The sequence below is a fragment of the Rhizobium hidalgonense genome (assembly GCF_005862185.2).
Classification (GTDB): domain Bacteria; phylum Pseudomonadota; class Alphaproteobacteria; order Rhizobiales; family Rhizobiaceae; genus Rhizobium; species Rhizobium hidalgonense.
This window is the reverse complement of record NZ_CP054027.1, coordinates 2136947-2192232: the sequence shown is the minus strand read 5'-3', so window position 1 is coordinate 2192232 and position 55286 is coordinate 2136947. Positions and strand designations below refer to the sequence as shown.

57 protein-coding genes, 1 tRNA gene and 2 pseudogenes (2 of these 60 running past the window's edge) are annotated in these 55286 nt (G+C 62.0%); 29 read left to right on the top strand and 31 right to left on the bottom strand.

From position 1 onward, the window contains the following. The 4 genes from FFM81_RS10460 to FFM81_RS10445 all read right to left on the bottom strand — a co-directional run. Window positions 1-1343, bottom strand: the 5' portion of a protein-coding gene (locus tag FFM81_RS10460) for a DEAD/DEAH box helicase (RefSeq protein WP_138384277.1). Its footprint begins 643 nt before the window's first position; the window shows 1343 of its 1986 coding nt (coding positions 1-1343); its start codon is at window positions 1341-1343; its stop codon lies off the left edge, out of view. A gap of 97 nt (window positions 1344-1440) precedes the next feature. Then, window positions 1441-3297 (bottom strand): CHASE2 domain-containing protein, encoded by a 1857-nt coding sequence (locus tag FFM81_RS10455; protein WP_138384276.1) that lies wholly within the window; start codon window positions 3295-3297, stop codon window positions 1441-1443. Window positions 3298-3300: 3 nt separating this feature from the next. Next, window positions 3301-3819 carry a FecR domain-containing protein gene (locus FFM81_RS10450; protein ID WP_138384275.1) on the bottom strand — a complete coding sequence of 173 codons (519 nt, stop codon included), beginning with the start codon at window positions 3817-3819 and terminating at the stop codon, window positions 3301-3303. Window positions 3820-3955: 136 nt separating this feature from the next. After that, a complete protein-coding gene (locus tag FFM81_RS10445) occupies window positions 3956-5104 on the bottom strand; it encodes a citrate synthase (protein ID WP_003573028.1) in 1149 nt (382 codons plus the stop codon). An 84-nt stretch (window positions 5105-5188) separates the two neighbouring features. Here FFM81_RS10445 and FFM81_RS10440 point away from each other — a divergent pair, with 84 nt between their 5' ends. Further along, window positions 5189-6277: a citrate synthase/methylcitrate synthase gene (locus FFM81_RS10440; RefSeq protein ID WP_003573026.1), complete on the top strand. Its 1089-nt coding sequence runs from the start codon at window positions 5189-5191 to the stop codon at window positions 6275-6277. 41 nt (window positions 6278-6318) lie between these two features. Here FFM81_RS10440 and FFM81_RS10435 read toward each other — a convergent pair whose 3' ends face one another. The 5 genes from FFM81_RS10435 to FFM81_RS10415 form a co-directional block, all read right to left on the bottom strand. Beyond that, window positions 6319-6789, bottom strand: a complete 471-nt coding sequence (locus FFM81_RS10435) for an SRPBCC family protein (protein ID WP_025416213.1) — start codon at window positions 6787-6789, stop codon at window positions 6319-6321. Window positions 6790-6864: 75 nt separating this feature from the next. Continuing rightward, complete coding sequence (pyrG, locus tag FFM81_RS10430; RefSeq protein WP_025416214.1) at window positions 6865-8493, bottom strand: CTP synthase; 1629 nt, start codon at window positions 8491-8493, stop codon at window positions 6865-6867. Window positions 8494-8637: 144 nt separating this feature from the next. Then, a complete protein-coding gene (gene secG, locus FFM81_RS10425; RefSeq protein WP_025416215.1) occupies window positions 8638-9165 on the bottom strand; it encodes a preprotein translocase subunit SecG in 528 nt (175 codons plus the stop codon). A 118-nt stretch (window positions 9166-9283) separates the two neighbouring features. Next, entirely contained in the window at window positions 9284-10054 is a 771-nt protein-coding gene (tpiA, locus tag FFM81_RS10420; protein WP_003573019.1) for a triose-phosphate isomerase, read from the bottom strand. A gap of 137 nt (window positions 10055-10191) precedes the next feature. After that, entirely contained in the window at window positions 10192-11091 is a 900-nt protein-coding gene (locus tag FFM81_RS10415) for an alpha/beta hydrolase (RefSeq protein WP_138384274.1), read from the bottom strand. 221 nt (window positions 11092-11312) lie between these two features. Between FFM81_RS10415 and parE the strand changes: the two genes are divergently transcribed. The 3 genes from parE (at window position 11313) to FFM81_RS10400 (ending at window position 16079) form a co-directional block, all read left to right on the top strand. Further along, complete coding sequence (gene parE / locus FFM81_RS10410; RefSeq protein WP_003573015.1) at window positions 11313-13430, top strand: DNA topoisomerase IV subunit B; 2118 nt, start codon at window positions 11313-11315, stop codon at window positions 13428-13430. Between the two features lie 191 nt (window positions 13431-13621). Continuing rightward, on the top strand, window positions 13622-14761 hold the full coding sequence (locus tag FFM81_RS10405) for an esterase-like activity of phytase family protein (protein ID WP_138384273.1): 1140 nt from the start codon (window positions 13622-13624) through the stop codon (window positions 14759-14761). A 115-nt stretch (window positions 14762-14876) separates the two neighbouring features. Next, a complete protein-coding gene (locus FFM81_RS10400) occupies window positions 14877-16079 on the top strand; it encodes an AI-2E family transporter (protein WP_138384272.1) in 1203 nt (400 codons plus the stop codon). A 4-nt stretch (window positions 16080-16083) separates the two neighbouring features. On the opposite strand, the gene FFM81_RS10395 is transcribed toward FFM81_RS10400, so the two are convergent. Continuing rightward, entirely contained in the window at window positions 16084-16542 is a 459-nt protein-coding gene (locus FFM81_RS10395) for a GNAT family N-acetyltransferase (RefSeq protein ID WP_138384271.1), read from the bottom strand. Between the two features lie 129 nt (window positions 16543-16671). Here FFM81_RS10395 and FFM81_RS10390 point away from each other — a divergent pair, with 129 nt between their 5' ends. Further along, window positions 16672-17082, top strand: coding sequence for a hypothetical protein (locus FFM81_RS10390; RefSeq protein ID WP_138384270.1), 411 nt, complete (start codon window positions 16672-16674; stop codon window positions 17080-17082). Here FFM81_RS10390 and FFM81_RS10385 read toward each other — a convergent pair. The 3 genes from FFM81_RS10385 to FFM81_RS10375 all read right to left on the bottom strand — a co-directional run bounded on the left by FFM81_RS10385 (window position 17079) and on the right by FFM81_RS10375 (window position 19528). Further along, window positions 17079-18224 carry a DUF2336 domain-containing protein gene (locus tag FFM81_RS10385; protein WP_138384269.1) on the bottom strand — a complete coding sequence of 382 codons (1146 nt, stop codon included), beginning with the start codon at window positions 18222-18224 and terminating at the stop codon, window positions 17079-17081. The genes FFM81_RS10390 and FFM81_RS10385 overlap by 4 nt on opposite strands. Before the next feature lie 108 nt (window positions 18225-18332). Beyond that, window positions 18333-18944 carry a flavin reductase family protein gene (locus FFM81_RS10380; RefSeq protein WP_138384268.1) on the bottom strand — a complete coding sequence of 204 codons (612 nt, stop codon included), beginning with the start codon at window positions 18942-18944 and terminating at the stop codon, window positions 18333-18335. After that, the gene (locus tag FFM81_RS10375; protein ID WP_128397518.1) at window positions 18944-19528 is read right to left on the bottom strand and encodes a nitroreductase family protein; all 585 of its coding nucleotides are present in this window, start codon (window positions 19526-19528) and stop codon (window positions 18944-18946) included. Before FFM81_RS10375 ends, FFM81_RS10380 begins: the two co-directional genes overlap by 1 nt. Window positions 19529-19641: 113 nt before the next feature. Here FFM81_RS10375 and FFM81_RS10370 point away from each other — a divergent pair, with 113 nt between their 5' ends. Then, window positions 19642-20742: a hypothetical protein gene (locus FFM81_RS10370; protein ID WP_097533442.1), complete on the top strand. Its 1101-nt coding sequence runs from the start codon at window positions 19642-19644 to the stop codon at window positions 20740-20742. Window positions 20743-20940: 198 nt separating this feature from the next. Here FFM81_RS10370 and thrS read toward each other — a convergent pair whose 3' ends face one another. From thrS to FFM81_RS10350, 4 genes are all read right to left on the bottom strand, one after another. After that, complete coding sequence (thrS, locus tag FFM81_RS10365; protein ID WP_138384267.1) at window positions 20941-22950, bottom strand: threonine--tRNA ligase; 2010 nt, start codon at window positions 22948-22950, stop codon at window positions 20941-20943. A 122-nt stretch (window positions 22951-23072) separates the two neighbouring features. Next, window positions 23073-23600: a DUF1697 domain-containing protein gene (locus FFM81_RS10360; protein WP_003572996.1), complete on the bottom strand. Its 528-nt coding sequence runs from the start codon at window positions 23598-23600 to the stop codon at window positions 23073-23075. Window positions 23601-23607: 7 nt separating this feature from the next. Next, complete coding sequence (yidD, locus tag FFM81_RS10355) at window positions 23608-24012, bottom strand: membrane protein insertion efficiency factor YidD (protein WP_138384266.1); 405 nt, start codon at window positions 24010-24012, stop codon at window positions 23608-23610. A gap of 5 nt (window positions 24013-24017) precedes the next feature. Beyond that, window positions 24018-24464, bottom strand: coding sequence for an iron-sulfur cluster assembly scaffold protein (locus tag FFM81_RS10350; RefSeq protein ID WP_138384265.1), 447 nt, complete (start codon window positions 24462-24464; stop codon window positions 24018-24020). Window positions 24465-24774: 310 nt separating this feature from the next. Between FFM81_RS10350 and folE the strand changes: the two genes are divergently transcribed. The 3 genes from folE (at window position 24775) to FFM81_RS10335 (ending at window position 26958) form a co-directional block, all read left to right on the top strand. Next, window positions 24775-25389 carry a GTP cyclohydrolase I FolE gene (gene folE / locus FFM81_RS10345; RefSeq protein ID WP_138384264.1) on the top strand — a complete coding sequence of 205 codons (615 nt, stop codon included), beginning with the start codon at window positions 24775-24777 and terminating at the stop codon, window positions 25387-25389. Window positions 25390-25414: 25 nt separating this feature from the next. Beyond that, window positions 25415-25867 carry a phosphoribosyl-AMP cyclohydrolase gene (gene hisI / locus FFM81_RS10340; protein WP_003572988.1) on the top strand — a complete coding sequence of 151 codons (453 nt, stop codon included), beginning with the start codon at window positions 25415-25417 and terminating at the stop codon, window positions 25865-25867. Window positions 25868-25995: 128 nt separating this feature from the next. Next, window positions 25996-26958: a patatin-like phospholipase family protein gene (locus FFM81_RS10335; RefSeq protein ID WP_138384263.1), complete on the top strand. Its 963-nt coding sequence runs from the start codon at window positions 25996-25998 to the stop codon at window positions 26956-26958. A 66-nt stretch (window positions 26959-27024) separates the two neighbouring features. Here the strand turns inward: FFM81_RS10335 and FFM81_RS10330 are convergent, their stop codons facing one another. Together FFM81_RS10330 and FFM81_RS10325 are read right to left on the bottom strand one after the other, a co-directional pair. Next, window positions 27025-27459 carry a CBS domain-containing protein gene (locus tag FFM81_RS10330; RefSeq protein ID WP_138384262.1) on the bottom strand — a complete coding sequence of 145 codons (435 nt, stop codon included), beginning with the start codon at window positions 27457-27459 and terminating at the stop codon, window positions 27025-27027. Between the two features lie 91 nt (window positions 27460-27550). Beyond that, on the bottom strand, window positions 27551-28342 hold the full coding sequence (locus tag FFM81_RS10325) for a rhomboid family intramembrane serine protease (protein WP_128399900.1): 792 nt from the start codon (window positions 28340-28342) through the stop codon (window positions 27551-27553). Window positions 28343-28635: 293 nt separating this feature from the next. Here FFM81_RS10325 and FFM81_RS10320 point away from each other — a divergent pair, with 293 nt between their 5' ends. From FFM81_RS10320 to FFM81_RS10295, 7 genes and pseudogenes are all read left to right on the top strand, one after another. Next, window positions 28636-29253: a PAS domain-containing protein gene (locus FFM81_RS10320; RefSeq protein WP_003572980.1), complete on the top strand. Its 618-nt coding sequence runs from the start codon at window positions 28636-28638 to the stop codon at window positions 29251-29253. Window positions 29254-29376: 123 nt separating this feature from the next. Beyond that, on the top strand, window positions 29377-29988 hold the full coding sequence (locus FFM81_RS10315) for a PilZ domain-containing protein (RefSeq protein WP_003572978.1): 612 nt from the start codon (window positions 29377-29379) through the stop codon (window positions 29986-29988). Window positions 29989-30303: 315 nt separating this feature from the next. Continuing rightward, a pseudogene (locus FFM81_RS32680) lies at window positions 30304-30477 on the top strand (prolyl aminopeptidase); the annotation flags it as partial. Between the two features lie 365 nt (window positions 30478-30842). Further along, the gene (locus FFM81_RS10310) at window positions 30843-31448 is read left to right on the top strand and encodes a transglutaminase-like cysteine peptidase (RefSeq protein ID WP_025416227.1); all 606 of its coding nucleotides are present in this window, start codon (window positions 30843-30845) and stop codon (window positions 31446-31448) included. A 218-nt stretch (window positions 31449-31666) separates the two neighbouring features. Continuing rightward, window positions 31667-32453, top strand: a pseudogene (locus tag FFM81_RS10305) (hypothetical protein). Between the two features lie 136 nt (window positions 32454-32589). Beyond that, entirely contained in the window at window positions 32590-34161 is a 1572-nt protein-coding gene (locus FFM81_RS10300; RefSeq protein ID WP_138384261.1) for a D-alanyl-D-alanine carboxypeptidase, read from the top strand. A gap of 113 nt (window positions 34162-34274) precedes the next feature. Next, window positions 34275-34550 (top strand): hypothetical protein, encoded by a 276-nt coding sequence (locus FFM81_RS10295; RefSeq protein WP_003572970.1) that lies wholly within the window; start codon window positions 34275-34277, stop codon window positions 34548-34550. Between the two features lie 101 nt (window positions 34551-34651). Here the strand turns inward: FFM81_RS10295 and FFM81_RS10290 are convergent, their stop codons facing one another. Both FFM81_RS10290 and FFM81_RS10285 read right to left on the bottom strand, forming a co-directional pair. Next, complete coding sequence (locus tag FFM81_RS10290; RefSeq protein ID WP_003579422.1) at window positions 34652-35089, bottom strand: DUF1489 family protein; 438 nt, start codon at window positions 35087-35089, stop codon at window positions 34652-34654. A gap of 182 nt (window positions 35090-35271) precedes the next feature. Continuing rightward, window positions 35272-36675 carry an L-serine ammonia-lyase gene (locus tag FFM81_RS10285; protein WP_138384260.1) on the bottom strand — a complete coding sequence of 468 codons (1404 nt, stop codon included), beginning with the start codon at window positions 36673-36675 and terminating at the stop codon, window positions 35272-35274. 193 nt (window positions 36676-36868) lie between these two features. Between FFM81_RS10285 and FFM81_RS10280 the strand changes: the two genes are divergently transcribed. Continuing rightward, on the top strand, window positions 36869-37633 hold the full coding sequence (locus FFM81_RS10280) for a DUF599 domain-containing protein (protein ID WP_003572965.1): 765 nt from the start codon (window positions 36869-36871) through the stop codon (window positions 37631-37633). Then, window positions 37633-38622 carry a heparan-alpha-glucosaminide N-acetyltransferase gene (locus FFM81_RS10275; protein WP_128399902.1) on the top strand — a complete coding sequence of 330 codons (990 nt, stop codon included), beginning with the start codon at window positions 37633-37635 and terminating at the stop codon, window positions 38620-38622. The genes FFM81_RS10280 and FFM81_RS10275 overlap by 1 nt, the downstream gene beginning before the upstream one ends. Window positions 38623-38631: 9 nt before the next feature. Here the strand turns inward: FFM81_RS10275 and FFM81_RS10270 are convergent, their stop codons facing one another. Further along, the gene (locus FFM81_RS10270) at window positions 38632-39024 is read right to left on the bottom strand and encodes a MerR family transcriptional regulator (RefSeq protein WP_037092749.1); all 393 of its coding nucleotides are present in this window, start codon (window positions 39022-39024) and stop codon (window positions 38632-38634) included. A 64-nt stretch (window positions 39025-39088) separates the two neighbouring features. Next, window positions 39089-40504, bottom strand: a complete 1416-nt coding sequence (gene mgtE, locus FFM81_RS10265; RefSeq protein WP_025416231.1) for a magnesium transporter — start codon at window positions 40502-40504, stop codon at window positions 39089-39091. Window positions 40505-40745: 241 nt separating this feature from the next. Between mgtE and FFM81_RS10260 the strand changes: the two genes are divergently transcribed. From FFM81_RS10260 to FFM81_RS10250, 3 genes are all read left to right on the top strand, one after another. Continuing rightward, window positions 40746-41240: a peptide deformylase gene (locus FFM81_RS10260; protein ID WP_138384259.1), complete on the top strand. Its 495-nt coding sequence runs from the start codon at window positions 40746-40748 to the stop codon at window positions 41238-41240. Between the two features lie 96 nt (window positions 41241-41336). Continuing rightward, window positions 41337-41846 (top strand): BON domain-containing protein, encoded by a 510-nt coding sequence (locus FFM81_RS10255; protein WP_138384258.1) that lies wholly within the window; start codon window positions 41337-41339, stop codon window positions 41844-41846. A gap of 326 nt (window positions 41847-42172) precedes the next feature. Continuing rightward, on the top strand, window positions 42173-42538 hold the full coding sequence (locus tag FFM81_RS10250) for a hypothetical protein (RefSeq protein ID WP_097533430.1): 366 nt from the start codon (window positions 42173-42175) through the stop codon (window positions 42536-42538). A gap of 60 nt (window positions 42539-42598) precedes the next feature. Here the strand turns inward: FFM81_RS10250 and FFM81_RS10245 are convergent, their stop codons facing one another. Beyond that, window positions 42599-43243, bottom strand: a complete 645-nt coding sequence (locus FFM81_RS10245) for a methyltransferase family protein (protein ID WP_003572949.1) — start codon at window positions 43241-43243, stop codon at window positions 42599-42601. A 253-nt stretch (window positions 43244-43496) separates the two neighbouring features. Beyond that, a complete protein-coding gene (gene lipB / locus FFM81_RS10240; RefSeq protein WP_025416234.1) occupies window positions 43497-44216 on the bottom strand; it encodes a lipoyl(octanoyl) transferase LipB in 720 nt (239 codons plus the stop codon). Between the two features lie 184 nt (window positions 44217-44400). Between lipB and FFM81_RS10235 the strand changes: the two genes are divergently transcribed. From FFM81_RS10235 to sugE, 8 genes are all read left to right on the top strand, one after another. Next, a tRNA-Leu gene (locus FFM81_RS10235) sits at window positions 44401-44485 on the top strand. A 97-nt stretch (window positions 44486-44582) separates the two neighbouring features. Continuing rightward, window positions 44583-45533, top strand: coding sequence for a DMT family transporter (locus FFM81_RS10230; RefSeq protein WP_173883774.1), 951 nt, complete (start codon window positions 44583-44585; stop codon window positions 45531-45533). A gap of 97 nt (window positions 45534-45630) precedes the next feature. Beyond that, a complete protein-coding gene (locus FFM81_RS10225) occupies window positions 45631-46335 on the top strand; it encodes a hypothetical protein (RefSeq protein ID WP_025416235.1) in 705 nt (234 codons plus the stop codon). A gap of 95 nt (window positions 46336-46430) precedes the next feature. Continuing rightward, window positions 46431-48440, top strand: coding sequence for an acetyl-CoA carboxylase biotin carboxylase subunit (locus FFM81_RS10220; protein ID WP_138384257.1), 2010 nt, complete (start codon window positions 46431-46433; stop codon window positions 48438-48440). Between the two features lie 91 nt (window positions 48441-48531). After that, on the top strand, window positions 48532-49659 hold the full coding sequence (locus FFM81_RS10215) for an S-(hydroxymethyl)glutathione dehydrogenase/class III alcohol dehydrogenase (protein WP_138384256.1): 1128 nt from the start codon (window positions 48532-48534) through the stop codon (window positions 49657-49659). Next, window positions 49659-50144: a GNAT family N-acetyltransferase gene (locus FFM81_RS10210; RefSeq protein WP_138384255.1), complete on the top strand. Its 486-nt coding sequence runs from the start codon at window positions 49659-49661 to the stop codon at window positions 50142-50144. Before FFM81_RS10215 ends, FFM81_RS10210 begins: the two co-directional genes overlap by 1 nt. Beyond that, window positions 50141-50608, top strand: coding sequence for a YaiI/YqxD family protein (locus FFM81_RS10205; RefSeq protein ID WP_025416239.1), 468 nt, complete (start codon window positions 50141-50143; stop codon window positions 50606-50608). Before FFM81_RS10210 ends, FFM81_RS10205 begins: the two co-directional genes overlap by 4 nt. A 164-nt stretch (window positions 50609-50772) precedes the next feature. Continuing rightward, window positions 50773-51087: a quaternary ammonium compound efflux SMR transporter SugE gene (gene sugE, locus FFM81_RS10200; RefSeq protein ID WP_097532656.1), complete on the top strand. Its 315-nt coding sequence runs from the start codon at window positions 50773-50775 to the stop codon at window positions 51085-51087. A gap of 49 nt (window positions 51088-51136) precedes the next feature. Here the strand turns inward: sugE and FFM81_RS10195 are convergent, their stop codons facing one another. The 6 genes from FFM81_RS10195 to FFM81_RS10170 form a co-directional block, all read right to left on the bottom strand. Then, a complete protein-coding gene (locus FFM81_RS10195) occupies window positions 51137-51529 on the bottom strand; it encodes a DoxX family protein (protein ID WP_003568846.1) in 393 nt (130 codons plus the stop codon). A 138-nt stretch (window positions 51530-51667) separates the two neighbouring features. Further along, window positions 51668-53200 (bottom strand): acyl-CoA carboxylase subunit beta, encoded by a 1533-nt coding sequence (locus FFM81_RS10190; RefSeq protein WP_138384254.1) that lies wholly within the window; start codon window positions 53198-53200, stop codon window positions 51668-51670. Window positions 53201-53223: 23 nt separating this feature from the next. Next, window positions 53224-53682: a calponin homology domain-containing protein gene (locus FFM81_RS10185; RefSeq protein ID WP_003568848.1), complete on the bottom strand. Its 459-nt coding sequence runs from the start codon at window positions 53680-53682 to the stop codon at window positions 53224-53226. 67 nt (window positions 53683-53749) lie between these two features. Beyond that, complete coding sequence (locus tag FFM81_RS10180) at window positions 53750-54535, bottom strand: ATP12 family chaperone protein (protein ID WP_025416241.1); 786 nt, start codon at window positions 54533-54535, stop codon at window positions 53750-53752. A gap of 9 nt (window positions 54536-54544) precedes the next feature. Continuing rightward, entirely contained in the window at window positions 54545-55198 is a 654-nt protein-coding gene (locus tag FFM81_RS10175; protein WP_003568852.1) for an HAD-IA family hydrolase, read from the bottom strand. Beyond that, window positions 55195-55286: the 3' portion of an RluA family pseudouridine synthase gene (locus tag FFM81_RS10170; protein ID WP_003568854.1), read on the bottom strand. It continues 901 nt past the right edge of the window; 92 of the gene's 993 nt are visible here — the last part of the coding sequence; its start codon lies off the right edge, out of view; it ends in the stop codon at window positions 55195-55197. The genes FFM81_RS10175 and FFM81_RS10170 overlap by 4 nt, the downstream gene beginning before the upstream one ends.

The following is a 55286-nucleotide window of genomic DNA, read 5'->3' as shown; positions in this document are numbered from 1 at the left end:
CGGCGCTTGCGGCCGCGATCGTCCTGCACCGTGACCTCGATCAAATCCTCCGGCGCCGAATGATTGGTGCGATAAAGGCGCAGGAAGGCGGCGGCGAGCTTTTCGGCGCCGTGGCTGGAAAGCAGCTGCTGCACCAGTCCCTGCTCTTCCTCCTGCGGCGCTTCGCTGAAGATCGGATCGGCGAGCAATCGCTCGTCATCGCGTTCGCTGACCTCCTCGGCTGACGGCGGTCGCGCCCAGGCTGCCGAAATGCCGGCATTCTCCAGCAGGCGTTCAGCCTTGCGCCGTGCGTTCAGCGGCACGATCATGGCGCTGATACCCTTGCGCCCGGCCCGGCCCGTGCGGCCGCTGCGGTGCAGCAGCGTGTCCGGATTGGTCGGCAGGTCGGCATGGATAACAAGATCGAGGCCGGGCAGGTCGATACCGCGGGCGGCGACATCGGTCGCGATGCAGACGCGAGCGCGCCCGTCGCGCATCGCCTGCAGCGCATGAGTGCGCTCATTCTGCGTCAACTCGCCGGAAAGCGCTACGACCGAGAAATTGCGGTTGTTGAAGCGCGCGGTCAGGTGATTGACGGCGGCGCGCGTCGAACAGAAGACGATGGCGTTGGTCGCTTCGTAGTAGCGCAGCACGTTGATGATCGCGTTCTCGCGGTCGCTCGGGGCCACCATCAGCGCGCGATATTCGATGTCGACATGCTGCTTTGCCTCGGCCGCGGTGCTGATGCGCACGGCGTCACGCTGGTAGCTCTTGGCAAGCTTGGCGATCGCCGCCGGCACCGTCGCCGAAAACATCAGCGTCCGGCGCTCATCCGGCGCCGAATCGAGAATGAATTCGAGATCCTCGCGGAAACCGAGATCGAGCATTTCGTCGGCTTCGTCGAGCACGGCGGCCTTCAGTTCCGACATGTCGAGCGCCCTGCGGCGGATATGGTCGCAGAGTCGGCCGGGCGTGCCGACGACGATATGGGCGCCGCGTTCGAGCGCACGGCGCTCGCTGCGGATGTCCATGCCGCCGACGCAGCTTGATATCACCGCGCCGGTCATCTCATAGAGCCATTCGAGCTCGCGTTTCACCTGGAGGGCAAGTTCACGCGTCGGCGCGATGACCAGGGCGAGCGGCGCGCCGGCATTGCCAAAGCGTTCGCTGCCCTGGAGCAGTGTCGGCGCCAGCGCCAGACCGAAGGCGACGGTCTTGCCGGAGCCCGTCTGGGCCGAGACCAGCGCGTCGGACGCAGCGAGCGCCGGATCGAGCATCGCCTTCTGCACCGGGGTGAGTTCGGCGTAACCGCGCTTCTGCAACGCCTTGGCGATCGCCGGAACGACGCCGTTTAATTCTGTCATGAGTTCGATCTTTCGGAGCTGTCAGGCGCGAAATGCGCCATGGCCGGAGCCAGCCGGCGGGTATTTGCGCCGTTCCTAGCCGCTCCCGCGGCGATTGTCAAAGCGTGCGGCTGCGCCACAGCCACGCGTCAATATGGCTTGCCCGGCCGCGCAACGTCGTTTCCAATGGCCCCTCCATCCGGCCGGCCTGCAGTAGCGCGCTGTCGGGGCCCGCGGCGCGGACGATTTCGTCGCTCAGCGCCAGCTCGACGCCGTGGCGGGCGGCGACCTCCATCAGGCGGCTTCCGACATTGATGGTGTCGCCCGCCGCAGTGATCTGCTGCCTGTCGCCGGTGCCGAGACGCGAGGCGACGATCGGGCCGCAATGGGCTCCGACCTTGAAGCCGATCTTCTTTTGGGCAAAGCCGGCATGGGCGCCAAGCCAAGCCCGGGTGCGCTCGCACAGGCTGACCGCGCAGGAGGCGGCCCGGGATGCATCGTCATCGGCAGGCTCCGGCAGGCCGAACAGGATCATCGCCCCGTCGCCCATGAAGCTGGTGATGGCGCCGCCATGAGCGCGCGCTTCCTCGTCGATCACTTCGAAGAAGCCGCTCAGCACTTCGCTGACCTTGACCGGTCCGAGGGATTCGCTGAGGCCGGTGAAGCCTGAGAGATCGATGAAGATGACGGCAGCGTTCTGGCGCACGGGTTTGGCGAGGAAATTCGGATCGCGCGCCAGCCACTCGCCGAGGCCGGGCGCCTCGATGCGCTGCAGCAGCGCGCTCTGCTCGGCGAAATGGCGGGCGCGGCCGCGGTCTAACCAGAGTTCGGCCGCGCCGAGGATCAGCGCCGGCGGCAGAGCGGCGGCGATCGGCAATGCCGCACTCAGCCAGTAGCCATGCGCAAAGGCCGACAGATTGAGCATTGCCCAGATGATGAGCGTCAACACGATGATGAGATAACCCGCCGCACTCCGGCGCCAGGCGATCAGGCAAACCAGTACGAGTGTCAGACCGACGGCGATGCCGGCGTCGATCAGCCTGATCCTGTGGTCGCGCACCATGCCGTCGCCGGTGACGAGATGGGTGATCGCAGTCGACATCACCTCGACGCCGGGCATGACGGGATCGAACGGCGTCGGAAAGACGTCGCCGCCGCCGGTGACCGTCGAGCCGATAACGACGATGCGGCCGACGACCGCATCGGCAGCCAGCTTGTCGTCAAGCGCATCGGCGGCGCTGAAGGTTGAGATGCTGCCGTGCCCGCCATAGAAGGTCACCGGAAGCCGTTGGCCGATATCGGTGGGAATGCGTAGCTTGCCGAGCATGATGGCGTCGGCTTCGATGCTGGGATCGACACCGAGCGCCACCGAAGCGGCCCGTAGCGGAAAGGCCGGATCCAGCCGGTCGGCGGCCCGCGAAATCAGCGGAATGAAGCGAGGTGTGCCGGTCTGATCGGTCGCGACATTGACGATGCCGACCGCGGCCGACTCGGCAAAGCGGGGAAGCGGCAAGAGAAGCTCGCTCGCCTCGGGAATGGCGGCAAGCGGATCGTTCGCCGCGTCGGAGACTTGCTGGCGGCTTTGCGCGAAGGTGGCGGCCCCTGCAATCACGCTCGGCCCCTGGGCAAGGGCGGTCGCCAGCGCCGCATCGCCCTCCTCCGGCCCCGGATCGACCAGCAGAATATCCAGCGCCAGGGCCTTGGGCTTCAACGCGGTGATGGCGCCGACCAACCGCGCGAGGGTGGCCCGGTCCAGCGGATAGCCGTGCGCGGCGGCGGTGCGGTCGTCGATGGCGACGATCGACACGACCGGTGGCGGTGTCTTTGCCCCGATGATGGCGCTGCGGATATCGGCAAGCGAAGCCTCCATCCGGTCGAGAAGGCCGCTTCGGCCATTGAGGTTGGCATAGCCGAGCGCGGTCGCCCAAAGACCGGCGAGCAGCAGCGCGATCCCGGTCTGCAGGCGATGGTTCATGGATTATTGGCCGAGACGGGCAAGAAGAGCGGCAACGCGTGGCGCCGGCCAGCGACGCACGACGAGCGGCTCCGTTCCGCCACTGACGTCGACACCCTCGCCGGGCGACAGCACCACTTGCTCACCGGCCGGCCGGCGCACCGCGACGCTGCCTCGGACGACCAACACCGAGGTCTTGCCGCCGGCGACGTCGACCGCCCATTGCGTGCCGCGCACGGCGGCGATCGCTTGCGGTGTCACCACCTGGAAACCACCCGCATGCTGGCTGCTGTCGACATCGACGACAATGGCCTTGCGCCGCAGCGATGCCGAATCGGGACTGCCGTCACGGTTGCGGTCGGCAAGGCGGAAGGAAGCGCCGGCCTCCGCCGTCACCTTGACGCCGCCCGGACAACTGAACACTTGGCGGGCGCCGGCGTCGCGCGACATCGTGCACCCGGCAGACTGCGCAAAGGCCGCCCCATGCGGAATGAGGCCGACAGCAAGTACGGCGGCGAGCAGGCTGCGAAACGTCCTATTCATGGAAAGCCCCCATGACCGTGCGGACAGCTTTTTCGAAAGCGCCCGCCAACCGTCTTCTTCCATGTTGGGCATGATAGCCGAATTCGGATATTTCCCTAGGCAAAAAAGCAAACCGCCACAATCGCAAGGCGATTTCTTAGCGCCTGGTGTCGGTTTCGGGCGCTGGTCCGGCGTAGCGCGCCCGCGGCCGGATCAAGTCGCCGCTGTCGATCTGCTCCATCGCATGCGCCAGCCACCCGGCGGAACGGGCAAGCGAGAACATGATGATCGGCGCCTCCTTCGGAAGATCGAAGGCGGCGGCCATCGCGGCAAGCGCGAAATCTAAGTTGACCTTCTCGCCGACCACCGCCTCCCCTGTATCCCGAAGCTCGGCAAAGTCCCGCGGCAGGGGAAAATGCGAAAGCAGCGCCGAGGCCCTGATATCGCCGTCGGGATAGAGCGGATGGCCGAAGGCCGGCAGCCGATTGCCCTGGGCAAGCGTGCGGCGGATTGCCTGCGCCGCGCCGAGGACGGTGGCCGCCTCGATCAAGGCGTCGACGCCCTGCCAGGCGGCGCCATGCAGCGGCCCCGTCAATGTCGCCATGCCGGAAAGCACGGCGGCCGAAAGGGCCGCACCCGCCGATGCCGCGACCCGCGCCGCAAAGGTCGAGGCATTGAGTTCGTGATCGGCAAGCAGCACCAGAGCCCGACGCAGGCAATCAGCAGCATCAGGTCGCTGCCAGCTTGCCGCAAGCCTGCAATGCAGCGGCTGATCCGAACGCCCAGGCGCCAGCGCATCGGCGACGGTGGAGAGCACGCCTTGCGCCTCACGGCGAAGGGCTGCCGGCGAACGGCCGAGCGACGGCAGATCCGATGTCACTCGCCCGGCAAGCGCCACGAACGCAGCCTGGAGCGAGGGAGCGGCATGCCCGGCTTCGGCGCTGGAGGAGGACACCACATCCGCACCATTCCAAAGCAGTGCCGCGGTCTGCTCCAGCGTCGCCGCTTCGGCAAGATCGGCCGCGTCCCGTCCGCGATAGAAAAGCCGTCCGCCGATAATGGTGGAGATTGCCGAGGACAGAACCGGATCGCCCCAGCGGATCGCCTCGGCGGCAACGGTTTCGGTCTTGCGGCGACCGGCATGGCGTTCTGCGAGTCGCTGCACATCGGCAGACTGGTAGAGGCGGCGGCGCGGGTCGGCGGGATCGTCCTTCGCCCGGATGCGCCCGCGGCTGACATTGGCGTAGAGCGTCTGCGGCTTGGTCTTCAACGCACGCAGCGCCTCCTCGGCGGTCAACCACGACATTGGAGCCTCATATTGATCAATTGCATCAAGATTGACGTCAATGAGACTAGGTCGGATCATCTGGGCCGTAAAGGAGATAACAACATGAAAAACGGCTTGGAAGATGTCATTGCCGCCGAAACGCAGCTTTCGGATGTCGACGGCGAAGCGGGTCGGCTGATCATCCGCGGCGTATCGCTGGATCATCTGATCGCAGGCGGCACCTATGAAGGGGTCGCCGCCTTATTGCTCGACGGACTGATGGAACGAAGCTTCGGCGAAACCGACTTGCGTGACTGGCTGGCGAAGGCGCGAACGGCGATGTTCGGCCATATCAAAGCCGCCGACGCCGCCGTGCTCGCCCTGCCCCCGGTCGATGCCATGCGGGCGCTGATTGCCCGGCTGCCCGACGGCGAGGATTTCGACACGGCGCTCAGCCTCATGGCCGCGCCCGCAGTCTACCTACCGGCGGTTCTGCGGCTGCAGCGCGGTCAAAGACCGATCGCGCCCAACGCTTCGCTGTCGCAGGCGGCCGATATCCTGCGCATGTTGACCGGAAAGTTGCCGAGCAAGGAGCAGACGGCAGCACTCGATACCTACCTCGTGACGATCTCGGACCACGGCCTCAACGCCTCGACCTTCGCATCGCGCGTCATCGCCTCGACGCATGCCGGTCTGACCTCTTCGGTCCTGGCGGCGTTGAGCGCACTGAAAGGACCGCTGCATGGCGGTGCGCCGGGTCCCGTGCTCGACATGCTGGACGCGATCGGAACAGCGAAGAATGCCGGGCCATGGCTCGGCGAAGCGCTCGACCGTGGCGAAAGGCTGATGGGCTTCGGTCATCGCATCTACCGCGTCCGCGATCCCCGCGCCGATGCGCTGAAAGGCGCGCTGAAGCCGTTGATCGCCTCCGGACAGGTGGACAGCGCCCGCGGTGCTCTGGCCGAAGCCGTGGAGGCGGCTGCCTTGGCGATCCTCAAGGTTCGCAAGCCGGACCGGCCGCTCGACGTCAATGTCGAATTTTATACCGCACTGCTGCTGGAAACGCTCGGCTTCCCGCGTCAGGCCTTCACCGGCGTCTTTGCGATCGGTCGCACCGTCGGTTGGCTGGCGCATGCCCGCGAACAGGCGCTCGACGGCCGATTGATCCGGCCGCGCTCGGTCTATATCGGCCCACTACCGGCCGCTGCTTGAAGATGGAACTCGGCGGCGGGGCGTGTCCCTGCCGCCGAGCGTCAACCACCGATGAAGGCGGCGAGGTTGTCGAGCGTCAAACGACAGCCTTCTTCATTGTCTTCAAGGCGAATGCCCAAGGGGATGTTGTCGCAGACCATCGTCACATCGGTGCCGCCGTCGGCAGGCGCCAATGTCGTGCTGACCGTCATCTCGCCGGAAAAGCTCTGATCTTCGGAATCGAAACGTGTGGCCCAGACAATGCGTTCGTCGGGCACGAGCCTGACAAAACGGCCTTCGAACCTGTCTGCTTTGTCAGAGGTCTTGCCCGGCGGCGACGCCTCGTCATCGGGATAGACGAGCGACATGCTGAAGGCGCCGCGTTCCCTGCCCTCGAAGGCATGGACGATGCCCTTCATGGAACCGGGCGGCAACCAAGTGGCGACCGCCTCCGCGTCCAGGAAGGCACGGTAGATGCGCTCGGGTGGCGCGGCGATGAAGCGTGAAACGGTCGTGCTGCGTTGGCTGGCCATGCCGGCGAAATAGAGCGGCACAAGCACATTCCCAGATCGCGCGTGAAATCGCGCGATCTGGATCGTCATCATGGGTTAGACGAGGCGGCTTTGTTCCGTCGCCGCTTCAATGAAGCTGGCAAACAGCGGATGCGGGTCGAGCGGCCGGCTCTTCAGTTCTGGGTGATATTGCACGCCGATGAACCAGGGGTGATCGGGATATTCGATCGTCTCCGGCAGCACCCCATCCGGCGACATGCCGGAAAAGACGAGGCCGCAGCTCTCGAGCCTGTCCTTGTAGTCGACATTGACCTCGTAGCGGTGGCGATGACGTTCGGAAATATCGGTGGAACCGTAGATATCCGAGATTTTCGTGCCCTTCTTGAGCGCCGCCTTATAGGCGCCGAGGCGCATCGTGCCGCCGAGATCGCCTGCTGCCGTGCGCTTCTGCAACTCGTTGCCCTTGACCCATTCGGTCATCAGGCCGACCACCGGCTCCTTGGTCGGACCGAATTCGGTCGAGGAGGCGCCGGACACGTCGGCGAGATTGCGCGCCGCCTCGATGACCGCCATCTGCATGCCGAAGCAGATGCCGAAATACGGCACTTTGCGTTCGCGGGCGAAGCGCGCCGCATGGATCTTGCCTTCCGAACCGCGTTCGCCGAAGCCGCCGGGCACGAGGATGCCGTGCACCTTTTCGAGATAGGGCGCCGGATCTTCCTTTTCGAAGACCTCGGACTCGATCCATTCGAGCTTGACCTTGACGCGATTGGCGATGCCGCCGTGATGCAGCGCCTCGATCAGCGACTTATAGGCATCCTTGAGGCCGGTATATTTGCCGACGATCGCGATCGTCACTTCGCCCTCAGGCGTGCGGATGCGGTTGCAGACCTCTTCCCAAGGGTCGAGACGCGGCTTAGGCGCCGGCTCGATGCCGAAGGCGGCAAGCACTTCGTCATCAAGGCCTTCCTTGTGGTAGGCGATCGGCACATCGTAGATGTTGGCGACATCGAGCGCCTGGATGACGGCGGACGGGCGCACGTTGCAGAACAGCGACAGCTTGCGGCGCTCGGCTTCCGGGATTTCGCGGTCGGCGCGCACCAGCAGGATATCGGGATGAATGCCGAGCGCCTGCAACTCCTTGACCGAATGCTGGGTCGGCTTGGTCTTCAGCTCGCCGGCCGCCGGAATGTAGGGCATCAGCGTCAGGTGGACGTAAACGGCGGTGCCGCGCGGCAGATCGTTGCCGAGTTGGCGGATCGCCTCCATGAACGGCATCGCCTCGATGTCACCGACCGTGCCGCCGATCTCGCAGATGACGAAGTCGTAGTCGTCATTGCCCTCGACAACGAAATCCTTGATCTCGTTGGTGACGTGCGGGATGACCTGTACCGTCGCGCCGAGATAGTCGCCGCGCCGTTCCTTGTCGATGATGTTCTTGTAGATGCGGCCGGTGGTGATGTTGTCGGTCTTGGTCGCCGAACGCCCCGTGAAGCGCTCGTAGTGGCCGAGATCGAGATCGGTTTCCGCGCCGTCGTCGGTGACGAAGACCTCGCCGTGCTGGGTCGGGCTCATCGTGCCCGGGTCCACGTTCAGATAGGGATCAAGCTTGCGAAGCCTGACCCGATATCCACGGGCCTGCAGCAACGCTCCGAGAGCCGCGGCCGCAATTCCTTTTCCGAGAGAGGAAACCACGCCGCCAGTGATGAATACGTATCGCGCCATGGGATTCACCGGATACCTTCTCAAAAACGATTCCACCAGCCCCAAAAATTCTTTTCCGGAATTTTCGGAGCGTGGCGCAGGAATCTGAACAAAAGAAAACCGGCAGACCCTGGGGCCTGCCGGCGGTTTATGTCGAAGCCCGGTTTACTGTCCCGTCGGGACGCCGGAAGGTTGAGCCGGTGCCGGCGTCGCGGCCGGAGCTGCGGGCTCAGTCGTCGCCGGAGCAGTGGTTGCCGGTGCGGTGGCAGCCGGAGCAGTCGTTGCAGGAGCCCCACTTGCCGGAGCTTGGGCGGCGGGAGCCTGAGGCGCGGGCGTTGCCGCCCCGCTGCTCGGAACACCGTTGCCGGCCGGCGGAGTTGCCGGAGCCTGCGCGCCGCCGCCGAGCGAATCGAGGATGCCGTTGCCCTGGCCGCCTGTTGCCGGAATGCGGTCGAGAATGTCGCTCGGACGGCCTTCGTAACGCGTCAGAATGCCGAGGCCGAGCGAGGTCAGGAAGAACAGGGTCGCAAGGATCGCGGTCGTGCGCGTCAGCGCATTGGCCGTGCCGCGGGCCGACATGAAGCCCGAACCGCCGCCGATGCCGAGGCCGCCGCCTTCCGAACGCTGGATGAGCACGACGCCGACGAGGGCGAGCACGATCATGAGATGAATGACAATCAATACGGTCTGCATGGGTCCAGTCCTGCCCGCCTGAAGACGGACATAAGTAAGAATTCTGGCGGCTCTTTACATGAGGCTTTCATCTATTCCAAGCCCTTGGGCCCGGAATAAACTGCGAATGAACAATGCCTCAGGCGAGCAGCGCCTCATAGGCCCGGTAAATGGCGAGGAAGTCGGAGGCTTTCAAGCTCGCCCCGCCGATCAGCGCGCCGTCGACATTGGCAATGCCCATCAGCTCGCCGGCATTGGTCGGTTTGACCGAGCCGCCGTAGAGAAGACGCATCTTGCGGCCTTCATTGCCGAAGCGGGCCACGAGCTCGGCGCGCATGAAGGCATGCGCCTTTTCGACGTCGCCTGATGTCGGCGTCACACCGGTGCCGATCGCCCAGATCGGCTCGTAGGCGATGACGGTGCTTTCGGCGGTGGCGCCGTCCGGAACCGAGGCGGAAAGCTGGCGCTTGATGACATCGAGCGCCTGCCCCGCGCGGCGTTCGTCAGCCGTCTCGCCGATGCAGATGATCGCCGTCAGTTCGGCGGCAAAGGCTGCCTCCGCCTTGGCGCGCACCAGATGATCTGTTTCGGCATGATCGGTGCGCCGCTCGGAATGGCCGACGATGACATAGGTGCCGAAAGCATCGGCGATCATTTCAGCCGAGATGTCGCCGGTATGCGCACCGGATGCCTTCTGATGGCAATCCTGCGCGCCGATCGAAAGCGGGCTGTCGGTGCAGAGCGCAGTCGCAACGTAGAGCAGCGTCGTCGGCGGGCAGATCAGCGCCTCGACCTTGTCGGCGAGCGGCGGGCGTACGCCCTCGGCGATCGCCTTGATCTGATCGAGGGAGGCACGCGTCCCGTTCATTTTCCAATTTCCCGCCACGAGCGGTCGCACGTCAGGTGTCATGCCGGCCTTCCCAAAATCTGTCGATGCCTGCGGCAATATCAAAAGCTTGTGGCAAAGAAAAGCATCATGCCCCTGACGTAACGGGAATCCCTGCCATCTGGCGCATATTTCTGCCGAAATACGATGGGCGGCACGCTTCAGCCGGCGAGAATCCAGCTTAACACCCTGCGCCAGTCGATCATCCGCATCGGCGTTCCGTGATTTCCAGTCTGAAACAGCGTGAAGCGCGTCGGATATTTGGCCTTGTGCAGGCTTTCGAACAGCGCTTGCTGATCGCTTGCGGCATAGACCGGGTCACGGCTGCCATGGGCGAACCAAAGCGGCAACTTCGCCTTGTAGAAGGCGCTCCTGGTGAAATCGGGATCGGTGACGCCGCTCATGATAAGCATGCCCTGCAGCCGCTTGACGCTGTCGCCGTCGCGCGCAATGCCCCAGCAGACCTGGCTGCCCATCGAGGCGCATGAAAGGATGATCGGCCGGCCCGGCGACTGGGCGCTGGCATAACGGATGAGGCCGGCGATCGCGGCAACGCCGTTGCTGTCGAAGCTCCTGACCGTCGGCGAATAATAGACGCCGCCATTGCCGGCGACGAGGTTCTTCAGCCGGTTGAAATTGCCGCCGAAACTGTAGTCGTTGGCCCCCAGCCGGCGGTCGCCGTCGCGGCCATGGATGAAAATTACCGTGAAGGCGGCATTCTGGGCCGGTCCCACCCTGGTGACATCGAGCCCGATGCCGTCGAGCGACAGCGTCTCGTCGGCCTGGGTCTTGCGGATGCCGAGTGCCACATATTTCTGCTGCACCCGCTTTTGCGGGATCTGGTCGCGGCCGTTGATATCGCGCATCTCGTCATAGTCGATGACCTCGAAGGCGCCGTCATCGCCCGTCTGCAAGATGGTCTGCTTCGAAAACAGATCGTCCTTGAAGGGCGGCAGCGTATCGGCCGCCCGCGCCGGGCCGACGGAAGACAGCGCGGCTGCGGACAGGAAAAAGGCCGCAATTGCCGATATAACAGTGCAATGACTTGTGGACATTCGCATGCGGATGGTTTCCTGAAGCCTGCCGCCGCTTGCCATTCTGCGCCCGGCAACGCAAATCATGTATGAAAAGCCCGCCAAAACGGGCGGTGTCGCGTATAGATGTGCTTTCTGGCAAAATCTGCCTGATTCGCAAACGTGACATGAAATGCGGTGATTTTGGGTCGGCGGAGGATGCAAGCCCCAAGCCAGACCCAAGACAGGATGAAGATCTGAACGGCTCCATGGACGATAGCAACGACCTCTTTTCCGGAATGCCCCTCTCTGAGAAACGCGAGGAGGCACAAAAGCCTGCCGCCCCCGCCGAGCGGCCGCCGGTGACGGCTGCGCCCGTCGCCGCAGTTGCACCTAATGCCGGAGCCTCTCCTGCCGCTGGAGCCTCTGCGCGCCCGGCCCCCGCTGCGTCGAACTCGGACGAGTACGGTGCCTCGTCGATCCGCGTCCTCGAAGGCCTCGAGCCGGTGCGCATGCGCCCGGGCATGTATATCGGCGGCACAGACGAGAAAGCGCTGCACCACCTATTTGCCGAAGTCATCGACAATGCGATGGACGAGGCGGTCGCTGGACACGCCAATTTCATCGAGGTCTATCTTGACCTCGAGGGTTATATCACCGTCTCCGACAACGGCCGCGGCATCCCGGTCGAGAACCATCCGCAGGTTCCGGGCAAGTCGACGCTCGAAGTCATCATGACCAAATTGCATGCCGGCGGTAAATTCGACGGCAAAGCCTACGAGACCTCGGGCGGCCTGCATGGCGTCGGCGTCTCGGTCGTCAACGCGCTCTCCGACGACCTCGAAGTGGAAGTGGCGCGTAACCGCAAGCTTTACCGCCAGCGTTTTTCCCGCGGCCTGCCGCAGGGCGGGCTCGAAGAATTGGGCGACGTCCACAATCGCCGCGGCACCCGCGTGCGCTTCCATCCCGACCCGCAGATATTCGGGGATCACATGAAGTTCGACGCCGCCCGGGTGTTCCGGATGGCGCGCTCCAAAGCCTACCTGTTCGGCGGCGTCGAGATTCGCTGGAGCTGCGAAGCGGGTGTCTTGCCCGAAGGCTCTGAGGTGCCCGACAAGGCCGTCTTCCACTTCCCCGGCGGCCTGAAGGATTATCTCCAGGCGACGATGGGCAAGGAATTCACCGTCACCCGAGAGATCTTTGCCGGCAAAACCGAGAAGGTGAGCGGCCACGGCTCGATGGAATGGGCGATCACCTGGTATGGCGGCGATCCGCAGGTGCATTCCTATTGCAACACCATCCCGACGCCCGAAGGCGGCACGCACGAGGCGGGTCTGCGCATCGCGCTGACCAAGGGCTTGAAGGCCTATGCCGAGCTGACGCAGAACAAGCGCGCTGCGCAGATCACCACCGATGACGTGATGATCTCGGCCGTCGGCATGCTGTCGGTCTTCATCCGCGAGCCGGAATTCGTCGGCCAGACCAAGGACAAGCTTGCGACCGTCGAGGCTCAGCGCATCGTCGAGAACGCGCTCCGCGATCCCTTCGACCACTACCTTGCCGACAATCCGAACGAATCGGCCAAGCTGCTCGACTGGGTTATCGAGCGCGCCGAGGAGCGCCTGCGCCGCCGCAAGGAAAAGGAAGTCAACCGCAAGACGGCGGTGCGCAAGCTCCGACTGCCTGGCAAGCTCGCCGACTGCTCACAGAATACCGCCGAGGGCGCCGAACTCTTCATCGTCGAGGGCGATTCGGCAGGCGGCTCGGCCAAGCAGGCGCGCAATCGCACTAATCAGGCCATTCTTCCTCTGCGCGGCAAGATCCTCAACGTTGCGAGTGCCGGCCGCGAAAAGTTTGGCGCCAACCAGCAGCTCGCCGATCTCATCCAAGCGCTGGGCTGCGGCACCCGCTCGAAATACCGCCAGGAAGACCTGCGCTACGAGCGCATCATCGTCATGACCGATGCCGACGTCGACGGCGCCCATATCGCCTCGCTGCTCATCACCTTTTTCTACCAGGAAATGCCGGAGTTGGTGCGCGGCGGACACCTCTTCCTCGCCGTGCCGCCGCTCTATAAGATTACCCAAGGCTCGAAATCCGCCTATGCCCGCGACGACAATCATCGCGCCGAGCTGATGCAGACGGAATTCAAGGGCAAGGCCAAGGTCGAGATCAGCCGCTTCAAGGGCCTCGGCGAGATGATGGCCGCCCAGCTCAAGGAAACCACCATGGATCCGTCCAAGCGCACCCTGCTCAAGGTCATGATCGACGAGGTGGATTTCGAAGGCACCCGCAGCGCCGTCGACGATCTGATGGGCACCAAGCCGGAAGCCCGCTTCCGCTTCATCCAGGAGCGCGCGGCCTTTGCCGAAAATCTCGATATTTAAAACATACTGATAGCGCGCCGAACCGCGGGATAGACAAGGTTCGGCGCGCCCACATTTGAGCATCAACGATTTCATCGAACTGACGAAGAACCGTAACAACTCCGTCAAACAACCGGCGCATGAAGCGATCGGCGCACGCCCTTGAGGGAACATCTGCGCCGGCTCGTTTCAACCCCTTGCCGGATCTTGTCATGACCAAGCGTTTTCTCGCGACAGCCGCTTTCGTTCTCCTGTCCAGCACCGTCACCGCCAGCGCCACCGATATCGGCGCCACCGTCGAGACCGCCTGCCCCTTCGGCGATTGCGCCGCCGGCATTTCGCTCTCCTATCTCGGTGAATTCGTCATCCCCAGCGGCCACATGGAAAACGGCGTCGAATTCGGCGGCATATCAGGCCTCGATTTCGATGCCGCCACCGGCCACTACATCGCCATCAGCGACGACCGCTCCGAAAGAGCCCCGGCCCGCTTCTATGAGCTGGACGTCGATGTCGAAACGGCGGGTCTCGAGGGTGTCTCGGTAGTCAAACAGGTGACGCTAAAGGATAAGAACGGCGAGCCCTTCGCCGCCAGGACCGTCGATCCGGAAGCGATCCGCCTCGGCAAGGACGGCATCTATTGGGGCAGCGAAGGCGACGGCAAGGCGCTACTGCCGCCCTTCGTCCGCGTCGCTGCGCCGGACGGTTCGTTCGTGCGCGAATTCAAGCTGCCGGAGGGCTTTGCGCCGACCGCCGACAAGTCGACCGGCATCCGCGATAACCTCGCCTTCGAGGATCTCGCCGTCGCACCGTCCGGCGATGTTTTCGTCGGTGTCGAAGCTGCGCTCTACCAGGACGGCCCCAACCCCTCGCTGACCTCGGGCAGCCTGTCGCGCATCATCCGCTACGACGGCGCCAGCGGCGAGCCGAAGGCTCAATATGTCTATCCGGTCTCGCCGATCCCGCAGGCCGCCACCAAGCCCGATGGCGGCAACGACAACGGCATGTCGGAAATGCTGGCACTCGACGATCACCGTCTGCTCGCCGTCGAGCGCAGCTATGCCCAGGGCTTCCGCAACAGCATCAAGATCATGATGATGGATCTGGCCGACGCGACCGACGTATCCGCCATCGCTTCGCTCACCAAGAACGACCAGCGCGTCGTTCCCGCCCGCAAGAGCCAGATCCTTGATTTGAGAGCAATCGGCCTCGTTCCCGACAATATCGAGGCGATGTCCTGGGGCAAGGCCAAGGACGGCAGCGACGTCCTCATTCTCGGCTCCGACAATAATTTCTCGGCCGGCCAGAAGACGCAATTTTACGCCTTCAAGATTTTACGTCGCCCGCAACAGTAAGACATCAGCTCTGCCCGCCGAATAGCGACGCTTTGTATGCGCTTTCACGGTGCGGACCTTGAAACCGCCGGGTTGATGGCCCATAACCAGAGCATAAGAAAAAGAAGAGGCGCGTGTGGGTGTGTTCGACCGTCAGAAAAGCAATCATGAACCGCGATGGCTCGGATCGTCAGCGCCAACACGTACGCCGTTGATTCCCTCCATCTCGGCGGCGCGCTGGCTGCTGGTTCTCATCGTCGCGGCCGGTGTCTATTTCTTCTACGGCTTCCTCGTGCCGGTGCTGGCGGCTCTCGTCATCGGCTTTGCCAGCTGGCCGCTCTACCGCAAGCTTCTTGCCCGCGTCGGCGGCAATACCACGATCGCCGCAACCATCGCCATCATCATGATCATCACCTTCCTGGTGATCCCGATCGGGCTTGCGGTCACCTATACGACGGGCGAAGTGCGCAACTGGGTTGCCTGGACCATCCACGCCAATCGCGCCGGCGCCCCGACACCGGCCTGGATCGTTGCGCTGCCGTGGGCAGGCGCCTATCTCGATGAAGTCTGGACCAAATATATCGGCAGCCCCGGCGCCCTCGGCGAGGTCATCCAGGCGGTTAGCGGCGCCAATATCGGCAATATCTACCGCGCCGTACTTGCGGCCGGCGGCGGCGCCTTTCACCTGCTGCTGACGCTGCTCTTCATGCTGATCGCGCTGTTCTTCGTCTATCGCGACGGTTTTTCCTTCTCCAAACAGATCGACATGCTGGGCGAGCGCATCCTGCCGAACCGCTGGGAGCGCATTTCCCGCGTCGTGCCGGCGACGATCAGCTCCACCGTCATGGGCATGACGCTGATTGCCATCGGCGAAGGCATCGTGCTCGGCCTCGCCTACTGGATTGCCGGCGTGCCGTCGCCGGTGACACTCGGTGTGCTCACAGGCGTCATGGCGCTGATCCCGGGCGGCGCGCCGCTCTCCTTCACGCTGGTCTCGATCTATCTGCTGGCGAGCGGCTCGCATGTCGCCGGCGTCGGTCTCTTCGTCTGGGGAACGGTCGAACTCTTCATCGTCGATAAGACGCTGCGGCCGAAGCTCGTCGGCGGCCCAATCAAGCTGCCCTTCCTGCCGACCTTTTTCGGCCTCGTCGGCGGCGTCAAGACGATGGGATTCCTCGGCCTCTTCATCGGCCCCGTGCTGATGGCACTGATCGTCGCCATCTGGCGCGAGTGGATCCACGAGGCCCGCAACGCTGAAAAGGGCGAGACGGGACCACAGGTCCTCCTCGACGAGCAGGCGCCGCCGTCCAAAACGATCCCCCGCGTCGCCGAAGGCTGAACCTTTATCCCAGCCGCTTTTCCATGAACAGGCTGAGCGGGTCCGGCAGATAGCTGCCGAAAGGCTCGATGTCCTGGTAACCGTATTTGCGGTAGAGAGCGATCGCCTCGGGCTGGTAGATGCCGGTTTCAAGTCGGATCGCCGTCAGTCGTTTATCCCTCGCGATCGCTTCCAGCCCGTTCATCAGGCCGCTGGCAATCCTCAGCCCCCTCGCCTCTGGGTCGACAAACATCCGCTTGATCTCCGCCGTGCCATCGCCGGCCTCGACCAGCGCGCAGCAGCCGACGATCGCATCGTCGTTGCGCGCGACCAGGAAACTCACCGAAGGCTTCTCCAGTAGGGAGAGATCGACCAGATGGTTGCTCTCGGCGGGATAGAGCGACTGCGCATAGGCATCGGAAAGATCGAGCAGGCGGATGACGCCCTCCTGACGCGGCGGCTCCATGGCGATGGTGACGGACATGCTGTCTCTTTCTGCTGGCGCAGGGCACAATTTTTTCCGACATGACCAAGAGTTAATGCCCTTGCCTTCATTCGGTTGGAATTGCGCCCTCTAAGACGATGACATGCTCAATAGCCAAGGAGGCAAAATATGCAAGCGGTGCTGATCGCGATGACCATTCTCGGTTGCGACGATTCCATCAGCCAGTGCAGCTATGTCGCGACAGTCGACAAACGCTGGGAGACGGTTGCCGCCTGCGATGCCGAATCCGAACGTCGGCTGAAAACCTATGCCAATGTCAGCTATCCCTCGGTGATTGCGGTATGCGAGGCGCCGAAAGCCGTCGCTGCCGCCGAACAGCCGAAGCCGGCGCCGGTACCGCCGGCCGTTCCCGCTGCGGCCGAACAGCGCCCCCAGGGCTTGCTTGCCTTTGCCGACGACATTGCCGGACGGGTCCGCGATCACCTGCCCACCGGCAGGAGCGTCAAAGATACGCTCGCCAAGCCAGTGCATTTCGTCTCCGCCAGCTATTCCTGGGTCGTGACGCGGCTGGCCGATTAAGCAGCCGCAAGCGCCGCATAAACGCGGGCCGACTGCCGCTGTTCGGCGACACCAAGCTTTTCCACCATGTCGAGCAACTCGCCGATCTCGCCATGCGCGCCGTCATGATGGCGGAATTTTTCGAGAAGACGGGCGCAGATTGCGCCGGTCACGCTGACCGACGCTTTTCTGGCAGCATCACGCCACAGCATCGTCGCCTCGACGAAGATGACGCTGATGTCTCTCGGAAGGCCGGCGGACTCGTAGAGCGCGCGCACCGCATGCATGCGCCCGGTTGCCAGGATCGAGCGCACCCGGCGTTCGCCGCAGCCTGTGAGATCGACGATCGCGCCGGCGAAGAAATCCACCTTGCCGGCGCAGAGCGCCTGCATCAGGAAGGATGGCGTCAGCCGGCCGTTGAGGCGCAGATGCTGGACGAGATCGGGGATTTCGCGCGGGGCGATGTCGCCGGCGATCGAAACGATGGCGGCCTCGGTCGCCTCACGACTGATGCGCTGGAGCCGCTGCAGGCCAATCGCCGCCTGTGCGAGCGGCAACCCCACCAGCGCATTGCTGACATGCTGGGTGAGCAGCTGCCGGGCATCGGCGGGAAGATCGCTGCGGTCGAGAAGCAGGTTGCGGATGTCGCAGCCGTCGCCGAGCCGTTCGGCGATACGTTTCAGGGATTGGCTGGAGATCACCGCGCCGTCGTTCTCGAGCAGGCAGAGCAGTTCTTCCTCGTCGCCAACCTCCGCAAGTGCCGCCGAAACCGGGCGCGTTACATGCGCCCTCGCCGCGATCAGCATGCGGGTGGCGCCGTTGCCACGCGCCGCAAGATCGACAAGATCGGCATCACCCAGAAGAGGCGAACAGGTCACCGCATGGCAGGCGACCTCGGGCTGGTCCTCGGCAAGCGAAAGGACCAGGCTGCGCGGCGCATCAGGTGACCAGGCGATCGCCTCGGCAAGTGCCAGCCGCACGCGCGGTGAAGGATCGTCGAGCAGAAAGGTCATCGCCATCTCGGCCGCCGACCGCTCGTCCACCGTCATCTCGGACTGCAGATAGGCTCGCCCGAGGGCATTCGCGGCCCGGGCCCGGTCGCCGGTCTTGGCCGTTTCGATCCAACGAAGGAAAGCTTCTATGATCACGCGACGCCCCAGCACTTGAACGCGATTCCTTCGCGTTTCATTCAATGCTGCGACCGTAGCGGCAAAAGGTTTAAGATTGGTTCACCATATTTCTTAAGCCTTTGTACGCCTTGCTCGTTCGGCTCAACCTTGCTTTGGCCTCGGCCGAAACATTTCGAAGACCTCGCTGGCTTCGCTGTAATCCATATAGCCCAGGCGCGCGACCGGGCGGGCAAGCGACATGTCGATGCGTCCGTCCCTGACGATCGTCTCGTCGATGTGAATGCCGACCACTTCGCCGAAGACGAAGACGTTTTCGGACAGTTCACCCGACAGCGTCTTCGGTTCGATGATCTCTGTCACTTTGCACTCGAGCACCGCGAAGGCTTCGCCGACATAGGGCGCGTCGATCAATTCAGCCTGCTTCGGCGTCAGGCCGGCGAAGTCGAATTCACTGTCGCCATAAGTGAGCGTCGCCGACGAAAGGTTCATTTTCTCCGCGAGATTGCGGCTGACGAAACTGCAGGTAAAGGCGCCGGTTTCACCCGCATTGCGCTGGCTGTCCTTACGGCCGCTGGAGGAAAACATCACCAGCTTCGGCCGGTCGGAAACGGCATTGAAGAAGGAATAGGGCGCCAAGTTGACCGAGCCGTCCCTGCCCTTGCTGCCGATCCAGCCGATCGGGCGCGGCGACACGATCGCCTTGAACGGATCATGCGCCAGCCCATGCCGGTTGCTGTCGGTGCTGTAGAACATCAGTCTTCTCCGCCGATCCAGGTCACGGTATCGGCAAGCTCCGGCCGCGGCCGCTCGATTGCCGGAAATGTCGTCGAGCCGATATGGATGAAACCCGCCACCTTTTCATCAGGCCTGACGCCGAGCAGCGGATAGGCGCGCTCGTCATAGGCGAACCATTCCGTCAGCCAGTTGGCGACATAACCGCTGGCATTGGCGGCCAGGATGACGTTGAGGCAAAGCGCGCCGGCAGACATCATCTGCTCCCATTCCGGGATCTTGATATGCGGCCCCGCCTTGCTGACGACGGCGACGACAACAGGCGCGCGGGTGAAACGGGCGCGCTCGACCTGGATCATCTCCTCGGAAAGCTCGGGCTTTGCCTCGAGCGCCAGCTTCAGAAGCTCCTCGCCGAGGTGGACGCGGTGCTGTCCGCGATAGACGATGAAGCGCCATGGCGCGATCTTGCCGTGATCCGGGACGCGCGAGGCAAGACGCAGGATTTCCTCGATCTCGGCCTTTTCGGGACCTGGCTCGCACATCTGGAAAGCGGGGATGGAGCGGCGCACGGCGAGGTAGTCGATCAGTTTGATATCGGATTTCATGCGGGAGAAACTCTCATTTTTATGCTGCTGCAAAGCGTGGGTCTTGAATTTGCCATCGCGTTGGTCTTGAAGTGACCTTTGCGATTTCAGAAGTCAATCGGTTCACGAAACAGATGTTTGGCATTTCGCCTTTTGCACGCATCGGTCTTGTCATCGCCCTGATGGTCTTGATGCCCCATGGCGCCGGCGCGCAGAATGCTTTCAAGGAATTCAAACAGCTTGAGTCGACGTCGAAGATGCCGAAGCTCAACGCCTTCATTGCGCCCGGCACGGCGCCCGAAGGCGCGAAACTGCGCGACGTGCCGCTGGAAGCCAAGCTGACGACGGACGGCGCGCCGATCGAGGAAGGCCTCTCCTGGTATGTCTTCAGCCCGATCGCCGGAACCGACGGCAAGCTGCCGCTGATCGCCAGCGCCAAGGGTGGACCCGCCGCCTTTCAGCTCGCTCCCGGCGATTATTTCGTCAACGTCTCCTTCGGCCGCGCCGGCGTCACCAAGAAACTCACCGTTCCCGCCGACGGCGCGGTCGACAAGCAGGTGATGGTGCTCGATGCCGGCGGTCTGCTGCTCAATGCCGTCTCCGGCACGGATGCCCGCATCCGCCCCGACCAGTTGAGTTTTTCGATCTATTCCTCGGAAGTGCGCGAGGACGGCGAGCGCGGCCTCGTCGTGGCAGATGTCTCCCCGAACACGGTCGTCCGCCTCAATGCCGGCACCTATCACATCGTTTCCGAATATGGCAGCGTCAACGCCGTCATCCGCGCCGATATCCAGGTCGAAGCCGGCAAGCTGACCGAAGCGACGATCCAGCATCGCGCCGCGCAGGTCACCTTCAAACTGGTCTCCGATGCCGGCGGCGAGGCGATCGCCGACACGGCATGGTCGATCCTGACGGCGGCCGGCGACAGCGTCGGTGAGAGCGTCAGCGCCTTCCCGACTATGGTCCTCGCCGAAGGCGGCTATTCCGCCGTCGCCCGCAACAAGGACAAGATCTACCAGCGCGACTTCACCGTCGTCGCCGGCAGGAACACCGATGTCGAGGTCCTGATGAAGGACCAGCAGCCGCAGCCGCCGGTGAATGACGCGGCCCGTACGGTGCAGCAGGTGCCGGTGGGAACGCCGCCGCCGCCGGGCGTCCAGCCGGCTCCGGTGGCACCGCTCCCCTCCTACGAACAGCTCGCGCCGCAGGGCGGAGACGACACTAGCCTCGATTGATTTAGTGTCAGCGGTTTCGGTCTATTCGGAGAAGTGCGTTTCGCCGTTGCTGATAAGACGGCTGGAACCCCTGACGACGCAGATCGGGAGCGCTTCAATGCCGCCCGGGCTCACCAGTTCCCGTCGTCGCAACAACATTGCGGTTGTCGATTGATTTCCGACAGCGCCGGATCCGGCGCTGTCGGATAGCGGCGATTTTCAGGCTGCCGCCTTGGCTTTCTTTGCTTCGGCCTTGCGACGGATGTCGGGCGGCGTCGCTTCGAGGGTCAGGCTGTCGACGGCTGCATCGAGCCCCATCGAAACCTGCTCCTGGCTGCCGAGGCGGCGGATGTTGACCGTGCGCTCCTCGGCTTCCTTCCGGCCGCAGACGATGATCACGGGAACCTTGGTGACCGAGTGCTCGCGGACCTTGTAGTTGATCTTCTCGTTGCGGAAATCGGTCTCGACGTTGAGACCGGCGTCGCGCAGCGCCTCGGCCACCTCGAGCCCGTAGGCGTCGGCTTCCGAGGTGATCGTGGCCACCACCACCTGCAGCGGCGATACCCACAGCGGCAGATGGCCGGCGAAGTTTTCGATCAGGATACCGAGGAAGCGTTCCATCGAGCCGCAGATGGCGCGATGGATCATCACCGGCTGCGTCTTTTCGGAGTTGCTGTCGATATAGAAGGCACCGAAACGTTCCGGCAGATTGAAATCGACCTGTGTCGTCCCGCACTGCCATTCGCGTCCGATCGCATCCTTCAGCGTATATTCGAACTTCGGCCCGTAGAAGGCGCCCTCGCCCGGCAGAATGCCGGTCTTGATGCGGCCCTCGGATTGCGACTCGATCGTTTTCAGCACCTCGGTCATGACGGCTTCCGCGCGGTCCCAGAGTGCGTCGGAACCGACGCGCTTCTCCGGCCGGGTTGAAAGCTTGACGACGATTTCCTTGAAGCCGAAGTCTTCATAGACCGACAGGATCAGATCGTTGATTTTCAGGCATTCGGCGGCCATCTGCTCGTCCGTGCAGAAAATGTGCGCGTCGTCCTGTGTGAAACCGCGCACGCGCATCAACCCGTGCAGCGCGCCCGAAGGCTCATAGCGATGCACCAGGCCGAATTCGGCGAGGCGGATCGGCAGTTCTCGATAGGACTTCAGCCCGTGCTTGAAGATCTGCACGTGGCCGGGGCAGTTCATCGGCTTCAGCGCAAAGACGCGGTTATCCGCTTCCTTGTCTTCGGGATGAGTCATCGCATGCGCCGATTTCACAGCAAACATGTTTTCCTGATACCAACCCCAGTGACCCGAGGTTTCCCAGAGCGCGGTGTCGAGTACCTGCGGCGCATTGACTTCTTCATAATCGACAGCGAGCCGGCGACGCATATAGGAGACGAGCGACTGAAAGATGCGCCAGCCCTTGCCATGCCAGAAGACGACGCCCGGGCCTTCTTCCTGGAAATGGAACAGGTCCATTTCACGGCCGAGCTTGCGGTGGTCGCGCTTCTCGGCTTCCGCCAGCATGTGCAGATAGTTGTCGAGATCGGCCTGGTCGGCCCACGCCGTGCCGTAGATACGTGAGAGCATGGCGTTGTTGCTGTCGCCACGCCAATACGCACCGGCAACCTTCATCAGCTTGAAGGCGGTGCCCACCTGGCCGGTGGAGGCCATGTGCGGGCCGCGGCAAAGGTCGAACCATTCGCCCTGATTATAGATCTTCAGATCTTGCCCTTCGGGAATCGCATCGACGAGCTCGACCTTGTATTGTTCGCCCTTGGCGGCAAAAACTTCCTTGGCCTTCTCGCGCGACCAGACCTGCTTGGTGAAGGGCGCATTGCGGGCAATGATCTCCTTCATCTTCTTTTCGATCTTCGGCAGATCGTCGGGCGTGAAGGGCTCGTTCTTGGCGAAGTCGTAATAGAAGCCGTTTTCGATGACCGGGCCGATCGTCACCTGCGTGCCGGGCCAAAGTTCCTGCACCGCTTCAGCCATGACATGTGCTGCGTCATGGCGGATGAGTTCCAGCGCGCGGCCGTCCTTGCGGGTGATGATCTCGATCGTGCCATCTTTGATGGCATCGGAAAGGTCCTGCACGACGCCGTCAAGCGCAATGGCGACCGCGCTCTTGGCGAGCGACTTGGAAATGGATTCGGCGACGTCCTTACCGGTCGCGCCAGCTGGAAAGCTGCGCACGGAACCATCGGGAAATGTCAGGGAAATGGCGTCAGACATCGAAATTCTCCTTGTCCAGTCCCGCCAACGAATGCGGGTGGTTGAAACGGAAGCGCCTCCGATGTTTGGAAACGCTGCCGCCTGATACTCAGATTTGCCGCGGGAGTAAAGAAGCTGCCGGCCTACATGATCATTTGGGCGAGGCCGCACACGGTGTTCCAGTTGCGCATCGTGCCGATGCCTATCCGCTTGGTGGTCAGCGCCGAAAGCAGCTTGGACTGGCTGGGCTTGCCGGCGAAATCGATCCACAAATCGCCGCCGACGACGGCGATGCGCTGTCCCTCCGTCATCAGCGGTTTCAGCGCCTCCACCTTCTCCGGGTCGACCGGCAGGCGCATCACCCGGACGATGACCTGGTCGCCGCTGCCGTCCCTGAAGGGATTGGTGCCGCAAAGCGCCATCCAGGTGCAGTCGCTGCGCACGATGATATCGACATGTTTGCCGAATTTCTCTTCGAACCCCTCTTCCAACGCGACCTCGAGTTCGTGCGGCCGCATCTCATCGGCCTCGAAGACGAGATTGCCTGTGGACACCAACGTGCGCGGTTCGCGATAACCAAGATCTTTGGCGAGCGCGCGCAGATCCTCCATGATGACACGGCGGTCGGGGGTCAGGACAATGCTGTGCAGAAGGGCGATGAAAGTGCTCATGGCGCGCTCACCCTTTCCTGCGCCCGAGGGAGAAATACCGCCACGGGGTCCACCAGCGGAAGTCTTCGCCGAGGATCTCCGGCACCTGGTCGAGGCCGCTGGAGCCGCCCGGGCCACAGCGGCCGACGCGAAACAGCGTCATCCAACCGCCGGCCCACAACCCGTGGCGGGCGATCGACTCGTAGCCATATTCGGAGCAGGTCGGGATATGCCGGCAGGAATTGCCGACAAAGCCGGACAGCGTCAGTTGGTAGAGGCGGATGAAACCCATGCCGAGCAAGCGGTCGGGGGTCTTGCGGAACGGGCCGGTATAGTTGCGGGAGCGGTGTGCGACCTTTTCACGCGGCTTTTCAGATCCGGCGGCGCCGCCGTCATCCTCATCGTCCGCCTGCAGGGCGCAGAACTCGCACATCTCAGTTACGCCTCGACAATTTCCGCCCGTTTCGCCTCGATCTGCCCGATCGCATCGACGACCGCATCGAAGGTCAGCATCGTCGAGGCATGGCGGGCCTTGTAGTCGCGCACCGGCAGCAAATAGCGCATGTCCTCGAACCGTCCCTCGGGCCCCGCCCCATCCGCCTTCAGCATGGCAAGCATGTCCTGGCGGGCCTGGCGCAATTCGCCCGATGTGGCGCCGACGATATGGCGGGCCATGATCGAGGAGGAGGCCTGGCCGAGCGCGCAGGCCTTCACGTCATGGGCAAACCCGGTCACGGTATCGCCGTCCATCTTCAGCCAGATCTTGACCTTCGAGCCGCAAAGCTTCGAATAGGCCTGGGCGCTCGCATCGGCATCCGCCAATGTGCCGGTCAACGGAATATTGCCGGCGAATTCGAGGATCTTGCTGTTGTAAATGTCGTCCATGTTGGATTTCCGCTCCAAAATCGCTGCGGATCGGCCTCAATAAGGGCTGTTATTGTTATTGAAACAAAAAACACACCGTGTCATCTGAGGATACTTACATACGATGGCCGTATTCCTATATGTATGTCGTTCGAAGGCCATTAAAATGCAATGGCCTCGTGTAAGTTTGATTGGGAAACCGTGCCGGAGGGGCGTTGATTGCGCCTCGAAAGCCCCGGAGCCTGCCAAAGGTGCATGAATTCCCGCATGGGATTGACCAGTGGCGATTCCGACAGATCGGTCCGCGGTGCGGACCAGGAGACCATTGTTCATGGACGCCATCGTAAAGAACTTTCCGCAGACCAACCGCGATTCCGATCGTCCCTCCCAGCAGGAGGCGGAAGAAGCTGTTCGCGTCCTGCTGCGCTGGGCCGGTGACAACCCGACGCGCGAAGGCTTGATCGAAACGCCCGCTCGTGTCGTCAAATCCTACCGCGAGCTTTTTTCCGGTTACGACATGGCTCCGGAAGACGTGCTCGGCCGCACCTTCGAAGAGGTCGCCGGCTATGACGACATGGTCCTCGTCAAGGACATTCCGTTCTTCTCGCATTGCGAACACCACATGGTGCCGATCATCGGCAAGGCTCACGTCGCCTACATGCCGGACGGGCGTGTGCTCGGCCTCTCGAAGATTGCTCGCGTCGTCGAGATATACGGCCGCCGCCTGCAGACGCAGGAAACGATGACGGCGCAGATTGCCCGGGCCATCGACGATACGCTTAACCCACGCGGTGTCGCGGTAATGATCGAGGCCGAACATATGTGCATGGCGATGCGCGGCGTTCAGAAACAGGGCTCGACCACGTTGACGACCACCTTTACCGGAACGTTCAAGACCGAGCCGGCCGATCAGGCCCGTTTCATGACCATGGTGCGGAGCCGCTGATACCGGCTCCCTCAGGAGGGCCGCGATGAGCCAATTGATCTTCAGTCAACCATCCGAGGACAAGTCGGCGTTGGAAGACGCCGGCGATTTCACCCCGCGTTTCGACGACCGTGGCCTGATCACCGCCATCGTCACCGACGCCGGCGACGGCGAGTTGCTGATGGTGGCGCATATGAACGCCCAGGCATTGGCACTGACCATCCAGACCGGCACGGCTCACTATTTCAGCCGATCGCGCGGCAAGATCTGGAAGAAGGGCGAGACCTCGGGCAATCTCCAGACGGTGAAGGAAATTCGCACCGATTGCGACCAGGACGCCATCTGGCTGAAAGTCGAGGTCGCCGGCCATGACGCCACCTGCCACACCGGCCGCCGCTCCTGCTTCTATCGGACGATCACGCTTCGGGATGGAAAACCGATGCTCGATATCGTCGACGACGAGCGTCATTTCGATCCGCAGGACGTTTACGGAAAATAGGCCCAAATAGAGCCGGAATTTCCTGGCACCTGCTCCTTATTGCGCCAGAAGTCGCCTCTATATACCATTTGGAAACTGATCGGGCACACTATCGGAAGCCATGTGTTCTGCTGGGAGGGGAGAGCGCCATGCTGAGCTGGAACTTGCATCGTCAAAGCTCTGAAGGCGAAGGCTCCGGTTCCGGCATGTCGACCACACTCGAGACGATCCCGCCTCCCGCACCCGTCAAGAAAATCAAGATCGCGCTGGCGCTCGGTGGCGGCGCTGCCCGCGGCTGGGCCCATATCGGCGTGCTGCGCGCCCTCGACGAAGCCAAAATCGAGATCGGCATGATTGCCGGCACCTCGATCGGCGCGCTGGTCGGCGGCTGCTATCTCGCCGGCAAACTCGATGAACTCGAAACTTTCGCCCGCTCGCTGACGATGCGCCGCATCGCAAGTCTGCTCGATCTCACCATCGGCGGCAGCGGCCTGTTCGGCGGCATGCGGCTGACCAAGCGCATGCAGGAACATCTCGAAGGCCTGAACGTCGAGGATCTCGACCGGCCCTTCGTCGCCGTCGCCGCCGAGGTCAATACCGGCCACGAGGTCTGGATCGCCAATGGTTCGCTGATTACGGCGCTGCGCGCCTCCTATGCCCTGCCCGGCATTTTCGAGCCGGTGCGCAGCAATCACCGCACGCTGGTCGACGGCGCACTGGTCAATCCCGTCCCGGTCTCCGTCTGCCGCGCCTACGAACAGCCGCTCGTCGTCGCCGTCAATCTCAATTACGATCTTTATGGCCGCTCGGCCGTCGTCCGGCACAATGCCAGCCTCACGCCGCAGGAAGTACAGAAGCAGGAAGAGGCGCCCTATGCCCGTCTCGGCATGACCGGCGTCATGGTGCAGGCTTTCAATATCATCCAGGACAGGATCGCCCGGGCCCGCCTTGCCGGCGACCCGCCGGATATTTCGCTGCAGCCGCGTTTGAGTTATATCGGCCTTTCGGAATTCCACCGGGCCGGCGAAGCAATCGAACGCGGCTACGAGGAAGCCAGAGCCAGACTCCCCGAAATCAAGCGCATGCAGGAAGTCTACGCCAATTCCCCTTGATCGACATCATCCGCAAGCTCGTAGCCGTTTTACAGCAACGGCGTCAATCGAACGAGGATGAAAACCTCAGCCGGCGATATAGGCCTTGATCTCCTCGGCCTCGCGCTCGACTTCGGCGATGCGCGATTTCACCACGTCGCCGATCGAGATGATGCCGGCGAGCTTGCCGTTGCTTTCCACCGGCACGTGGCGGAAACGGCGGCTGGTCATTAGTTCCATCAGCTCGTTGACGGTCGTCTCCTCATGGCAGCGGTAGACCTTGGCGGTCATGACCTGGGCGAGCGTCTGGTCGAGGCCGTCCTTGCCGTATTTGGCGATGGCATGCACGAGATCGCGCTCGGTGAACATGCCCGAAATCCGGTTCTCCATGCCGACGACAACGATAGCGCCGATCTTCTTCTTGCTGAGGATGACCGCCGCTTCGGCGACGGTGGTGCTCGGCCCGGCGGTGAAAACGTCCCTGCCCTTCAGGTCGAGAATTGCTTTGACTGAACTGGTCATTCGAACCTCCTATGTCCGTGAAGCACTTGTCACAGGCATCCGCGGCGGTTTCTCCCCCCAGCGCGGATAGGTCGATGGTGCACTGCCCGGCTCAGGATTGCAACAGATCCTTCTCCGTATCGGCGGCTTCCGTCACAGCTGGGCGCGGCGCCCGGTCGAACAGCGAAAACAGCAGGAAACCGAAGACGAAACCGCCGATATGGGCGTCCCAGGCAATGGCCTGGTCGCTGTCGCCGACGAGCGGAATGCCGACGGCGATCAAGGCGTTGCCGACCAGCCAGAGCAGCATGAAGATGACGACGGTCCGGCTCTGCAGCGCCTCGACGATGGAAAGCCGGGCATTGAGATGGGCCGGCAGCATCGGCCGCCGTTCGGCCGGAAATGCAAATCGGCAGGCAGCACCCATCAGCCCGGAGATGACGCCCGACGCGCCGATCAAAAGCGTCACATCCCCCCAGTTCAAGACCGCGTGCAGGGCGGCGGAGGCAACCGCTGAGAAAAACCAGAAGAGCACGAAACGCAGCGTCCCGATGCGGCGTACCACCGGTGCGCCGAAGGCCATCAGCCAGACGCCGTTGAAGACGATGTGCTGGACGCTGCCGTGCAGGAGCGAATAGGTGACGGGCGTCCAAAACAGCTCCGGCCCCTGCTGCGACAGCGGAAATATATAGCGGGCGGGCACGAATCCGAAGGTAAAGAACAGCCAGCTCAGCGCATCGTCGGAGAGCACGAGCGCCTGCACCGCATAAATGACGACAAGCAGACAAAGGCTGAAGAACAGCGCCGGCGGAAGGTTGAAGACCGGCACGCGCGGCGGCTTTGCCGGCGGCTGCACCTCGGGAGGTTCGGGCGCCTTATGCGGCTCGGCCGTCTGCTCATTCATTTCGATATCGCCTCGTTGAGGCCACAGCCATACAGGAGCACCTGTCAAAAAAAAAGCCGTCCGAAGTGCCGGACGGCATGACCGGGAGTTCCTGGAAAGACCTGGATCCCGCAGGTTGTGCTGGACTTCGAAAGTCGAAGCGATGGCTGGACAGTGCCACGACAGGCACCGCTTCTCAACCGAAACCCTTTCTTAACCTTAACCGCCGCGACTTGGCATGAAATCCGCAAGGTAGAGCCTGTAGGGGCAATGAGTGCCCGAAAATGATCCGGAATGGGACAGGTTGGTGAAAAATGCGTGTGCAAACGACCATCGAAATTTTTGACTACTGGAACCGTATCCGCGGCGCAGCCGATGCGCCGCTGAAATCGCAGGTCGAACCCTCCGCCGTACCCCATCTGCTGCAAAGCCTGTTCATCCTCGAGACCCGCGAGCAAGGAGACATCGGCTTCCGTCTCGCCGGCACCCGCATCTGCGATCTATTTGGGCGAGATCTGCGCGGCGCACGTTTCTCCTCACTCTGGGCAAACGGCCAGCATGCCGACATCGAACGAACGGCGATGGGCGTCATGGACCACGCCATGCCGGCCCTGTTCAATGCGACCGGCTACAGCACCGTCGGTCACCAGGCCTCCTTCGAGATCATCATGATGCCGCTGCGCTCGCCGGGCGGCGCCTGCGACCGGCTGCTCGGCGCGATCGCGCCCACGGCGGTTGCGAGCTGGCTGGAGATCGTGCCGCTCGAATTCCTGGCTCTTGACCGCAGCCGTCTGCTGCCCGGAAAATTCGCCAGCACCGCACCCGCTGAGCTGCGCCCCATCAACGAAATCGTCGCCAGCAAAAGCGCCGGTTTTGGGCAGGTTATGCGCCGGATGGTGTCGCAGCTGCTGACGAGTGCAGAGGCGCGCTGACAGTCCCGTTTCGGGACATCGCACATACTCGTTTTCGGCTATATGAGAATGAGGCAAGACAACCTTCTGTTAATGGATTGCGGGTAATGATCGTACTCTCAGATTTGGTGAAGAAGCCCTTTGATGCACTCGTTCCAGCCAGCTCAGACGCAACGACCTGCGCCGCGCCCTGAACAGGGCGTTTTTCAGCGAGTGCCCATCAATATGCAGGGCCGGCTGATGCTGGCCAATTACGAGGAGTTCGAATGCATGGTGATCGACATGTCGCCTGGCGACATGTACGTCACCTGCCTCGGCCGGCCACGCGCCAACGAACGGGTCGTCGCCTATATCGACCATCTCGGCCGCGTTGAAGGTTATGTCCAGGCGATCGACGGCCGCGGCTTCACCATGTCGATCAACGCCACCGAACGCAAGCGCGAGAAGCTCGCTGCCCAGCTCACCTGGCTTGCCAACAAACACGAACTCGGCCTGCCGGAAGATCGCCGTCATGACCGTCTGACGCCACGCGACACCAATACCGAACTGACCCTCGAGGACGGCACACGTTATACCTGCCGTATCATGGACCTGTCGCTGTCGGGCGCCGCCGTCGACGTCGAGATGCGTCCCTCGATCGGAACTGCGGTGCGGCTCGGCAATATGCGCGGCCGCGTCGTACGCCATTTCGTCGAAGGCGTGGCGATCGAATTCCTGTCGATCCAATCCCGCGAGACGCTGCGCGAATTCCTCTGAGATTGCGTGCCGGTGCCGCGAATGCGCTTGCCGGGCGCGCACCCGGTCAGGTCGTGTTGAAAAGCCTGGGTTTCATGGGCCACAAGATCTGCCGGCGGCAACGAATCCGGCTTTGGAAAGCCGAAGCGAAATCCTGTCGCAAGTCGTTCGTACCATTCAGCCATTGATATTATGAGTGGAACAACCTGCGACAGGCAGAACGATGTCAGCTCTCTATCCGGAAATCGGATCCCTGTGATTATGGCCGGCTCGACATAGGCGACTGCAATTTGATCTATCGGGGGCCTGCGGCACGGCTGGTTTTCGGCAACTCCTGAGGATCGGTTCGATATCGAGGCGCCGCTGGTCACCGTCTGGGAACTCGCCGGCGTTTGGCCGCAAAGCAAGCTGTAGGTTCCTCAGCATGCCGCTTATTCCACCGCAAATCCCGATATGAGCGCCGCGAACGCTTCCGCCACCGATCGATTTCGCTCACTCCATCAAAAATAATTTTGCCGCCGGAAACTAAAATCCGAGCGAAAGTCTGCTTTCGGGCGGGTCGAATCGGCCTATTCCGGCGGCATTGCCGGCCCGTTGCGCGCCGCCGGACTGTAATCGGCCTTTACCCGGCTTAATGAAAATCCTTAACGCCATGACGGCAATGCAAGCTTTTCGCCGGCGAAAGCCTTGTGGCGGATATTACAATTTTAATCGCTTTCGAGACAAATGCGCGTCGAATTTTATGCGCATTCGAGTTTGTTTTTAGTCAAGTTTTGCCGGCATTTGAATCAACTAAGCCTTTAATTCTATTGCGAAATTTTCCGTGAGATAAAAACGTCCGTGTCATTGTCGCCTCAACTTACGGGGAGACGGCAATGACAACTGCAAACATCCTGAAAGGTGGCCTTCTGGCCGGTGCCCTCATGATGGCAATGTCGGGTTCGGGACAAGCGATGCCCGCCAGCATGGCCCTGGCCGGCAATGCCAGCCCGCCGATCGGACACTATGAATTCTGCAAGGCAAATCCGACGGAATGTGCCTTTGCCGGCGGCGACGCCGGGCCGGCCATCCTTACCGAGGATCGCTGGAAGGAAATCCTCAAGGTCAATTACACCGTCAATTCGACGATCCAGCCGGAAACGGATGAACAGATTTACGGCGTCGAAGAACGCTGGGCCTATCCCACGACTGTCGGCGACTGCGAGGATTATGCCCTGCTGAAGCGCAAGATGCTGATCGAAGACGGCTTCTCGCCGTCCGACACGCTGATCACCGTCGTGCTGCAGCCGAACGGCGAAGGCCATGCCGTGCTGACGATCCGCACCGACCACGGCGACTTCATTCTCGACAACATGCGCAACAAGGTCCTGCTGTGGTCGGATACCGAATATACCTACCTGAAGCGTCAGTCCGCCGACAATCCGGCCCGCTGGTCGAAGCTCCAGGACGGCCGCGCTGTCGCGGTCGGTAGCGTCAAGTAAGAACAGGCTGCCGGCTCACGCCGGCAGCCTGCGGCCCGGTCAATCCCCGCATTTCGTCCCGACCGGCGCCCAAGAGCCGTTCCCGCTGTCCCGGGGACGGCTCGCCCTTTTTGGCACAGGCTTTCGTCCGCGCGCGCCCCAAAGCTGAAATCTTAGCGAATAATTAACCGTGCCGGTCTGATCATGCCGATCAGACTCATCATCGGCACCGGCGGCTCATGTTCCTCCTGCGGCGGACCGAAACACGAAGCACCCGCCATGAGCCACGCCGCGCACAGCGCACCCGACGAGCAGCCGCTTATTTCCATGGGCTTTCTCATCCGCACAATGGCGGTGATATCAGTATTTGCGGTGTTGACGGTTGCCATCAGCATCGGCGGCCGCTGGTTCGGCCGGCATATCTCGCTGGCTGGCAACACCGACAGCACGGCTGAAATTACGCTGGCCATCGGCCGCGATAGCGTGAAATTCCCCGAGAATGCCATCCGCTTCCCAAGCCAAAGGCATGACGGTGCGGCCGAGCGCGTCGATCTCTATCTCGCCTGGCCTGAAATGCAGGGCTACGGCAAGGAAAACCGCCTGCGATTCGACGATGTCTCCCAATCCTCCGGCCTGATCTTCCTGCAGATCACCCAGAGCACCATGTCGCGGGATATGTCCGGGCGGCTGGAGCCGATCTATTCGCATCTGCTCGAAGGGCCGGCCGAGCCATTCCGTGATGGCCTGACGCTGCATCGTCTTCGCGCCGACGCGGGTTACGGCGACGAAGTGCTGCTGACGGCACCCGTCAAGGGTGGGCCGGATTACGTCGTGCGCTGCATCTTGCCATCCGTGCCGGACATGGCGGCGAGCGGCGATTGTCAGCGCGATATCAAGGTCGGCAGGGATCTCAGCGTTCTCTACCGGTTCTCAAGCACCCATCTCAACGACTGGGAACATATTGATGCCGCTATCCGCACCTTTGTGGAGGCGCGCCTTATGAACCGTTCTGCGACAAGTCCCTAAAATGCTTCCCGGACAGAGAAATAAACGATTCATCATAAACGGATTGGTAACGCCCAATCGGTACATTCAAAAGACGGGCTGTGCTGCGGGAGGCGTGCCGTCCCGGCGCCCAATATCCGAATGCCAAATATCTGAAATGCAAGCGAAGAGTGGAATAGTGTCAAGGTCAGTCTCCTCCGTATCATCGTCCCGATCCGGCAGCTTTTTTGCAAAGCTCATGGCGATCCTTTCGGTGGCCCTCACGGTCGTCCTGGTCGATTCGGTCAGTGCCGAAGCGGAAGCGGCGAATTCGAAATATGCGGGCATCGTCGTCGACGCCAAGACCGGCAATGTTCTCTACAGCGAGAATGCCGACCGGCTGCAATACCCCGCCTCGCTGACCAAGATGATGACCATCTACATGACGTTCGAGGCGCTGGAGCAAGGTCGTATCCGTCTCGATACGCCGGTTCCCTTCTCCGCCCATGCCGCGGCCCAGGCGCCGACCAAGCTCGGCGTTCGCGCCGGCGGCACGATCACCGTCGAGCAGGGCATTCTCGGCCTCGTCACCCTGTCGGCCAATGATGCCGCAACCGCGCTCGGCGAAATGCTCGGCGGCGGCAGCGAGGATCGTTTCGCCCAACTGATGACCGCCAAGGCGCATGCGCTTGGCATGACGCGCACCACCTATCGCAACGCCAACGGCCTGCCGAATACGGCGCAGATGACGACGGCGCGCGATCAGGCCCGTCTCGGCATCGCTCTCCGCCAGCATTTTCCGCAATATTACGGCTATTTCTCCACCCGCGCCTTCAAGTTCGGCACTCGCACGATCCGCAGCCACAACCGCCTCGTCGGTTCGGTGCGCGGCGTCGACGGCATCAAGACCGGATATACCCGCGCTGCCGGCTTCAATCTGGTGAGCTCCGTGCAGGTGGACGGCAAGTCGATCGTCGGCGTCGTCCTCGGCGGCGCCTCGACGCCTGCCCGTGATGCCCAGATGCGCAATCTGATCGCCACCTATCTGCCGAAGGCATCGAGCCGCGGCGGATCGTCGGCACTGATCGCTCAGGCGGCCCCTGCCCCGGCGATGATCGTAACACCGGCTCCGGTCATGCCGCAGAAGGCCCAGCCGCAAGTGGCAAAGACGATCACCGCAGCGCAGCCGCCGGTTTCGGCAGCCGCTGCCGATCTTAGCCTGCCGCATAAAGGCCCGTTGCCGGATGCCCGGTATCAGGTCGCCGAGACCGAGGTCGCCTATACCGAGACCGCTCAGCCGAAATCGGACAATCCGCTGATCGCCCAACCGATGCCGGCGCCGACCAAGGTCAAGACCACGACCTTCAAGGAGCAGGCATCGCTCTCCGCGCCGAAGCCGGCACCCGCTTCCACGCGGCCGGAACAGGGCGATACGGCGGTCGACAACGTCACCACCGCTTCGACCACCCCAACTACGGCGGCCGCTTCAAGTAACAATGGCCCGACCGGCTGGGTCGTGCAGGTAGGCGTTTCGCCGAGCCGCCAGATGGCCATGGATCTCCTGGAGAGCGCCAAGAGCAAGGGCGGCAAGGCGCTGTCCTCGGCAAAGCCTTTCGCCGTCGCCTATGCCGCTGGCGGTGACCAGCTTTACCGCGCCCGCTTCGGCGGTTTCGATGACCAGCGTGATGCGGTCAATGCCTGCAAGGCCTTGAAGAAGGCCGGCATCAAGTGCTGGGCGGCAGCCCAATGAGCTATTCGATGCTGCCAGCAAGATGGCCGGCGGCATCGGTAACGGCCGGAATCGGGGTTTGCGTTTCCGGCCATCGTTCTTGAACTCGATCAGTATTGCGTACGAGGAAGACAATGGCGATCAATGAGAATGTTCCGGGAATGCCTTCAGACCGCCGCATGACGGCCAAGGGGCGCTCTTCGCTGCATCCGTTGCACGAGGCGGCGATGCGCTTGGCCGAGATCGGCCTGCCGCGGCCGAAGGCGAAGTCTCCGAAGACCAGAGACCTCATCAATCTGCTGCTTTGCCACGGTGCCCGCGCCTGGCGCTATTCCCAACCCGAAGCCCGCATCCATCTGCATGTGACCTCGCAGGACGGCAGTGTGCCGGTGCAACTGCGCCTGCGCTGAGCGGCAGGCGTCCGCCTATAGAAAATCGGTTTTGATTTTCGGATGCGCAAATTCCGGAAAAGTGGAAAGCGGTTCTGTGCCTCCTGAAAAGTTGAACCGCTCTACAGAAGGCCAAGTTCCGTCAACTCACGGCGAAGGTCCGCGGGCATTTCGACGATGCCGGCGCCGAGGCTCATCAGGTCGCGCGGCACATCATCCTCAGTGTAATAACGCCAGCCCTGAAAGGGGCGCTTCGGCTGCACGGCCGTCTCGATGACCTCCGGGCCAAGCATCAGGCGGCATCGCGAAATGCCTTCGCCGTCGGTAAAGGTCTCAATGCCGAGCAGCTTCTGCCGCGCCTGCACCTGCCCCTTGATCACCCAGTAGAGCGAGCCGCCATCGAGCAACTCCTCCATGCGTTTCGGCACCATGCGGGTCGTATGCACCGAATGTGGCTCGAGCCCGGCTGCGATGGCGCTGAGCGAGCGCTCCGCCACCCATTCGCGCAGATCGTCTATCGAGTCGGCGCCGACACAGAGTTTGATGAGATGCAATGCCATGCCGCCGTTGAAATCCTTTTGGCGGCGGGCGTCAAGCATTCAAAGCAATTCCAGAAAAAGTGTGAAGCGGTTTTCCCAGGCAAAGCGCGAAGCGTTTGCCGGTAATTGCGTGAAAACAAAAGGTTAGAGCGGTTCTCCGCTGGCATGAAGCGCTGACCACTCTAACTCAGTCGTCCACAAACTCAGCATTCGACGACGTTGACGGCAAGGCCGCCCGTGGACGTTTCCTTGTATTTCTCGCTCATATCGTGGCCGGTCTGGCGCATCGTCTCGATACAGGCATCGAGCGGCACGAAATGCTGGCCGTCGCCCTTCACGGCGAGTGACGCAGCAGTAACCGCCTTGACGGCACCGAGTGCATTACGCTCGATGCAGGGAACCTGCACCAGGCCGGCGACCGGGTCGCACGTCATGCCGAGGTGATGTTCAAGCGCGATCTCGGCGGCGTTCTCGATCTGCTCCGGCGTGCCGCCCATCACGGCAGCAAGGCCTGCCGCCGCCATCGCTGCCGCCGAGCCGACTTCGCCCTGACAGCCGACCTCAGCGCCCGAGATCGAGGCATTGTGCTTGATGATGCCGCCGATGGCCGCAGCCGTCAGCAGATAATCGCGGATGCCGTTCTGGTCCCAGTCCTCGTGGAAATGCTCGTAATAGCGGATCGTTGCCGGAATGACCCCGGCCGCCCCGTTGGTCGGCGCCGTGACGACGCGCCCGCCGGCGGCATTCTCCTCATTGACGGCCATCGCATAGACGGAGAGCCAGTCATTGGCGAGCAGCGGGTTGACGCGGTTGCTGCGCCACTCCTCCTCCAGCTTGTCGTGAATCCTGCGGGCGCGGCGCTTGACGTTGAGGCCGCCCGGCATGATGCCCTCGACCTTGAGGCCGCGCTCGATGCAGGAGCGCATCGCCTCCCAGATGCGGTCGAGCCCCTGGTCGAGTTCCTCGCGGCTGCGCTGGCTCTCCTCGTTCGCCCGCTTCATCTGGGCGATCGACAGCCCGGAGCGCTCCGCCATATCGAGCATCTGTTTGGCGGTCGAGAAGGGATAGGGCACCCGTGTGCCGCCGGCGGCGTTCTTCTTCGCCCGCATCTGCTCCAGTTCGGTGTCGGTGACGACGAAGCCGCCGCCGACGGAATAATACATGCGCTTGACGAGCAGCCGGCCGTCCCTATCGAAAGCGGAAAAGATCATGCCGTTGGCATGGCCGGGCAGCGGCTGTTTCTTGTCGAAGATCAGGTCGGTCTTCGGCTGGAACTGATAGGCGGGATGCCCCTCCGGGGTGATACGGCCGGTGCGCTCCACCGAATCGACGATGCCGTCCATTTTGTCGGGATCGACGCTATCGGGCGCCTCGCCCATCAGTCCGAGGATGACCGCCCTGCCCGTGCCGTGGCCGATACCGGTATGAGCGAGCGAACCGTGCAGGCTGACCTTGATCGCCACGACCTGCGCGCCCGAGGACGGGCGCGGCCATTCGTCCGACAGAATCAGCTGGAGAAACCGGGTGGCGGCCGACATCGGACCCATCGTGTGCGAGCTCGATGGCCCGACACCGATCTTGAAGACATCGAATACCGAGAGAAACATGGATATGCCTTCTAATTACGAGGATGCAAACTTAAGCGACGCCGGTTTTCAATCCGTGCGGGCCACCGACATCGCATGCAGCCGGTGCGACATTGTGGCTGGACATTAAAACGATGAGGCCCACCTTACCAGTCATTGCAGCATTTCAATGCATATGTAAGGTGGCCGCACTTCATGCGGAGACTGAATCACTGTGACGACGGCGGATTATATCGCTCTGGCCTTCTTTGCCTGTGTCTGGACGGGCTATTCCTGGCTGCTGCATGGCCGCACCTTCTTCGGACGCACCAGCCTCACCCATGCGATGATCGAACGGCGACGGGAATGGATCTACAATTCGCTGCGCCGCGACCTGAAGATGATCGATACGCAGATCATGGCAGGCCTGCAGAACGGCACCGCCTTCTTCGCTTCGACTTCGATCTTCGCGTTGGGCAGTTGCTTCGCCTTGCTTGGGGCGACGGAGAAGGTCGACGCCGTCTTCGCCGACCTGCCCTTCGTCTTCCATGGCGGCCATGGCGTCTTCGAGATGAAGGTCGGCGGGCTGGCAGCGCTTTTCGGCTATGCCTTCTTCAAGTTCGGTTGGTCCTACCGGCTGTTCAACTATTGCACGATCCTGTTCGGCTCGATCCCGATGCTGCGCGACGCCGAGGCCGACATGATCGCCGCCGAGCGTGCCGCCGAACGCGTCATCCGGATGAATGTCATTGCCGGCAGCAATTTCAACGAGGGCCTCAGGGCGATTTTCCTGTCGATCGGCTATCTCGGCTGGTTCATCAACCCCTATGTCTTCATGCTGACGACAGCGATCGTCATCTTCGTGCTGGCGCGGCGGCAATTCTTTTCGCAAGCGCGGCTGGCCATCATGGATGCCGGCCCGCCATCGAAACTCACCCTTTCCGCCATTCGCCGCGACATGCCGTCGAACGACGGACGTGATTTGCCCGAGGGACTATGATGACATTGCCGGCAATCGAACCCGATGCGGCGGCAAGACCGCCGCGCATCGGCCTATTGGACACGGCGCGCGGCGTCGCGCTGATCGCCATGGCGAGCTACCATTTCAGCTGGGACATGGAGTTCATGGGTTATCTTGCGCCGGGCACGGCCGAGACCGGCTGGCTGAAGATCTATGCCAGGGCGATCGCCACGACCTTTCTCTTCATCGTCGGCATCAGCCTGGTGCTCTCGAGCAAGCCGGAGGTCCGCTGGCCTTCCTTCTGGAAACGTTTCGGCATGATCGCCGCGGCCGCCGCCGTCATCTCGATCGCCACGCGCATCGCCATGCCGAACGAGTGGATCTATTTCGGCATCCTGCATTGCATCGCGGTGCTGACGCTGATTGGCGTCGTTTTTTTGAGGTTCCCGCTCGCCATCACGCTGATCGCCACGATGGTGCTCATTGCCGCCTGGATCACCGATAATTTCGGTCCACCCGGCCTGCTGCGCTCATCCTTCTTCGATCCCAGATACCTCGCCTGGATCGGCCTTGCCGTGACGCCGGAACGCTCCAACGACTACGTGCCGCTGTTTCCCTGGGCCACGCCCTTCTTCGCCGGGCTGAGCCTCGCCTCGATCGCCCTCAGAACGAGGCTGCCGCAGCGGCTTGCCGCCTTGGGCACCGGCTCCTGGTGGACGGCAAGGCTCGGCCGCCACAGCCTGGCCTTCTATCTCATTCACCAGCCCGTGCTGATCGGCATTGCCTACGGGCTTTCCCTTCTTGTCCCGCCGCCGCAGCCGGATCCAACAGAAACTTACCTAAGGCAATGCAACTCCACCTGCGTCATGCAGCAAGGCGAGGCCCTCTGCCGCAGCTTCTGCCAGTGCACACTGGAGAAATTGCAGGGCCAAAGCCTATTGAAACCGCTGCAGGCAAACGAAATCGACGTACAGAAGGATGAACGGGTCCAGACGATCGCCGCCGAATGCAGCGCTGAGGCGGAATAACGGGTCGGCTCAGGTGGTGACGCCGATTTCCGCGAGGCGGCCGAGGCAGGCCTCTTCGATATTGTCGAGTTCCACCAGCGTGTCGTCGATATCCTTGCGCTTTTGACGCAGGTCGTCGCGCTTCTCGTCGACGCGCTTCATCAGCAGCTTTAACTGACCGAGTTCCCCCGGCGGCTCCTTATAAACCTGGATAATCTCGCGGATTTCCGCAATGGTGAAACCGATGCGCCTGCCGCGGAGGATTTCCCCGATAAGCCGTCGGTCGGCCTGCCGGAAAAGACGGGTGCGCCCGCGCCGTTCCGGATGGATCAGTCCCTCGTCTTCGTAGAAGCGGAGCGTGCGCGTCGAGACACCGAATTCGCGCGTCAGCTCCGTTATGCTATAATATTTGTTCACCTGCATGTGTTCCCCGTCATGAACCGGCAATAATATTGACTTTTACGTAATAGTCAATTTTGCCGGCGGCTCAGATACCGAACCACCATGTGGCGATACCGAGAAAGGCGAAAAAGCCAGTACAGTCGGTCACCGTCGTCACGAAGACCGACGAGGCGATCGCCGGGTCTGCCCCGACCTTGTCGAGCAGCAGCGGCAGCAGGATGCCGGCCAGGGCTGCCGCCATCAGATTGATGATCATTGCCGCCGCGATCACCCCGCCGAGCTGATAGTCGTGGAACCAGGTACCGGCGATTGCGCCCATGATCGTCGCGAAGACGATGCCGTTGAGGATGCCGACGCCCGCCTCCCTGCGAATGATGCGGCCGGCATTGTAGATGTCGAGATCGCGGGTGGCGAGCGCCCGCACCGTCACCGTCATCGTCTGCGTGCCGGCATTGCCGCCCATCGACGCGACGATCGGCATCAGAACCGCAAGCGCGATCATCTTCTCGATCGAGGCGTCGAACAGGCCGATGACGCTGGCCGACAGCATCGCCGTGCCGAGATTGATCAAAAGCCAGAGGAAACGCGAGCGTGCCGTCGACAGCACATTGTCCGACAGCTCTTCGTCGCCGACGCCGCCGAGGCGCTTGATATCCTCGTCCGCCTCTTCGTGGATGACGTCGACCACGTCGTCGATGGTCAGCACGCCCACCAGTCGGCCGTTCTCGTCGACGACGGCGGCCGACAGAAGGTCGTACTGCTCGAAGAGCTGGGCGGCTTCCTCCTGGTCCATCTCGGCCGGGACCGGATGGTTGGTCTCGCGCATGATCTGCTCGATCTTCGTCTGACGCTTAGTGCGCAGGATCTGGTCGAGATCGACGGCGCCGAGCAGCTTGAAGGTCGGATCGATGACGAATATCTGCGAAAAGGAATAGGGCAGATCCTCCTCGTCGCGCATGTAGTCGATCGTCTGTCCTACCGTCCAGAACGGCGGCACGGCGACGAATTCCGTCTGCATGCGGCGTCCGGCAGAACTTTCGGGATAGTCGAGCGCCCGGCGCAGCCGGACCCGCTCGGTAAACGGCAGTTGCGCCAGGATCTCTTCCCGATCTTCCTTATCGAGATCTTCGAGAATGTAGACGGCGTCGTCCGAATCGAGTTCGCCGATCGCGGCGGCAATCTGCTCGTTCGGCATCTGGTCGACGATCTCGCGGCGGATCGCCTCATCGACCTCGGTCAGCGCCGTCATATCGAAATCTTCGCCGAGCAGGCGTACCAGCGCCAGGCGCTGATCCGGCTGGATCGCTTCCAGCAGGTCGCCTATTTCCGATTCATGCAGCCGGGCAACATTCTGGCGCAGGAACAGCGTGTCGCGGTCGGCGATCGCGGCGCCGACCAACGCCAGGAAATCGCTACGGACATTGCCGTCCTCGTCGTAAATATCGGCTTCCTCGTCCTCGGGACGTCTGCGGACGCGGTCTTCGCCATCGGTCGTCGTCATCTGCCGCCCTCGCATCTGGTTCGAATTTCAACGACTAAGCGCCGCATTCGCGAATGTCGGCGGAAAACATATTGTCAACAAGCAGATAAGCAAATCCCCGCGCGAGCTTCCCGCGGTCGGAATCCATGGCTCCTGCTAGCCCAAAGCATCCCTTCCGTAAAGCAGCAAACCTGCCGCTTGATGACAATGCCCGTGGCCGGCGATAGTTTCGCCGCGCATCCGACCCGAGGAACGCCGCCCCATGCCCATCCGCCCGATCCTGCGTTATCCGCATCCTGACCTGAAGACCGTCTGCACGCCGGTGACAGTCTTTGATTCGTCGCTCGCCGAACTTGCCGACGACCTGCTGGCGACGATGCGCGCCGCGCCCGGCGTCGGCATCACTGCCGCCCATATCGGCGTCTTCAGCCGGGTGACGGTTCTGGAGCTCGACAAGTCAGACGGCCTGCGCCTCTACGTCAACCCGGAGATCATCTGGTTTTCGAAGGAGACGATGACCCATGCCGAAGGCAGCGTCTCGATGCCGGGAGCGACCGACGAGGTCACGCGGCCGCGATCGATCCGATTCCGCTATCAGGACGCCGAGGGCAGCATGCATGAGGACGTCGCCGACGGTTTCCTCGCCATCTGTATCCAGCATGAAGTCGACCAGCTCGACGGCATTTTCTGGCTGCAGCGCCTCTCGCGGCTGAAACGCGACCGGCTCGTGAAAAAATGGGAGAAGGCCGAGAGCTGATGATGCGAGCCGACAATTAGGGCTGACAAATCGCCGCCGCACCGAACCATTCGCCGCTACCGACGTTTCCAGCCAGAGAAACAAGGAGCGACCGCAATGGCAAGGATCGGTGACAAGACCCAGTTTTCCGGGGAAAAACCTGAACTTTCCCGTGAAGAAGATTATCGCGACCTGGAGGAACGCAACCTCGACGACGGCTGGCCCTACGCCGACGCCACCGGCGCCGACCCGGCCAACCGACCTTATGGCGAGACGGCGGCAAATTTCGACAGCGATCCCAATAAAGGCTTCCGGATCGACGGCACGGATGCAAACGGCAACGAGAACCGCCTGAAGGATTCGCTGCGCGCCGATACCATCGACCGCGATGAAAGCGACGACCTCGAAGCACGGGTGAACGATCACCTCGAAACCATCCCCGATGTCGACATGGACAGCATCGAGGTTCATGCGGACGGGCACATCATCACCCTGGAAGGCTCGGTCGAAACGATCGGCATCGCCCGTAAAGTGGAGCTCAGCGCGCTTTCGGTCGACGGCGTCCGCCATGTCCGCAACAAACTGCAACTGACCGGCGTCGATGCGCATATCCCGAACGAAGACTGATTCAAACACAGATATGGATAGGCGGCGGAGGGCGCCAATGCTTCCCGCTGCTGTGGTCTGCCGCCTTTTCAACATTACCAAAAGTTAACAATTCAAGATTGCATCGTAATTTGGTTCTGAGCGAGCCTTATTTAATCATTTTGCTTAGGCGGCTTGCGTAACGCGAACGTCAATTTCGGTGACAACACTGTGATTTCATTTGGACAAAACGTCGCGGCTGCGCCGTCGTTCCATCACAAAATTGCCTGAATTGGGGCGCGAACTCGGATGCGCCGAGGGTTGGTTTTATGTCGTGAAATTCAACAATAGATTGAGGAGATAGACCCATGCGCATCAAATTTGCCCTCGCCGCGTCCCTGTTCGCCGTCAGCCTTGCAGGCGCTGCCTTCGCCCAGCCGGGCTATTCCGACGACTATACCAACGACAGCGACGGCTTTTCGCCAAGCCCGGTGTCGAAGCCGGCCCCCGTCCACTACAGCAACCGCAAGGCCGCGGCCTATTCCAGCGATTATACCAACGACAGCGACGGCTTCGCCCCGAGCGCAATGGCGGCGCCTGCCGTCGACAAAACAGCAACGGCGAGCATCGCCCCCTTGCCCCCGTGCCACAGCATGATCGGCCCCAAGGGCTCCCACACCAAGGGTGCCGACAGCGGTGCCTCCCGCACCGAAGCGTGCCGCGCGACGCATTGATGCAATTAAAGAAAGGGCCGGAAAACCGGCCCTTCTCTTTTTCAATCTGTTTTTCTGTCTTCAGAACACGAATGGAACAAGACGGTAGCGGGTCGTGGCCATGAAGGCCGTGTAAGCAGGATCCTCGCTGAGCAGACGCTCCTCCGCCAAGAGGCGGAAACATTGAGCGGCAAGCGCCGTCGCATAGATGGCAAAATTCCAAAGGCTCGGATGCACCAGGAAGAAGCCGATATGCGTCATCAGATAGCCCGCATACATCGGATGGCGGACAAATTTGTATGGTCCACCGATCTTGATGCCTCGATTGGCCGGCACCAGGCCAAAGCTTCGCCGCAATGATAGTTTTGCAGAGATCTGCAGGACAAAACCGAGTGCCATCACCGTCCCGCAGAGCGCGAGCGGTGCAAGCGGTTCTGTCGCGGCAGGAACGACAAGCAGCGGGAAGAGCGTGCCGATGGCGGTGACCATCCAGTCAAACGGACGAAGCGACGCACTTCTCGTTGGCCGACGCGTCAGGATGAGGAAGGCGGCGGCTCCCTCCGAAATAATCAGCAAGCAGTCGATGATTGCACGATTGTCCTGCATCTGTGGCAGGATACGCATGACGATCGCAACGAAGAAATAGCCGATGACGGCCTTTTCGACGATATCGAGAACAAAATGCATATCGAAGAACGACAAGCTCGCCGCTGTCTTTTTTTTCATTATTCGCAAGGCTTCCACTTCAAAGGCTGCGGTACCATATATGCGCGATCACTAATTACGGGTTAAGGCCCTCGTTCATATTTGACGGGCGGCGGTTCTTGCCTGCCGATTTCTTGCAGAGAATGGCGCGGCAGTGGCTGCCAATAAGCCGGATTTTACAAGCGATATTAATACCATGCGTCTGCCATTCCGCCGCGACGCAGGCTCCGCTCTCAGACGCAAATTGCCGGAGGCAAGTTGCCGTCCTGGAATATCACGTTTCGCTAATCGTTTCGCCGAAAACCGCCTCAAAGGCGGTGCGCAGCCGGATATCGACATCGGCCATCATCACCGGCAAGCCGAGATCGACCAGGCTGGTCACACCATAGGCCGAGATCCCGCAGGGCACGATGCCGCCGAAATGATCGAGATCCGGATCGACGTTGAGCGACAGTCCGTGAAAGGTTACCCATTTCCGCAGCCTTATACCGAGGGCGGCGATCTTGTCCTCGGCCATCGTTCCATCGGCAAGCAATGGCTTTTCCGGCCGGCGCACCCAGACGCCGACGCGATCTTCACGCCGTTCGCCGCGCACATTCATCATGTCGAGCGTGCGGATCACGACATCCTCAAGGGCGGTGACGAAGGCGCGCACATCCTGGCGCCGGCGCTTAAGGTCGAGCATCACGTAGGCGACACGCTGACCGGGTCCATGATAGGTGTATTCACCGCCGCGCCCCGTCGCAAACACCGGAAATCGGTCTGGCTGGACGAGATCGCTCGCATTGGCGCTGGTGCCGGCGGTATAGAGCGGCGGATGTTCGACCAGCCAGACGAGCTCGTCACCGCCATCCGATATCACTGCAACCTCGCGCTCCATCGTCTCCACCGCCGCCTCATAGGCGACGAGACCGTCGGCGATGCGCCAGCGGACCGGCCGGGTGCCGGCTTGAGGAAGCATGGAGAATTCGAGATCGGTGCGAAGCATGGCTATTCCTTGCCGCCCTCCCCGAAATGCCTGCGAAAATGAGGGGCGGCAGGACCGCTATATGGACCCGTTTCGGGGGCAATTCAAATGCGATGACCGGTTTTTAAAAAAACTGTCATACCGCCCTTGTGCACCCCAAATGCTTTTGCTACATGCTGCCCCGCCGACGCAAATCGGCACCTACCACGATGCGGTCGTGGCGGAATTGGTAGACGCGCAGCGTTGAGGTCGCTGTGGGGCAACCCGTGGAAGTTCGAGTCTTCTCGACCGCACCATTCCCCTTCAGGGAAACGCTTTCTAAGCGACAGTTTCGATTTTACCTCGAAATTATCTACAGCCGCCTGGCTTGATTGCCTCGCCTTCTCATGGTTGATGGCGTCATCCCCGCAAGAATCGGCCGCCATGTCAGATCCCCATCAAAATTCCCTGCAGGGCATGGCCATCATGTCCGGCGCCATGCTGATCCTGCCGACCATGGACGCCATCGCCAAATATATGGCGACCTTCGAGGCGATGTCGCCGGGTCAGGTGACTTTCTACCGATTCTTCTTCCAGATTGCCTGCACCCTGCCGATTCTCTTCGCCCTTTTCGGGCTGAAGGCGCTTTCGGCCAAGCGGCCATGGATGAACCTGCTGCGCGGCGTGCTGCATGGCGCTGCAAGCCTGCTATTTTTCGTCGCCGTCAAATACATGCCGCTTGCCGACGTCTTCGCAATTTATTTCGTCGAGCCGTTCATGCTGACAGCCATGTCGGCACTGTTCCTCGGAGAGAAGGTCGGCTGGCGGCGCTGGATGGCGATCGTAATCGGTTTCGGCGGCGCGATGATCGTCATTCAGCCCAGCTACGAAATATTCGGCCTGAAGGCGCTGCTGCCGGTCGCCTGCGCCTTTTTATTCTCGCTCTATCTGTTCCTCAACCGCGCCATCGGCGAGGCCGATTCGCCGCTGACCATGCAGACGATGGCCGGCATCGGCGGAACGGCCCTCATGGCCGCCGCCCTTCTCGTCGGCAGCAGTTCCGGCAATGCCGATTTCGCCGTCTCGCTGCCCTCCTCCGGTCTCGGTCTTGTCTTGCTCCTCGCCCTCGGTTCGATCTCGGGTTATGCGCATATGCTGGTGGTCCGGGCTTTCCGCCTCGCGCCGCTGTCCCTGCTTGCGCCGTTCCAATATTTCGAGATCATTTCAGCGACCGTTCTCGGCTATGCGCTGTTCAACGATTTCCCGAGCTTTTCCAAATGGATCGGCATCTTCATCATCGTCGCATCGGGCCTCTTCATCATCTGGCGCGAGCGGCTGACGGCGCGATTGCTAAAATCCACCTGATCCCGGGAATATCGGATTAACTCCGCTTCTTGAGGGATCGTCAATTCGCAGACGGTAAAACTGTCTCCGGCTTCATGATGAAGCCTGGAGTTAAAACATGAGCGAATTTCGTCTCGCTTTTCCGGCCTGTGTGGTGGCCGGCAAGCATCGGCTGACGGCCGAAGATATATTGCTATTGCGCAAACATGCTTTTCCCGAGGGCATCCGGACGTCCGACGATGTCGTGGCGATGTTGGCGCTCAATAATTCCTGCCCTGAAAAATGTGCCGCCTGGAACGCTTTCTTCGTCGAGCAGCTCGCCGGCTTCGTTGTCCACTACACCTATCCGCAGGGCTCGCTGGATGAAATTAACGTCGCCTGGATCAGGCGCATGTTCACGACAGACGGTGTCGTCAACTCGGCGCTGGAGCTCGAGCTCATCCTGCATGTCATGGAGATCTCGGCCGATGTCCCGGGTGAATTGAGAGCGCTCGTGCTTGATCAGCTCCGTCTGGCGATCACCGACAATATCGGTGGCTACAAGCTGTCGCGCGCCGTAGACCGCCGCAGCATTACCCGCCAGGACGTCGATTTCGCGATGCGCATCTTCAGAAGCGTAGCCGAAAGCGGCATCATCCCCGTTTCATCGGTCGAATACGGCGTGCTCCAGCAGATCGAGCAGGCGACGCTGTCCGGCGCCAATCATCCGCACTGGGCCGGCATTATGGCCGCCGCCGAGCTGCGTGACTATGCAGAGCCGCGGCGTAGCCGCTGGCTGCGCATCGTCGACGAGGAACTTGTCGCGGAAGCGGCTGTCGCCTGAAGCTCCTCAAGCCTGCCTGATGCTCTTTAAGCCTGATTGTGCGTTCCGGTGTTTTGTGCGTAAAACTCCGGAACGCATTTCTGGGTGGAGTCTCGATGTTCAAGAAAATCCTGATCGCGAATCGCGGCGAAATCGCCTGCCGCGTGATCAAGACTGCGCGCCGCATGGGCATTTTGACCGTAGCGGTCTATTCGGATGCGGATCGGGACGCCCTGCATGTAGAGATGGCCGATGAGGCCGTGCATATCGGCCCGGCTGCCGCCTCCGAGAGTTACCTGGTAGCCGAAAAGATAATTGCCGCCTGCAAGGCCACCGGCGCCGAAGCGGTGCATCCGGGCTACGGCTTCCTGTCCGAGCGCGCCTCCTTCTGCGCTGAACTGGAAAAGCAGGGAATCGTCTTCATCGGCCCCAAGCCGAAGGCCATCATGGCGATGGGCGACAAGATCGAATCGAAGAAATTCGCCAACGCCGCCGGCGTGTCCACAGTGCCCGGCCATCTCGGCGTCATCGAGGATGCCGCCCATGCGGAAGTGATCGCGGGCGGGATCGGTTATCCCGTCATGATCAAGGCATCGGCCGGCGGCGGCGGCAAGGGCATGCGCATCGCCTGGAACGAGGCCGAGGTGCGCGACGGCTTCGAACGCGCCCGCTCGGAGGCGAAGAGCTCCTTCGGCGACGACCGCGTCTTCATCGAGAAGTTCATCGTCGAGCCGCGCCACATCGAGATCCAAGTGCTGGCCGACGCGCATGGCAACGTCGTCTATCTCGGCGAGCGCGAATGCTCGATCCAGCGGCGGAACCAGAAGGTGGCGGAAGAGGCGCCCTCGCCCTTCCTCGACGAAAAGACCCGCAAGGCGATGGGCGAGCAATCAGTGGCGCTGGCCAAAGCCGTCGATTACCAGAGCGCTGGCACCGTCGAATTCATCGTCGACCGCGACCGCAATTTTTATTTCCTCGAAATGAACACTCGCCTGCAGGTCGAACATCCCGTCACCGAACTGGTCACCGGGATCGATCTCGTCGAGCAGATGATCCGTGTCGCAGCGGGAGAGCCCCTTCCCCTCACCCAGGAGGACATCAGGCTCGACGGCTGGGCGATCGAAAGCCGGCTCTATGCCGAAGACCCCTACCGCAATTTCCTGCCCTCCATCGGCCGCCTGACGCGGTACCGCCCACCGGCCGAAGGCCGCACCGGCAATGTCGTCGTCCGCAACGATACCGGCGTTTTCGAAGGCGCCGAGATCTCGATGTATTACGATCCGATGATCGCCAAGCTCTGCACCTGGGCGCCGACCCGTAGCGAAGCGATCGAGGCCATGGGCCGGGCGCTCGACGGTTTCGTCGTCGATGGCATCGAGCACAATGTCCCGTTCCTGTCGGCGCTGATGAAACATCCGCGCTGGCGCGAGGGCCGGCTTTCCACCGGCTTCATTGCCGAGGAATATCCCGACGGCTTCACGCCGATGAAACCGGACCGCACGGAAGAGGCCGTACTTGCCGCCATTGCGCTATCGGCCTCGCTGATCGAAACGAGCCGGCGCGAGCGTTTCGCCGATCGCCTGCGCGCCGCATCGGGCGCGTTGCGCGAACACTGGGTGGTCAAAACAGGCGACAGCCATGTCGCTGTCAGATTGCTCGACGGCCTCGTTACCATCCCCTTCGATATGGAGATGGCGATAGAAGGTGAGAACAGCAGCATTGTCACCGATTGGAGACCCGGCGATCCCGTCTGGAGCGGCAAGGTCGGCGGCCGCGATATCACCGCACAGGTCCGCCCTGTCCTCAACGGCTTGCGCATCGACTGGCAGGGGCTTTCGGTGACGGCCAAGGTCTTTTCGCCGCGTCATGCCGAACTCGACAGGCTGATGCCGGTGAAGCTGCCGCCCGATACGTCCAAGCTGCTGCTCTGCCCGATGCCCGGCCTCGTCGTTTCCATCGCGGTCGCCGAGGGCCAGGAGGTCAAGGCCGGGGAAACCCTGGCGATCGTCGAGGCGATGAAAATGGAAAACGTGCTGCGCGCCGACCGCGATCTCGTCGTCTCCAAAATCAAAGCCGCGGCCGGCGAAAGCCTAGCCGTCGATGCCGTGATCATGGAATTTGCCTGAGCGGAAAAGGCGCCGGGCCGTTTTCGCTTGAGCGCGGCTCGCCGGCCGTGCCAAGGTCAGCCCCAATTAAATTGTCAGGGAGATTGTGACGATGGACGTTCGCGCCGCCGTAGCCGTTCAGGCCGGCAAACCGCTGGAAGTGATGACCGTGCAGCTGGAAGGCCCGCGGGCCGGTGAAGTGCTGGTCGAGGTCAAGGCGACCGGCATCTGCCACACCGACGATTTCACCCTGTCGGGTGCCGATCCGGAAGGCCTGTTTCCGGCGATCCTCGGCCATGAGGGTGCCGGCATCGTCGTCGATGTCGGGCCGGGTGTCACCTCGGTGAAGAAGGGCGACCACGTCATCCCGCTCTATACGCCGGAATGCCGCGAATGTTATTCCTGCCTGTCGCGCAAGACCAATCTCTGCACGGCGATCCGCTCGACCCAGGGCCAGGGTCTGATGCCGGACGGCACCTCGCGCTTTTCGATCGGCAAGGACAAGATCCATCATTATATGGGCTGCTCGACCTTCGCCAATTTCACCGTGCTGCCGGAGATCGCCCTTGCCAAGGTCAATCCCGACGCGCCCTTCGACAAGATCTGCTACATCGGCTGCGGCGTCACCACCGGCATCGGCGCGGTGATCAACACCGCCAAGGTCGAGATCGGTTCGACGGCGATCGTCTTCGGTCTCGGCGGCATTGGGCTGAACGTGCTGCAGGGGCTGCGGCTCGCCGGCGCCGACATGATCATCGGCGTCGATATCAACCCGGACCGCAAGGAATGGGGCGAGAAGTTCGGCATGACGCATTTCGTCAATCCGAAGGAGGTCGGTGACGACATCGTTCCCTATCTCGTCAACCTGACCAAGCGCGATGGCGATCTGATCGGCGGCGCCGACTATACCTTCGACTGCACCGGCAACACCAAGGTCATGCGCCAGGCGCTGGAAGCATCCCACCGCGGCTGGGGCAAATCGATCATCATCGGCGTTGCCGGCGCCGGCCAGGAGATCTCCACCCGTCCGTTCCAGCTGGTCACCGGCCGCAACTGGATGGGCACTGCCTTCGGCGGCGCGCGCGGCCGTACCGACGTGCCTGACATCGTCGACTGGTACATGCAGGGCAAGATCCAGATCGACCCGATGATCACCCACACCATGCCGCTCGACGACATCAACAAGGGCTTCGACATGATGCACAAGGGCGAAAGCATCCGCGGCGTGGTGGTCTATTGATGGCTTCGGCGACCTATACCGCCGACCTCAAGAGCGTCGACGAGCTTCTTGCGCGGGAGCTCTACGACCTCTTGAAAATGCGCGTCGATGTCTTCGTCGTCGAGCAGAATTGTGCCTATCCGGAGCTCGACGGCAAGGATATCGATGCTCTGCATCTACGGCTGTTGGAGAACGGTGAACTCCTGGCTTCGGCACGGATCCTGAAGCCGCACGGGCCGCACGAGCCGTCGAAGATCGGCCGCGTGGTCGTCTCGCCCGCCCATCGCGGCAAACGCCTGGGCGATGCATTGATGAGCGAATCGATCTCTGCTTGTGAACGGCTTTATCCGGCAAACCCCATCGCTCTGTCAGCACAGGCCCATCTCCGTCGCTTCTATGAAGGTTTCGGTTTCAGCGTGGCATCCGAGGAATATCTGGAAGACGGCATTCCCCATATCGATATGGTCCGCGAGCTGGCCATCCGGCCGGCGGGGATTTCGTCATGATTTATGTCGATGCCGATGCCTGCCCAGTGAAGCCGGAAATTCTGAAGGTTGCCGAACGCCTCGGCCTCGAAGTCACCTTCGTCGCCAATTCCGGCCTGCGGCCTTCCCGCGATCCGATGATCCACAATGTCATCGTTTCCAACGCCTTCGACGCCGCCGACAACTGGATTGCCGAGCGCGCCGGCACGGGTGATGTCGTCGTCACCGCCGACGTTCCGCTCGCCGTGCGCTGTGTCGCCACCGGCGCCTTCGTCAGTGGCCCGACCGGCCGCGTCTTCGACGAGACCAATATCGGCATGGCGAGCGCCATGCGCGATCTCGGCGCGCATCTGCGCGAAACCGGCGAGAGCAAGGGCTACAACGCCGCCTTCAGCCCGAAGGACCGCTCACGTTTCCTCGAAACCTTCGACCGCCTCTGCCGCCGCGCCAAAAGCTTGTCGGCGGAGACCGGCGGGCCAACGTGATCCCGCCCAAAACGCGCATGAAACAGGTGGCATGGCAGCCATGCCGATTCCTGCCTTGAACAGGGCCGTTCTCCTAAGCATATAGACGGGATCGCAGACGACTGCGGCATCTTCCGGATGCAACCGTCGCGGGGACGGCCTCGCTCTTGAACAAGGAGAGTCGTATGCCCTGGTTTCTGCTTTTTCTCGCCGGTCTTTTCGAATGTGGCTGGGCAATCGGCCTTAAATATACCGATGGGTTCACGCGGCCGCTGCCGACGGCGCTGACCGTCATATCCATGGTGGTCAGCATCGTGCTGCTCGGCCTGGCGGTGAAGCATCTGCCGATCGGCACCGCCTATGCGGTCTGGACCGGCATCGGCACGGTCGGCACCGTGCTCCTCGGCATCTGGCTGCTTGGCGATGAGGCAAGTGTCTCCCGTCTTGCCTGCATCACGCTGATCGTCGCCGGGATCGCCGGCCTCAAACTCACTGCCTGATCCCGAAAATGCTGCGGGGCGCCGAAGCGCCCCGCAATCACTGTCCGTTTCAAGCCGTCTTGCGGTTGTCGATCGCAAACGCGCCGGGACCGGAGAAGAAGAGGTAGAGGAAGACGAAGCAGAACAATATTGCGGCGTCGCCCTGATTGACGGCCGGGAAGAAGCTGTTCGGGGCATGCGCCATGAAATAAGCGACTGCCATTTGGCCGGCCAGCAGGAAGGCGACCGGGCGCGTCAGCAGGCCGACCAGAATGAGGAGACCGCCGACAAGCTCCAGAAGTGCGGCGAAGAGCATCAGCGGCGGCAGCGGGCCTTCCATCTGCGCAGCCGGGAATGCGAAAAGCTTCATGGTGCCGTGTTCGATGAACAGCAGAGCAGTCATGATTCTGAGAGCGGCCAGCCCGTAGGGCCGATAGGCGGAAAGACGCTCGAAAGTTGACATTAAACCTCTCCTTAAAAAAATAAGAGCCGAGCGTTAGCTTGTCCTCGGTAAGGATTGAAGACACGGATCACTGACGGCCGTTCACTTTTTCGACAGGAGGTAAACACCTGAGCGCACGACTTTATTCGTCGGAAAATGTCAAAGCGGAATGTTGTCGTGTTTTTTCCAGGGATTGGCGAGATCCTTGTTGCGCAGCATCTTCAGGCCGCGTGCCAGCCGCCGGCGGGTCGAATGCGGCATGATCACCTCATCGACATAACCGCGCTCGGCGGCGACGAAGGGCGAGAGGAACCGGTCCTCGTACATTTTCGTATGCGTGGCGATCTTTCCCGGATCGGCAATATCCTTGCGGAAGATGATTTCGACCGCGCCCTTGGCGCCCATCACGGCGATCTGCGCCGTCGGCCAGGCATAGTTGAGGTCACCGCGCAGATGCTTCGACGCCATGACGTCATAGGCGCCGCCGAAGGCCTTGCGAGTGATGACGGTGAGCTTCGGCACCGTTGCCTCGGCATAGGCAAAGAGCAGCTTGGCCCCATGCTTGATGAGACCGCCATATTCCTGCGCCGTACCCGGCAGGAAGCCGGGAACATCGACGAAGGTGACGATCGGAATGTTGAAGCAGTCGCAGAAGCGCACGAAGCGCGCCGCCTTGCGCGACGCATCGCTATCGAGCACGCCGGCCAGCACCATCGGCTGGTTGGCGACGAAGCCGACGGTGGAACCTTCGACGCGACCGAAGCCGCAGACGATGTTGCCGGCAAAGCTTGCCTGGATCTCGAAGAAGTCCCCCTCGTCCGTCACCTTCCGGATCAATTCCTTGATATCGTAAGGCTTGTTGGCGCTGGCCGGCACCAGCGTATCCAGCGACATGTCGACCTCTGTCACCGACTGGTAACATTCGATCTCGGGCAGCGGCGCGGTGTTCGAAAGCGGCAGGAAATCGATCAGCCGGCGCACCTGCAGCAGCGTTTCCACATCATTCTCATAGGCGCCGTCGGCAATCGACGAGCGCGTCGTGTGGACCACGGCACCGCCGAGTTCTTCCGCCGTCACCGTTTCGTTGGTAACCGTTTTCACCACATCGGGCCCGGTCACGAACATGTAGGAGCTGTCCCGCACCATGAAGATGAAATCGGTCATGGCTGGCGAATAGACGTCGCCGCCGGCACAGGGACCCATGATCACCGAAATCTGCGGGATGACGCCTGAGGCGAGCACATTGCGCTGGAACACTTCGGCATAACCGCCGAGCGCCGCCACCCCCTCCTGGATGCGGGCGCCACCGGCATCGTAGATGCCGACGATCGGCGCGCGGTTCTTCAGCGCCATGTCCTGCACCTTCATGATCTTCTCGGCATGCGCTTCCGAAAGCGAGCCACCGAACACGGTGAAGTCCTTGGCGAAGACGAAGACGGTGCGGCCGTTGACCGTGCCCCAGCCGGTCACGACGCCGTCGCCGGCAACCCGGCTCTTGTCCATGCCGAAATCGGTGGAGCGGTGTTCGACGAACATATCGAACTCCTCGAAGGAACCTTCGTCGAGGAAGAGATCGATGCGCTCGCGCGCCGTCAGCTTGCCGCGCTGGTGCTGGGCGTCGATGCGCGCCTTGCCGCCGCCGAGGCGAGCGACGCCGCGGCGCCGTTCCAGTTCTTCGAGAATTTCCTTCATGCGATCTCCCTCGCCGATAAACTCTAGTGGCTGCGCCCGCTGAGTGAGAAAGCCGACCTTATTCTCGCCGCAACGTCCTCGGCCAGGATCTCGTCGGCAAGCTTGGGGTCGGCGGCGATGCTGGTCACGTCGAAGGCGCTGACGGCAATGACCGATCCGTCTTCGACCGAGGCCGCGTCGATACTGATCTTGGCGACATTGCGATCCTTCTGGAAGCCTAGACCTTTCTCTACGGAAACCACACGGATCGTCAGCACCACGCGGGGCAGCACGGTGTCGCGCACGGTGACGTTGATTGCGGCGTTGACGCGGTCGTTGATGCCGGAAAGCAGCGCGGCCGGCATATTCGGGCCCGAAAGAACGACGGCGCTACGCACATCATAGACCGGTGTCTCCGGCTTCGGACCTGACAGACTGGCGCAGGCCGTGAGCGCGACACAGACGAGCGCGGCCCGGCAAAAACATGACCTCAGCCAATTCATGACAAATCCCGCACCCACTCCGTTGGAGTCGCAGATTTCGTCATAATGCCCGGTAAGGCAATATGTTTCAGGCGCTTAGGGCGAAAAAAACGTCCGTCGCCGCCTTGAACTCGGCAAAGCGCTTGGCGCGCCGCTCCTCGGCTTCCTCGTCACTGCCCCAATGCTCGATCGTCCAGTCTTCATCGAGATGGGCAAGCGACCAGGCCTCCTCCATTGTCACCCGGCCGCAGGCAATGGCGAGCGCCAGGATCGCCGAACCTGTCAGCGTCGTGATCGTGTGGAGCGCTGCAAGCGCCATCGGGCTATCAAATCTGGCGAGCGTCACGGCGAAGGCGGCAGTCGCCTCGCGGGGCTGCTCTTGAGGCATCACGCCTTCGATGAGGATGAAGCGGGCGCCGAGATCGTGCGCCGCCCAGTCGATGACCGGGTCCCAGCGCTCGGCCTGGCGCGCGACCAGCAGTTCCGGACCATCGGCGCGATAGCAGATAAGGTCGCTCGAGGAAAAGCGCAGTATATCTTCGAAAATCGCCTGCCTGTTGGCGTCAACGCCGTCGAGGGCGGTGTTGACAAGCCGCGTCACCGGCATCGTCAGGGGATCGATCTCTTCACCCTGCGCCTGCCATTCGGCGGCGACAAGCCGCGCCAGCGCCTCAGTGGGAACGGCGAGAACCTGCCGTGCCGGCGTGCGCACCGTCTTGCCGTCGAGCGTGACCGCAAAACCGTCCTCGTGCTCGGCGACGGAGACATCAGTATAGAAACGCTTCGGCAGCGGCTTCTTCATCTGGATCTGCGCCCGGCGGATCGGATCGGGATGGGTCAGGCCTTCGGAAAGGTCGTTCAGCAGGTCGCGCATGGGCTCACCTCAGGAAAAATGGCGCAATATCTCGTTCGGATGATAGGCGATCGCATCGGCGCCGTTGGCGATCAGCTCATCCACGCTGGCATAGCCCCAGGCAACGCCGATCGCCTTGGCGCCGGCAGCCTTTGCCATCTGCATATCGTAAATCGCATCGCCGATGACAATGGTTTCGGTGGCATTCATGCCGGTTTCCTCGCAGCATTCCGTCACCATGGCCGGATGCGGCTTGGAAGGGCAATCGTCGGCGGTGCGCGCAACGGTGAAATATCGGTCGAAGCCGTGCGTCTCCATCACGAGGTTCAGCCCGCGCCTGGATTTGCCGGTCACCGCACCGATCAGCAGATCCTCGCGTCCGCTGATCGCATCGATCATCTCGCGAATGCCGGGAAACAGCGGCTCCCGGTAGTCGAGATCCTGACGGACGACCGAGAACAGCGATTTGTAATGCGCCGTCATGTCTATATCTTGCGGCTCGACATGCGGCCTGCCCTGCATGCGGGCGATCGCGATATCGAGCGACAGGCCGATGATCGCCTTGGTATCCTCAAATCGCGGTTCCGGCTTACCGAACGTCTCGAAGGTGCGGCGCATGGTTTCGTGGATCAGGCCGGCGCTGTCGACCAGCGTGCCGTCGCAATCGAACAGGGCAAGTTTCATTCGCTGTCCCTTTCGGCGCCGGCAAGGTCGAGACCGAGAAGGTTCCAGGTCTGCACCATATGCGATGGCAGCGGCGCGCTGACGCGCA

Coding starts and splice junctions, on each gene's coding strand:
- FFM81_RS10220 (WP_138384257.1), top strand. CDS start 46,431: ATGTTCAAGAAAATCCTGATCGCGAATCGCGGCGAAATCGCCTGCCGC.
- FFM81_RS10320 (WP_003572980.1), top strand. CDS start 28,636: ATGCGTGTGCAAACGACCATCGAAATTTTTGACTACTGGAACCGTATC.
- tpiA (WP_003573019.1), bottom strand. CDS start 10,054: ATGACACCTGACGTGCGACCGCTCGTGGCGGGAAATTGGAAAATGAAC.
- sugE (WP_097532656.1), top strand. CDS start 50,773: ATGCCCTGGTTTCTGCTTTTTCTCGCCGGTCTTTTCGAATGTGGCTGG.
- FFM81_RS10445 (WP_003573028.1), bottom strand. CDS start 5,104: ATGTCGTGGTTGACCGCCGAGGAGGCGCTGCGTGCGTTGAAGACCAAG.
- FFM81_RS10290 (WP_003579422.1), bottom strand. CDS start 35,089: ATGGCATTGCATCTCATCAAACTCTGTGTCGGCGCCGACTCGATAGAC.
- mgtE (WP_025416231.1), bottom strand. CDS start 40,504: ATGACGACGACCGATGGCGAAGACCGCGTCCGCAGACGTCCCGAGGAC.
- FFM81_RS10210 (WP_138384255.1), top strand. CDS start 49,659: ATGGCTTCGGCGACCTATACCGCCGACCTCAAGAGCGTCGACGAGCTT.
- FFM81_RS10255 (WP_138384258.1), top strand. CDS start 41,337: ATGGCAAGGATCGGTGACAAGACCCAGTTTTCCGGGGAAAAACCTGAA.
- FFM81_RS10405 (WP_138384273.1), top strand. CDS start 13,622: ATGACCAAGCGTTTTCTCGCGACAGCCGCTTTCGTTCTCCTGTCCAGC.
- FFM81_RS10215 (WP_138384256.1), top strand. CDS start 48,532: ATGGACGTTCGCGCCGCCGTAGCCGTTCAGGCCGGCAAACCGCTGGAA.
- FFM81_RS10245 (WP_003572949.1), bottom strand. CDS start 43,243: ATGAAAAAAAAGACAGCGGCGAGCTTGTCGTTCTTCGATATGCATTTT.
- parE (WP_003573015.1), top strand. CDS start 11,313: ATGGACGATAGCAACGACCTCTTTTCCGGAATGCCCCTCTCTGAGAAA.
- FFM81_RS10275 (WP_128399902.1), top strand. CDS start 37,633: ATGACATTGCCGGCAATCGAACCCGATGCGGCGGCAAGACCGCCGCGC.
- FFM81_RS10310 (WP_025416227.1), top strand. CDS start 30,843: ATGACAACTGCAAACATCCTGAAAGGTGGCCTTCTGGCCGGTGCCCTC.
- FFM81_RS10190 (WP_138384254.1), bottom strand. CDS start 53,200: ATGAAGGAAATTCTCGAAGAACTGGAACGGCGCCGCGGCGTCGCTCGC.
- FFM81_RS10230 (WP_173883774.1), top strand. CDS start 44,583: ATGGCGTCATCCCCGCAAGAATCGGCCGCCATGTCAGATCCCCATCAA.
- FFM81_RS10370 (WP_097533442.1), top strand. CDS start 19,642: ATGTTTGGCATTTCGCCTTTTGCACGCATCGGTCTTGTCATCGCCCTG.
- yidD (WP_138384266.1), bottom strand. CDS start 24,012: ATGTGCGAGTTCTGCGCCCTGCAGGCGGACGATGAGGATGACGGCGGC.
- FFM81_RS10450 (WP_138384275.1), bottom strand. CDS start 3,819: ATGAATAGGACGTTTCGCAGCCTGCTCGCCGCCGTACTTGCTGTCGGC.
- hisI (WP_003572988.1), top strand. CDS start 25,415: ATGAGCCAATTGATCTTCAGTCAACCATCCGAGGACAAGTCGGCGTTG.
- FFM81_RS10335 (WP_138384263.1), top strand. CDS start 25,996: ATGCTGAGCTGGAACTTGCATCGTCAAAGCTCTGAAGGCGAAGGCTCC.
- FFM81_RS10185 (WP_003568848.1), bottom strand. CDS start 53,682: ATGAATTGGCTGAGGTCATGTTTTTGCCGGGCCGCGCTCGTCTGTGTC.
- FFM81_RS10270 (WP_037092749.1), bottom strand. CDS start 39,024: ATGCAGGTGAACAAATATTATAGCATAACGGAGCTGACGCGCGAATTC.
- FFM81_RS10205 (WP_025416239.1), top strand. CDS start 50,141: ATGATTTATGTCGATGCCGATGCCTGCCCAGTGAAGCCGGAAATTCTG.
- FFM81_RS10415 (WP_138384274.1), bottom strand. CDS start 11,091: ATGCGAATGTCCACAAGTCATTGCACTGTTATATCGGCAATTGCGGCC.
- FFM81_RS10390 (WP_138384270.1), top strand. CDS start 16,672: ATGCAAGCGGTGCTGATCGCGATGACCATTCTCGGTTGCGACGATTCC.
- FFM81_RS10250 (WP_097533430.1), top strand. CDS start 42,173: ATGCGCATCAAATTTGCCCTCGCCGCGTCCCTGTTCGCCGTCAGCCTT.
- FFM81_RS10285 (WP_138384260.1), bottom strand. CDS start 36,675: ATGTTTCTCTCGGTATTCGATGTCTTCAAGATCGGTGTCGGGCCATCG.
- pyrG (WP_025416214.1), bottom strand. CDS start 8,493: ATGGCGCGATACGTATTCATCACTGGCGGCGTGGTTTCCTCTCTCGGA.
- FFM81_RS10380 (WP_138384268.1), bottom strand. CDS start 18,944: ATGTTCTACAGCACCGACAGCAACCGGCATGGGCTGGCGCATGATCCG.
- FFM81_RS10325 (WP_128399900.1), bottom strand. CDS start 28,342: ATGAATGAGCAGACGGCCGAGCCGCATAAGGCGCCCGAACCTCCCGAG.
- FFM81_RS10440 (WP_003573026.1), top strand. CDS start 5,189: ATGAAAAACGGCTTGGAAGATGTCATTGCCGCCGAAACGCAGCTTTCG.
- FFM81_RS10225 (WP_025416235.1), top strand. CDS start 45,631: ATGAGCGAATTTCGTCTCGCTTTTCCGGCCTGTGTGGTGGCCGGCAAG.
- FFM81_RS10260 (WP_138384259.1), top strand. CDS start 40,746: ATGCCCATCCGCCCGATCCTGCGTTATCCGCATCCTGACCTGAAGACC.
- FFM81_RS10180 (WP_025416241.1), bottom strand. CDS start 54,535: ATGCGCGACCTGCTGAACGACCTTTCCGAAGGCCTGACCCATCCCGAT.
- FFM81_RS10435 (WP_025416213.1), bottom strand. CDS start 6,789: ATGGCCAGCCAACGCAGCACGACCGTTTCACGCTTCATCGCCGCGCCA.
- FFM81_RS10295 (WP_003572970.1), top strand. CDS start 34,275: ATGGCGATCAATGAGAATGTTCCGGGAATGCCTTCAGACCGCCGCATG.
- FFM81_RS10395 (WP_138384271.1), bottom strand. CDS start 16,542: ATGTCCGTCACCATCGCCATGGAGCCGCCGCGTCAGGAGGGCGTCATC.
- FFM81_RS10360 (WP_003572996.1), bottom strand. CDS start 23,600: ATGAGCACTTTCATCGCCCTTCTGCACAGCATTGTCCTGACCCCCGAC.
- thrS (WP_138384267.1), bottom strand. CDS start 22,950: ATGTCTGACGCCATTTCCCTGACATTTCCCGATGGTTCCGTGCGCAGC.
- FFM81_RS10330 (WP_138384262.1), bottom strand. CDS start 27,459: ATGACCAGTTCAGTCAAAGCAATTCTCGACCTGAAGGGCAGGGACGTT.
- secG (WP_025416215.1), bottom strand. CDS start 9,165: ATGCAGACCGTATTGATTGTCATTCATCTCATGATCGTGCTCGCCCTC.
- FFM81_RS10455 (WP_138384276.1), bottom strand. CDS start 3,297: ATGAACCATCGCCTGCAGACCGGGATCGCGCTGCTGCTCGCCGGTCTT.
- FFM81_RS10315 (WP_003572978.1), top strand. CDS start 29,377: ATGCACTCGTTCCAGCCAGCTCAGACGCAACGACCTGCGCCGCGCCCT.
- FFM81_RS10350 (WP_138384265.1), bottom strand. CDS start 24,464: ATGGACGACATTTACAACAGCAAGATCCTCGAATTCGCCGGCAATATT.
- folE (WP_138384264.1), top strand. CDS start 24,775: ATGGACGCCATCGTAAAGAACTTTCCGCAGACCAACCGCGATTCCGAT.
- FFM81_RS10175 (WP_003568852.1), bottom strand. CDS start 55,198: ATGAAACTTGCCCTGTTCGATTGCGACGGCACGCTGGTCGACAGCGCC.
- FFM81_RS10195 (WP_003568846.1), bottom strand. CDS start 51,529: ATGTCAACTTTCGAGCGTCTTTCCGCCTATCGGCCCTACGGGCTGGCC.
- FFM81_RS10300 (WP_138384261.1), top strand. CDS start 32,590: ATGCAAGCGAAGAGTGGAATAGTGTCAAGGTCAGTCTCCTCCGTATCA.
- FFM81_RS10375 (WP_128397518.1), bottom strand. CDS start 19,528: ATGAAATCCGATATCAAACTGATCGACTACCTCGCCGTGCGCCGCTCC.